The organism is Cereibacter azotoformans (assembly GCF_021391315.1).
Classification (GTDB): Bacteria; Pseudomonadota; Alphaproteobacteria; order Rhodobacterales; family Rhodobacteraceae; genus Cereibacter_A; species Cereibacter_A azotoformans.
This window is the reverse complement of record NZ_CP090021.1, coordinates 1,829,479-1,883,710: the sequence shown is the minus strand read 5'-3', so window position 1 is coordinate 1,883,710 and position 54,232 is coordinate 1,829,479. Positions and strand designations below refer to the sequence as shown.

55 protein-coding genes, 1 tRNA gene and 5 pseudogenes (2 of these 61 running past the window's edge) are annotated in these 54,232 nt (G+C 69.1%); 30 read left to right on the top strand and 31 right to left on the bottom strand.

Going from position 1 to position 54,232, the window contains the following annotated elements; translation table 11 throughout:
* The 14 genes from LV780_RS09425 to LV780_RS09360 form a co-directional block, all read left to right on the top strand.
* Positions 1-207 carry the 3' portion of a hypothetical protein gene (locus LV780_RS09425; RefSeq protein ID WP_146172290.1) on the top strand. 39 nt of this gene lie to the left of the window's left edge, so only the last 207 of its 246 coding nucleotides appear in the window; the start codon falls outside the window, past its left edge; it ends in the stop codon at positions 205-207.
* A 99-nt stretch (positions 208-306) separates the two neighbouring features.
* Complete coding sequence (locus LV780_RS09420) at positions 307-1,029, top strand: RNA polymerase sigma factor (protein WP_108220431.1); 723 nt, start codon at positions 307-309, stop codon at positions 1,027-1,029.
* Positions 1,030-1,113: 84 nt separating this feature from the next.
* Positions 1,114-1,308: a hypothetical protein gene (locus LV780_RS09415; RefSeq protein ID WP_108220432.1), complete on the top strand. Its 195-nt coding sequence runs from the start codon at positions 1,114-1,116 to the stop codon at positions 1,306-1,308.
* 38 nt (positions 1,309-1,346) lie between these two features.
* Positions 1,347-1,643 (top strand): hypothetical protein, encoded by a 297-nt coding sequence (locus tag LV780_RS09410; RefSeq protein ID WP_146172291.1) that lies wholly within the window; start codon positions 1,347-1,349, stop codon positions 1,641-1,643.
* Positions 1,643-2,518: an ATP-binding protein gene (locus LV780_RS09405; RefSeq protein ID WP_108220433.1), complete on the top strand. Its 876-nt coding sequence runs from the start codon at positions 1,643-1,645 to the stop codon at positions 2,516-2,518. Before LV780_RS09410 ends, LV780_RS09405 begins: the two co-directional genes overlap by 1 nt.
* A 101-nt stretch (positions 2,519-2,619) precedes the next feature.
* Entirely contained in the window at positions 2,620-3,243 is a 624-nt protein-coding gene (locus LV780_RS09400) for a hypothetical protein (protein WP_108220434.1), read from the top strand.
* 14 nt (positions 3,244-3,257) lie between these two features.
* Positions 3,258-4,946 (top strand): DEAD/DEAH box helicase, encoded by a 1,689-nt coding sequence (locus tag LV780_RS09395; RefSeq protein WP_108220435.1) that lies wholly within the window; start codon positions 3,258-3,260, stop codon positions 4,944-4,946.
* A 252-nt stretch (positions 4,947-5,198) separates the two neighbouring features.
* Entirely contained in the window at positions 5,199-5,405 is a 207-nt protein-coding gene (locus LV780_RS09390) for a DUF6511 domain-containing protein (protein WP_108220436.1), read from the top strand.
* Positions 5,405-5,845: a hypothetical protein gene (locus LV780_RS09385; protein WP_233863771.1), complete on the top strand. Its 441-nt coding sequence runs from the start codon at positions 5,405-5,407 to the stop codon at positions 5,843-5,845. Before LV780_RS09390 ends, LV780_RS09385 begins: the two co-directional genes overlap by 1 nt.
* 75 nt (positions 5,846-5,920) lie before the next feature.
* On the top strand, positions 5,921-6,172 hold the full coding sequence (locus tag LV780_RS09380) for a hypothetical protein (protein ID WP_233863770.1): 252 nt from the start codon (positions 5,921-5,923) through the stop codon (positions 6,170-6,172).
* Complete coding sequence (locus LV780_RS09375) at positions 6,169-8,463, top strand: AAA family ATPase (RefSeq protein WP_233863768.1); 2,295 nt, start codon at positions 6,169-6,171, stop codon at positions 8,461-8,463. Before LV780_RS09380 ends, LV780_RS09375 begins: the two co-directional genes overlap by 4 nt.
* A 379-nt stretch (positions 8,464-8,842) precedes the next feature.
* Positions 8,843-9,424: a crossover junction endodeoxyribonuclease RuvC gene (locus LV780_RS09370; protein ID WP_108220438.1), complete on the top strand. Its 582-nt coding sequence runs from the start codon at positions 8,843-8,845 to the stop codon at positions 9,422-9,424.
* On the top strand, positions 9,421-9,621 hold the full coding sequence (locus tag LV780_RS09365) for a hypothetical protein (RefSeq protein WP_108220439.1): 201 nt from the start codon (positions 9,421-9,423) through the stop codon (positions 9,619-9,621). The genes LV780_RS09370 and LV780_RS09365 overlap by 4 nt, the downstream gene beginning before the upstream one ends.
* A complete protein-coding gene (locus tag LV780_RS09360) occupies positions 9,614-9,994 on the top strand; it encodes a DUF6362 family protein (protein ID WP_108220440.1) in 381 nt (126 codons plus the stop codon). Before LV780_RS09365 ends, LV780_RS09360 begins: the two co-directional genes overlap by 8 nt.
* Before the next feature lie 444 nt (positions 9,995-10,438).
* Here LV780_RS09360 and LV780_RS09355 read toward each other — a convergent pair whose 3' ends face one another.
* A complete protein-coding gene (locus LV780_RS09355; protein ID WP_108220441.1) occupies positions 10,439-11,518 on the bottom strand; it encodes an NAD(P)H-dependent flavin oxidoreductase in 1,080 nt (359 codons plus the stop codon).
* A 132-nt stretch (positions 11,519-11,650) separates the two neighbouring features.
* Here LV780_RS09355 and LV780_RS09350 point away from each other — a divergent pair, with 132 nt between their 5' ends.
* The 5 genes from LV780_RS09350 to LV780_RS09330 are packed head-to-tail and all read left to right on the top strand — an operon-like array spanning position 11,651 to position 15,288.
* A complete protein-coding gene (locus tag LV780_RS09350; protein ID WP_108220442.1) occupies positions 11,651-13,027 on the top strand; it encodes a site-specific DNA-methyltransferase in 1,377 nt (458 codons plus the stop codon).
* 1 nt (position 13,028) lies between these two features.
* Complete coding sequence (locus LV780_RS09345; protein WP_108220443.1) at positions 13,029-14,105, top strand: DNA cytosine methyltransferase; 1,077 nt, start codon at positions 13,029-13,031, stop codon at positions 14,103-14,105.
* Positions 14,106-14,114: 9 nt separating this feature from the next.
* Positions 14,115-14,333, top strand: coding sequence for a DUF7220 family protein (locus LV780_RS09340; protein ID WP_108220444.1), 219 nt, complete (start codon positions 14,115-14,117; stop codon positions 14,331-14,333).
* 56 nt (positions 14,334-14,389) lie between these two features.
* On the top strand, positions 14,390-14,854 hold the full coding sequence (locus tag LV780_RS09335; protein WP_108220445.1) for a hypothetical protein: 465 nt from the start codon (positions 14,390-14,392) through the stop codon (positions 14,852-14,854).
* Between the two features lie 50 nt (positions 14,855-14,904).
* Positions 14,905-15,288 carry a hypothetical protein gene (locus LV780_RS09330; RefSeq protein WP_147326421.1) on the top strand — a complete coding sequence of 128 codons (384 nt, stop codon included), beginning with the start codon at positions 14,905-14,907 and terminating at the stop codon, positions 15,286-15,288.
* 68 nt (positions 15,289-15,356) lie between these two features.
* Here LV780_RS09330 and LV780_RS09325 read toward each other — a convergent pair.
* Both LV780_RS09325 and LV780_RS09320 read right to left on the bottom strand, forming a co-directional pair.
* Positions 15,357-15,605 (bottom strand): annotated as a pseudogene (locus LV780_RS09325) (DUF3489 domain-containing protein); the annotation flags it as partial.
* Between the two features lie 52 nt (positions 15,606-15,657).
* Positions 15,658-15,873 (bottom strand): annotated as a pseudogene (locus LV780_RS09320) (integrase core domain-containing protein); the annotation flags it as partial.
* 158 nt (positions 15,874-16,031) lie between these two features.
* Here LV780_RS09320 and LV780_RS09315 point away from each other — a divergent pair.
* From LV780_RS09315 to istB, 3 genes and pseudogenes are all read left to right on the top strand, one after another.
* Positions 16,032-17,678, top strand: coding sequence for an IS1634 family transposase (locus LV780_RS09315; protein ID WP_117344998.1), 1,647 nt, complete (start codon positions 16,032-16,034; stop codon positions 17,676-17,678).
* 342 nt (positions 17,679-18,020) lie between these two features.
* Positions 18,021-19,554 (top strand): annotated as a pseudogene (gene istA / locus LV780_RS09310) (IS21 family transposase).
* Positions 19,551-20,414, top strand: coding sequence for an IS21-like element helper ATPase IstB (gene istB / locus LV780_RS09305; protein ID WP_101339570.1), 864 nt, complete (start codon positions 19,551-19,553; stop codon positions 20,412-20,414). Before istA ends, istB begins: the two are co-directional and overlap by 4 nt.
* 76 nt (positions 20,415-20,490) lie before the next feature.
* Here the strand turns inward: istB and LV780_RS09300 are convergent.
* Positions 20,491-21,296, bottom strand: a pseudogene (locus tag LV780_RS09300) (IS3 family transposase); the annotation flags it as partial.
* Positions 21,297-21,464: 168 nt separating this feature from the next.
* On the opposite strand from LV780_RS09300, the pseudogene LV780_RS09295 reads away from it, so the two are divergent.
* Positions 21,465-22,959, top strand: a pseudogene (locus LV780_RS09295) (IS3 family transposase); the annotation flags it as partial.
* A 305-nt stretch (positions 22,960-23,264) separates the two neighbouring features.
* Here the strand turns inward: LV780_RS09295 and LV780_RS09290 are convergent.
* The 3 genes from LV780_RS09290 to LV780_RS09280 all read right to left on the bottom strand — a co-directional run bounded on the left by LV780_RS09290 (position 23,265) and on the right by LV780_RS09280 (position 25,339).
* Positions 23,265-23,849: an HNH endonuclease gene (locus tag LV780_RS09290; RefSeq protein ID WP_101342268.1), complete on the bottom strand. Its 585-nt coding sequence runs from the start codon at positions 23,847-23,849 to the stop codon at positions 23,265-23,267.
* Between the two features lie 201 nt (positions 23,850-24,050).
* Complete coding sequence (locus LV780_RS09285) at positions 24,051-24,713, bottom strand: alpha/beta hydrolase (RefSeq protein WP_011909088.1); 663 nt, start codon at positions 24,711-24,713, stop codon at positions 24,051-24,053.
* Positions 24,710-25,339: a DNA-3-methyladenine glycosylase family protein gene (locus tag LV780_RS09280; protein ID WP_101342267.1), complete on the bottom strand. Its 630-nt coding sequence runs from the start codon at positions 25,337-25,339 to the stop codon at positions 24,710-24,712. Before LV780_RS09280 ends, LV780_RS09285 begins: the two co-directional genes overlap by 4 nt.
* 112 nt (positions 25,340-25,451) lie before the next feature.
* On the opposite strand from LV780_RS09280, the gene LV780_RS09275 reads away from it, so the two are divergent.
* Entirely contained in the window at positions 25,452-26,672 is a 1,221-nt protein-coding gene (locus tag LV780_RS09275) for an MFS transporter (RefSeq protein WP_108220578.1), read from the top strand.
* A 4-nt stretch (positions 26,673-26,676) separates the two neighbouring features.
* Here the strand turns inward: LV780_RS09275 and LV780_RS09270 are convergent, their stop codons facing one another.
* From LV780_RS09270 to LV780_RS09200, 15 genes are all read right to left on the bottom strand, one after another.
* Positions 26,677-27,444 (bottom strand): squalene/phytoene synthase family protein, encoded by a 768-nt coding sequence (locus LV780_RS09270; protein ID WP_108220455.1) that lies wholly within the window; start codon positions 27,442-27,444, stop codon positions 26,677-26,679.
* The gene (locus LV780_RS09265; RefSeq protein ID WP_108220456.1) at positions 27,441-28,160 is read right to left on the bottom strand and encodes a class I SAM-dependent methyltransferase; all 720 of its coding nucleotides are present in this window, start codon (positions 28,158-28,160) and stop codon (positions 27,441-27,443) included. Before LV780_RS09265 ends, LV780_RS09270 begins: the two co-directional genes overlap by 4 nt.
* A complete protein-coding gene (gene cimA, locus LV780_RS09260; RefSeq protein WP_181318469.1) occupies positions 28,157-29,809 on the bottom strand; it encodes a citramalate synthase in 1,653 nt (550 codons plus the stop codon). Before cimA ends, LV780_RS09265 begins: the two co-directional genes overlap by 4 nt.
* A gap of 101 nt (positions 29,810-29,910) precedes the next feature.
* On the bottom strand, positions 29,911-31,371 hold the full coding sequence (gene cysS / locus LV780_RS09255) for a cysteine--tRNA ligase (protein WP_108220458.1): 1,461 nt from the start codon (positions 31,369-31,371) through the stop codon (positions 29,911-29,913).
* Positions 31,372-31,600: 229 nt separating this feature from the next.
* Positions 31,601-31,684 (bottom strand) — tRNA-Leu (locus tag LV780_RS09250).
* A gap of 81 nt (positions 31,685-31,765) precedes the next feature.
* A complete protein-coding gene (locus LV780_RS09245; protein ID WP_011909081.1) occupies positions 31,766-32,374 on the bottom strand; it encodes a flavin reductase family protein in 609 nt (202 codons plus the stop codon).
* Positions 32,371-33,300, bottom strand: a complete 930-nt coding sequence (locus LV780_RS09240; RefSeq protein WP_108220459.1) for a LysR family transcriptional regulator — start codon at positions 33,298-33,300, stop codon at positions 32,371-32,373. Before LV780_RS09240 ends, LV780_RS09245 begins: the two co-directional genes overlap by 4 nt.
* Positions 33,297-33,938, bottom strand: coding sequence for an aspartate/glutamate racemase family protein (locus tag LV780_RS09235; RefSeq protein WP_108220460.1), 642 nt, complete (start codon positions 33,936-33,938; stop codon positions 33,297-33,299). Before LV780_RS09235 ends, LV780_RS09240 begins: the two co-directional genes overlap by 4 nt.
* The gene (hydA, locus tag LV780_RS09230; protein WP_108220461.1) at positions 33,935-35,392 is read right to left on the bottom strand and encodes a dihydropyrimidinase; all 1,458 of its coding nucleotides are present in this window, start codon (positions 35,390-35,392) and stop codon (positions 33,935-33,937) included. Before hydA ends, LV780_RS09235 begins: the two co-directional genes overlap by 4 nt.
* Positions 35,393-35,404: 12 nt before the next feature.
* A complete protein-coding gene (locus tag LV780_RS09225) occupies positions 35,405-36,331 on the bottom strand; it encodes an N-carbamoyl-D-amino-acid hydrolase (protein WP_108220462.1) in 927 nt (308 codons plus the stop codon).
* Between the two features lie 37 nt (positions 36,332-36,368).
* A complete protein-coding gene (locus tag LV780_RS09220; RefSeq protein WP_011909076.1) occupies positions 36,369-37,034 on the bottom strand; it encodes an amino acid ABC transporter permease in 666 nt (221 codons plus the stop codon).
* A gap of 3 nt (positions 37,035-37,037) precedes the next feature.
* Entirely contained in the window at positions 37,038-37,718 is a 681-nt protein-coding gene (locus LV780_RS09215) for an amino acid ABC transporter permease (protein ID WP_108220463.1), read from the bottom strand.
* 4 nt (positions 37,719-37,722) lie between these two features.
* Positions 37,723-38,463: an amino acid ABC transporter ATP-binding protein gene (locus LV780_RS09210; protein ID WP_011909074.1), complete on the bottom strand. Its 741-nt coding sequence runs from the start codon at positions 38,461-38,463 to the stop codon at positions 37,723-37,725.
* Between the two features lie 69 nt (positions 38,464-38,532).
* On the bottom strand, positions 38,533-39,396 hold the full coding sequence (locus LV780_RS09205; RefSeq protein ID WP_108220464.1) for a transporter substrate-binding domain-containing protein: 864 nt from the start codon (positions 39,394-39,396) through the stop codon (positions 38,533-38,535).
* Between the two features lie 325 nt (positions 39,397-39,721).
* Complete coding sequence (locus LV780_RS09200) at positions 39,722-40,591, bottom strand: LysR family transcriptional regulator (protein ID WP_108220465.1); 870 nt, start codon at positions 40,589-40,591, stop codon at positions 39,722-39,724.
* A 118-nt stretch (positions 40,592-40,709) separates the two neighbouring features.
* Between LV780_RS09200 and LV780_RS09195 the strand changes: the two genes are divergently transcribed.
* The 6 genes from LV780_RS09195 to LV780_RS09170 all read left to right on the top strand — a co-directional run bounded on the left by LV780_RS09195 (position 40,710) and on the right by LV780_RS09170 (position 46,245).
* Positions 40,710-41,927 carry a pyridoxal phosphate-dependent aminotransferase gene (locus LV780_RS09195; RefSeq protein WP_011909071.1) on the top strand — a complete coding sequence of 406 codons (1,218 nt, stop codon included), beginning with the start codon at positions 40,710-40,712 and terminating at the stop codon, positions 41,925-41,927.
* The gene (locus tag LV780_RS09190) at positions 41,924-42,346 is read left to right on the top strand and encodes a RidA family protein (protein ID WP_101340286.1); all 423 of its coding nucleotides are present in this window, start codon (positions 41,924-41,926) and stop codon (positions 42,344-42,346) included. Before LV780_RS09195 ends, LV780_RS09190 begins: the two co-directional genes overlap by 4 nt.
* 45 nt (positions 42,347-42,391) lie before the next feature.
* Positions 42,392-43,606 (top strand): pyridoxal phosphate-dependent aminotransferase, encoded by a 1,215-nt coding sequence (locus tag LV780_RS09185; protein WP_108220466.1) that lies wholly within the window; start codon positions 42,392-42,394, stop codon positions 43,604-43,606.
* Between the two features lie 83 nt (positions 43,607-43,689).
* Complete coding sequence (locus tag LV780_RS09180) at positions 43,690-44,475, top strand: SDR family oxidoreductase (RefSeq protein ID WP_108220467.1); 786 nt, start codon at positions 43,690-43,692, stop codon at positions 44,473-44,475.
* Positions 44,476-44,491: 16 nt separating this feature from the next.
* Positions 44,492-45,208 carry a ribonuclease activity regulator RraA gene (locus LV780_RS09175; protein WP_108220468.1) on the top strand — a complete coding sequence of 239 codons (717 nt, stop codon included), beginning with the start codon at positions 44,492-44,494 and terminating at the stop codon, positions 45,206-45,208.
* Positions 45,209-45,303: 95 nt separating this feature from the next.
* Positions 45,304-46,245, top strand: a complete 942-nt coding sequence (locus tag LV780_RS09170; RefSeq protein ID WP_108220469.1) for a 2-hydroxyacid dehydrogenase — start codon at positions 45,304-45,306, stop codon at positions 46,243-46,245.
* A gap of 3 nt (positions 46,246-46,248) precedes the next feature.
* On the opposite strand, the gene LV780_RS09165 is transcribed toward LV780_RS09170, so the two are convergent.
* The 9 genes in view from LV780_RS09165 to LV780_RS09125 are tightly spaced (at most 55 nt apart) and all read right to left on the bottom strand, a layout consistent with a single transcriptional unit that may run on beyond the window.
* Positions 46,249-47,211: an acetamidase/formamidase family protein gene (locus tag LV780_RS09165; protein WP_117344997.1), complete on the bottom strand. Its 963-nt coding sequence runs from the start codon at positions 47,209-47,211 to the stop codon at positions 46,249-46,251.
* 8 nt (positions 47,212-47,219) lie between these two features.
* Positions 47,220-48,404 (bottom strand): M24 family metallopeptidase, encoded by a 1,185-nt coding sequence (locus LV780_RS09160; protein WP_108220471.1) that lies wholly within the window; start codon positions 48,402-48,404, stop codon positions 47,220-47,222.
* 3 nt (positions 48,405-48,407) lie between these two features.
* Positions 48,408-49,043: a GntR family transcriptional regulator gene (locus tag LV780_RS09155; RefSeq protein WP_117344996.1), complete on the bottom strand. Its 636-nt coding sequence runs from the start codon at positions 49,041-49,043 to the stop codon at positions 48,408-48,410.
* Positions 49,040-50,317 (bottom strand): Zn-dependent hydrolase, encoded by a 1,278-nt coding sequence (locus LV780_RS09150; protein ID WP_108220473.1) that lies wholly within the window; start codon positions 50,315-50,317, stop codon positions 49,040-49,042. The genes LV780_RS09155 and LV780_RS09150 overlap by 4 nt, the downstream gene beginning before the upstream one ends.
* A complete protein-coding gene (locus tag LV780_RS09145) occupies positions 50,314-51,300 on the bottom strand; it encodes an NAD(P)-dependent oxidoreductase (protein WP_108220474.1) in 987 nt (328 codons plus the stop codon). The genes LV780_RS09150 and LV780_RS09145 overlap by 4 nt, the downstream gene beginning before the upstream one ends.
* Before the next feature lie 14 nt (positions 51,301-51,314).
* A complete protein-coding gene (locus LV780_RS09140) occupies positions 51,315-51,959 on the bottom strand; it encodes a GntR family transcriptional regulator (RefSeq protein WP_011909060.1) in 645 nt (214 codons plus the stop codon).
* Positions 51,956-53,011: a 5-oxoprolinase subunit C family protein gene (locus LV780_RS09135; RefSeq protein WP_108220475.1), complete on the bottom strand. Its 1,056-nt coding sequence runs from the start codon at positions 53,009-53,011 to the stop codon at positions 51,956-51,958. Before LV780_RS09135 ends, LV780_RS09140 begins: the two co-directional genes overlap by 4 nt.
* Positions 53,008-53,742 carry a 5-oxoprolinase subunit PxpB gene (gene pxpB / locus LV780_RS09130; RefSeq protein ID WP_108220476.1) on the bottom strand — a complete coding sequence of 245 codons (735 nt, stop codon included), beginning with the start codon at positions 53,740-53,742 and terminating at the stop codon, positions 53,008-53,010. The genes LV780_RS09135 and pxpB overlap by 4 nt, the downstream gene beginning before the upstream one ends.
* 55 nt (positions 53,743-53,797) lie before the next feature.
* Positions 53,798-54,232, bottom strand: partial view of a TRAP transporter large permease gene (locus tag LV780_RS09125; RefSeq protein WP_011909057.1) — the end only. The gene runs 867 nt beyond the window's last position; the window shows 435 of its 1,302 coding nt (coding positions 868-1,302); its start codon lies off the right edge, out of view — the gene reads right to left on this strand; its stop codon occupies positions 53,798-53,800.

Below are 54,232 nucleotides of genomic sequence, written 5' to 3'. Positions count from 1 at the left end.
AGCTGGTCCGGCGCCGCGATGACCAAGCCCACCACCAACAACTCGGAATGGCGCTGCACGCGCTGTGACAAGCTGCTCGGCGTCTGCCGGGACGGCCGCATGCACCTGCGCTTCGCGCGGGGGCACGAGTATCTCGTGGGCTTCCCGGTGCAGGCCACCTGCCGCGGCTGCGGCACGTTGAACAACGCGACCGCACCCGCGCGCTGACGCGCGCATTCACCCAACCCCCTGAAATCGCAGAGACGCGCGACGTCCTGACCTGGCCACGAGAAGGCGCCGGACGCCTGGCCGCAAGGCAGGCGTCCGATGTCCTTCGCGTGGCACGAGATCCGTGATCACCTCATGCATTCATCCACCAACCTTCACTTCCAGCGCAGTTTCGACGCCGTCAGGCGCGCGCAGGCCGCCCTCGCGCCGTTCCGCGATCCGGCGGCCCTGCTGGACGGTCTGCACCGCACGCCCGGCGATCAGGGCCAGAAGAACGTGATCCTCTCCGCGCTCGTCAGGGCGGCGCAGAGCGACGGGCCCGCGTCCGACTGTGCCCTGACGCTGCTGTTGCTGGCACTCTGGCCCGGCCTCGACGCCATCCGCCGCCGGTCGATCTGGCGCAGGATCGGCACCGCCGACGAGATCGCGTCCGACGTACTGGCGCGCACCACCGAGGCAGTCCGCAGCCTTGACCTCGTGCGCGTCAACTGGATCGCGGCCACGGTGCTGCGCAACGTCGAGCGCGACATGATCCGCGTGCGCCGGCGCGACACGGCGCGCGAACATCTCGCCAGTGGCGCCGACCCCGACGAGGTGGCGGACAGCGGCGACAGCGGGATCGGCGCGGCCGGATACGCGCGGCTCAACGGCGCCGTGCGGAAGCTGCTCGGCGACGACGCCCTGCTGGTGATCCGCGTGGCGATCGATGGCTTCTCCCAGGCCGAGGTCGCCGTCGCACTGGGCCTGTCCGAGGCCGCCGCCCGCAAGCGCTACCAGCGCGCCATGCGCCGGCTGCACGACGCCCTCGAGGAAATCCCCTGAACCGATGTCCCGATCCGGTCCCGCCGGTGGCTTTTCCCATTCGAGCGCCTCGAGCGCCTTCCCTCCAACCGAAAGCAGACACGCATGAACCGCACTGCCGATCTGTCGCTCGAGGATTTCAGGCGTCTTCCGGGGCTCTATCGCCGCTGGGAGCTGACCGAGGTCTGCGAGCCCAACCGAAACTATCAGCTCGAGGACGCCGGCGCCCATGCCGACGGGACGCCGCTGCTGGCGATCTACGTCGCCGAACCCGCGCCAGACGTCCGCGAGGCGGCGTGATGCGCCTCATCGATCACCTCATCTCACGGAGAACCGCCATGCCGGACCAGCCGGACGACATCACCCGTCTTCGCAAGGCGAGCTACGCGCTCGAAGACCTCCCCGAAACCATTTCCCTGCCGCAGCGCCCCGGTGACGAGCCGCGCGCCCCGCTGCCGGTCGTCGAGGCGACCGTCGACGAGATCGCCTTCGCCATCGTGGAAGCGGAGCGCGAGAGCACGGTCGCCTACCGCCGCGCCGATGCGCTGAAGCGGCTCTACAAGCTCGCCCGCGAGGCGGGGTGCATCGGCGCCGACCTCGCCGCCACGGCGGTGATGAAGAAGGAGGGCCAGTGATGGCCCTTCCCATCATCGGCGCCGACGAACGGCTCGCGCAGCGCAAGGGCATCAAGGGCGTCATCTTCGGGCGGTCCGGCATCGGCAAAACCAGCCTGCTCTGGACGCTGAACGCCTCGACCACGCTCTTCCTCGATCTCGAGGCGGGCGATCTGGCGGTCGAGGGACTGGAGATCGACACGCTCCGGCCGCGCACCTGGAAGGAATGCCGCGACTTCGCGGTGTTCATCGGCGGCCCGAACCCGGCGCTGCGCGAGGACCAGCCCTACAGCCAGGCGCATTTCGACGAGGTCTGCGGGCGCTACGGCGATCCGGCGGTGATCGGGAAATACGAGACCGTCTTCATCGACTCGATCACCGTGGCCGGGCGGCTCTGCTTTCAGTGGTGCCGTGGGCAGCCCGAGGCGTTCTCCGAGAAGACCGGAAAGCCCGACATCCGCGGCGCCTACGGGCTGCATGGCCGCGAGATGATCGGTTGGCTGACCCATCTGCAGCACACGCGCGGCAAGCATGTCTGGTTCGTCGGTATCCTCGACGAGCGGCTCGACGACTTCAATCGCAAGGTCTTCCAGCCGCAGATCGACGGCTCGAAGACCGGGCTCGAGCTGCCCGGGATCGTCGATCAGGTCATCACCATGGCCGACATCGCCGATGCCAACGGCCAGCCGCAGCGCGCCTTCGTCTGCCAGACGCTGAACCCCTGGGGCTATCCGGCGAAGGACCGGTCCGGCCGCCTCGACAGGGTCGAGCCGCCGCATCTCGGCCGGCTGATGGAGAAGATCCAGCGCCCCGCGGCGCCTGCCTCCGAACGCCTGACCTGGCCGCCGGTGACCCCGGCCGATCCCGCGCCCGCTGAGGAGCCCGGCCATGGCTGAGCGCCTCTCCCTGACCCCGATGTCCCGATCCGGTCGCCGGATTGGCTTTTCCATGTCGACGCCGCTGCGCGTCCCATCCTCCAACTGAAAGGAGCCGCGCAATGTCCGGACCCTGGAACGACTTCAACTCCGCCCAATCCAACACCAACGTCATCCCGAAGGGCACGCTCGCGAAGGTGCGCCTGACCCTGCGGCCGGGCGGTTTCGACGACCCCTCGCAGGGCTGGACCGGCGGCTGGGCCCGCCGCGCCACCACCGGCGCCGTCTATCTTGACGCCGAATACACTGTCGTCGAAGGGCCCTATGCCCGCCGCAAGATCTGGTCGCTGATCGGCCTCTACAGCCCGAAGGGCCCGGACTGGGCAAACATGGGGCGCGGCCTGATCCGCGGCATCCTCAACTCGGCGCGCGGCGTGTCCGACAAGGACAACTCGCCCGAGGCGCAGGCGCGCCGCCGCATCAACGGGTTCGGCGATCTCGACGGAGTCGAATTCGTCGCCCGCATCGACATCGGCACCGACACCAACGGCGAGGACAAGAACGAGATCCGCGCCGCCGTCACCCCCGACCATCGCGACTACGCCGCGTTGATGGGCACGGTCGCGCCGCAGTTCGCCGCCGCCCCGGCGCAGGGCCACGCCCAGCAGCAGCCCGCCACGGCCACCCAGCCCAGCCAGCCCGCGTCCGCCCCCGGCGCCGCCGGTCGGCCGAGCTGGGCGCAGTAAGGGGGAGACCGGCCATGCGCCTGCGCCCCCGCCAGAAAACCTTTGTCGAGCGCAGCGTGGCTGCGCTCGCTTCCCGCGGCAACACGTTGGGCGTGGCGCCCACCGGCGCGGGCAAGACCATCATGCTCTCGGCGGTCACCGGCGAGATGATCGGCGACGGCGCCAAGGCCTGCGTGCTGGCGCACCGCGACGAGCTGACGGCGCAGAACCGCGCCAAGTTCCAGCGCGTGGTGCCGGGCGTCGCCACATCGGTGATCGACGCCACGGAGAAATCTTGGAACGGCCAGGTCGCCTTCGCCATGGTGCCGACGCTGGCGCGGGCTTCGAACCTCGCTGATATGCCGCGCCTCGACCTGCTGGTCGTGGATGAGGCGCACCATGCCGTCGCCGACAGCTACCGCCGCATCATCGACCGGGTCCGCGAGGCCAATCCCGACGCGCGGATCTTCGGGGTCACGGCGACGCCGAACCGGGGCGACAGGAAGGGTCTGCGCGAGGTCTTCGACAATGTCGCCGACCAGGTGCGGCTGGCCGAGCTGATCGCGTCGGGCCACCTTGTGCCGCCGCGCACCTTTGTCATCGACGTGGGTGTGCAGGACGAGCTGCGCTCGGTCCGCAAGACCATGTCGGATTTCGACATGACAGAGGTGGCGGGCATCATGGACCGCGCCCCTGTCACCGACGAGGTGATCCGCCACTGGAAGGAAAAGGCGGGCGACCGGCAGACCGTGGTGTTCTGCTCCACCGTCGCGCACGCCGAACACGTCACCGACGCCTTCAGGGCGGCGGGCGTTTCCGCCGCGCTGATCCATGGCGACCTGGCGGCCGAGACCCGCAAGGCGATCCTCGCCGACTATGCCGCCGGGGACATCCGCGTTGTCGTCAACGTGGCGGTGCTGACCGAAGGCTGGGACCATCCGCCCACCTCCTGCGTCGTGCTGCTGCGCCCCAGCTCCTACAAATCCACGATGATCCAGATGGTTGGGCGCGGCCTGCGCACCGTCGACCCCGAGGAACATCCCGGCATCGTCAAGACCGACTGCGTCGTGCTGGATTTCGGCACCTCGAGCCTGATCCACGGCACGCTGGAACAGGACGTCGATCTGGACGGCAAGACTGAGATTGGTGAGGCGCCGACGAAGACCTGCCCGGCCTGCGAGGCGGAGATCCCGCTGGCCGCCACCGAATGCCCGCTCTGCGGCGAGGCGTTCCCGCGCGAGGATATGGATGCGGGCGAAGTCGGGGACGCCGCGCCGCTTTCGGGCTTCATGATGACCGAGATCGACCTCCTGAAGCGGTCCAGCTTCGCGTGGGTCGACCTCTACGGCACGGACGATGCGCTGATGGCCACCGGCTTCGCCGCCTGGGGCGGCATCTTCTGGCTGGGAGGGGTCTGGTACGCCATCGGCGGCGCGAAGGGCGAACGCCCGCATCTGCTGGGCGTCGGCGAACGCACGGTCTGCCTCGCGCAGGCCGACGACTGGCTGAATACCCACGAAACCGACGAGAGCGCTTTCAAGACGAGGGGATGGCTGCGCCAGCCGCCGACCGAGAAGCAGCTCCAGTACCTGCCGCCCGAGTGTCGGCACGACTTCGGCCTGACGCGCTACCGCGCCTCGGCGCTGATGACCTTCGGCTTCAACAAGCGCGCCATCCGTCAGCTGATCGAGACGTCGGCGGGGCCGGAACGGAGGGCAGCATGACCCATGACCGCCTCCACCCCGATCACGGCCGCGGACCGGCGGCGGCTCTGGCATCCACGTGGGACGCTCTGCGCCGTCTGCCGGCAACCCACCCATGGCTTTGGCTGGTTCGATCCCGTCCGGCGGACGGCTTCGCCGCCAAGGTCCTCGAAACGTGCGCCTACGCCTACGGGACGGCCCCGGCCCTCGGTCTGGTTCTGCTCGATGTCCTGCCAGGCTTTCTGGACGCATTTGGCTCAGGGGTGTGTCGCCATGGTTGACCTGACCGAGGAAGAGCGCGCCGCAATCACCGCCACCATGAAGCGCGTGGCGCTGCTGATGGACGAGATCGGCTGGGCCACCTCGCTCGCCGACCTGACCGAGGCGCAGGTCCGAGCGCTGATCGAGGAAGCCGTCGAGGGCTTCCGCGAGGCCATGTCCGACATCGCGCGGGCGAAAGCGCCGGAGGTGCCGTTCTGATGCTGGACTACAATCACCGCCCCAGCTTCGCCGACCGGGTCAACGCCGCCGTCGATCGGGCGCTAACCGCCGATCAGTCCACGCGACCGCCCCGCGACTATCTCGGCGGCTCCCGGCTCGGCCATGCTTGCGAGCGCGCCCTGCAGTTCGAGTTCACGGCGACGCCGAAGGACGAGGGCCAGGACTTCAGCGGCCAGTCGCTGCGCATCTTCGCCATCGGCCATGCGCTCGAGGATCTGGCCGTCGCCTGGCTGCGCGGCGCGGGGTTCGACCTCTATACCCGCAAGGGCAACCGACCCGATGGCGGCCAGTTCGGCTTCTCGGTCGCGGGCGGGCGCATCAGCGGTCATGTCGACGGCATCATCGCCGCAGGCCCCGAGGGCTTCGGTCTGGCCGTTCCCGCGCTCTGGGAATGCAAGACGATGAACGCCAAGAACTGACGCGCCTGTGTCAAGGACGGCGTTACGAAGTCGAAGCCGGTCTACGCCGCCCAGATCGCGCTCTACCAGGCCTACATGGAAGGGACGGTCCCCGGCATCTCGGCCGCGCCCGCGCTCTTCACCGCGATCAACAAGGACACCGCCGAGCTGCACCATGAGCAGGTCGCCTTCGACGCCGACCTCGCGCAGCGCATGTCCGACCGGGGCGTGCGGATCCTGCAGGCGACCGATGCGGGCGAGCTTCTGCCGCGCGCAGCCACCACGCCGGACTTCTTCGAATGCCGCTTCTGCCCGTGGTCCGAGCGCTGCTGGAGGCTGCCGGCATGAGCGACGACGGCATCCTGCACTTCAATCCCTGGATGGACTTCAACGACGGGCCGCCGTCCGAGAACCCGTTCGGCTGCGACCCCGACCCCGGGCAGATCGCCGTCTTCCTCGACACCGTGTTCAGCTGGTGCGAGGGGTTGATCCCGCTCCGCGGCTTCGTCGACAAGGGTCAGGGTCGGGACGGCAAGCCTCACAACATCTGGATCCCGGCAGACGCCACCGCGCCCGAGAAGCTCGCGACCTTCGCCGCGTGGGCGAACCGCGAGGGGGCAGCGGTCTATGTCATCCCCGGCACGGTCGCCGAGCAGGGCCAGGCCCGCGCCGCCGACGTGCTGCAGATGCAGGCCGTCGTGGTCGATCTCGACGCGGGCGACATCCCGGCCAAGCTCAACCATGTCACCCGCCACCTCGGCGCGCCCGCGCTCATCATCGAAAGCGGCGGGCGCACGCCCGAGGGCGCGGCGAAGCTCCATGTCTGGTGGAAACTGACCGAACCGGCCGAAGGCGACGACCTGGTCACCCTCTGCCGCCTGCGCGGCGAGATCGCCGTGAAGGTCGGCGGCGACACGCATTTCCGCTCGGCGCACCAGCCGATCCGCGTGCCCGGCACCGTCTATCACAAGCACGGCCACCAGCGCCTCGTGGAAATCCGGGAACACCGTGCCGTCGAGGTCGACCTTGCGGACTTTGCCGAACGGGTCGCCGGGATGCCGCCGCTGCCGGGCGTGGGCTTCGCCAGCGATCATGCCGCGCCATGCGCAAAGCCCGGCATCGACGCAGTGCTCACCACACCGGTGCGGGAGGGCGCGGTCGACGACTGGTCGCGCTTCCAGGGAGCCAGCGCCGCCATCGGCCATTACATCCGCCTCGTCCACGAAGGCCGCCTCGACCCGTTCGCGGGCTGGGAGGCGATCTGCGGCTACAACGCCGCCATGCTGCGCCCGTCCTGGCCGCTCGATCGGCTGCAGGCCGAGTCAGAACGGCTCTGGGCGCTGCATGTGAAGCGCAACGGCCCGCCGCTCCTGCGCGCGGCCCACGCCAATGCCCCGGCGAGCCCGCTGCCGACCTTCACCCTCGGCGCGCTCCTCGACGACACGAGCCCCATGCCCGAGGACATCATCGGGCCGCGCGTGCTGACGCCGGGCGGGCTCCTGGTGCTGGGTGGCGCGCCCAAGGTCGGCAAGAGCGATTTCCTGATCTGCTGGCTCGTCCATATGGCGGCCGGCGTGCCGTTCCTCGGCTTCACGCCACCCCGGCCGCTGCGCGTGTTCTATCTGCAGGCCGAGATCCAGTATCACTACCTGCGCGAACGCATGCAGCAGATCGCGCTGCCCGCCGCCGTGATCGCCGCCGCGCGCGACACCTTCATCGCCACGCCGAAGCTGAAGATCCTGCTCGACGCGGAAGGCGTCGCCCGCGTGGCCGAGGCGATCCGGACCGCATTACCCGATGCGCCGCCCGACATCCTCGTCATCGACCCGATCCGGAACCTCTTCGACGGCGGCCCCGAGGGCGGCGGCGAGAACGACAACACCGCCATGATGTTCTTCCTGAAGGACCGGGTGGAGCCGCTGCGGGAGGCGGTCAATCCGGACGCCGGCGTCATCCTCGCCCACCACACCCGCAAGGCCAGCAAGCAGCAGGTGAAGGACGATCCCTTCCTCGCCCTCTCCGGCGCCAGCGTGCTGCGCGGCTTCTACACCTCGGGGCTGCTCATGCACCGGCCCGACGAGGACAGCACCGTCCGCAGGCTGGAGATCGAGCTTCGGAACGGCCCCGCCCTGCCAGGCAAGCTCATCGACAAGGTGAAGGGCGAATGGGTCGAGCTGAACCCGCTGAACGAGCGCCTGGTGCGCAAGGAAGCGGGCGCCAGGCTCGATGCCGAACGGCTGCGCAAGGGCGACGTGATCCTCACCATCCTGCACGAGGAAGCGGCGGCCGGCCGGCTCTACACCACCACTCAGTTCGGCGAGGCCTTCGAGAACAAGGCCGGTCTCGGCAGCAAGTACACGATCCGCGACCGGATCGGCGTGCTGACGACCAAGGGGCAGATCAAGTTCCTCCGTGATGGCCGTCCCTTCGGCATGGCCGTGGTGCGCTCCCGCTTCGGCTATCTCGTGGTCGACGGCATGCGCTTCGGGACGGAGACGCAGATCGATCCCGATACCGGCGAGGTGCTGGGCGACGGCCTGCCGGTGCTCCCGAGCCACTACAAATGCGCCAGCACCGGCGCCTGCCTGCAGGTCGAGAACCCCGCCATCTGGGTCTATCCGGAGGGTCTCGATGACTGACTTCGTCCTCCCCGAAATCTTCCTCGTCCTCAGGACGAAGTTGTCGGTCCTCGTCCTCACCTCGTCCTCAGTCAACAAAATCAATGACTTGCGGAGGACGAGGACAAACAACCCCGTCCTCCTTCCTCGTCCTCCGAAATGGCGAAAAGTCGTTTTTTCTCAGCTGCTTGCGTGGATGGGAGGAATGATAAGGAAACCCCCATACTACGTATGGGGCGGCCACCCGTCAGGGTGGGCCTCGCCCCCATACGCAGCGGGCCCTCGCGCGCCGCCTGTCCTGGTCTTCCCCAGCCGATCCGACGACGGCGGTCCCGCACCGCCAGGCACCAGACCGCCGTCGTCTTCCACCACCACAGGCCACCGGCAAAGGAGACCCGTCATGGCTCGGCCGACTCTGATCCCGAATTCCGACGGCGCAAGCTTCGACACGCCGCCGCTCGTCACCCCCCGGAACCACGTGAGGCCGACTTGCGCGGCTCCACAGGGGCCATGGTTCCGCGCCACTCTCGCGCTCGACCTCGGCACCTCGACCGGCTGGGCGCTGCGCGGGCACGACGGTCTGATCACCAGCGGGACCGTCTCGTTGCGTCCCGGCCGCTTCGACGGCGGCGGCATGCGCTACCTGCGTTTCACGAACTGGCTGGCCGAGATCGACCGGCTGTCCGGTCCTGTCGCCGCCATCTGGTTCGAGGAGGTCCGCCGCCACGCCGGAACCGATGCAGCCCATGTCTACGGCGGTCTGATGGCCACCCTGACCGCATGGGCCGAACTGCGCGGCGTGCCCTACGAGGGTGTCCCGGTCGGCACGATCAAGCGTCACACCACCGGCAAGGGCAATGCCGACAAGGCGACGATGATCGCAGCCGTCCGCGCCCGCGGCTTCAGCCCGGCGGATGACAACGAGGCCGACGCCATCGCTCTCCTTCTCTGGGCGATCGAGACGAACGGGGGTGTCGCATGAGATGGCATCCCAGAGGCTACGGCGGCCAGCGCCGGGATCCCGAGCAGGTGAAGCGCGAGGGCTGGCAGGAACAGGGACTGCTGGCCGTGTCGCTCGATGACCCGCGTCTCACCTGGCCCGAGCGCGAACTCGTCCGCCAGTTGGGGGACAAGCTCTATGGCAAGCTTCCTGCGGTGAGGGAGGTGGGCCATGGCTGATCGTGTCTGGAGCGCAGACGACGTCGCCGATCATTTCGAGGAGGCGTTCCGTACCCTGCGCAAGCTGCCGCCCGTGAAGGCGCAGGGCTACTTCAGCACCTGGCCCGACATCGTGCGCACCACTCGCGAGATCGCGGCGATGGAGCCCCAGCCCATGCGGGTCTGGCCCTCGGCCGCCGCGATCACCCGGCTCGAGCAGACCTTCGACTGGGTGCTCTGGATCGAGGAGGCGGAGCGCAAGCTGGTCTGGTCCCGCGCGGCCCGCGTGCCGTGGAAGCAGATCAGCGGCGAGCTCGGCTGCGACCGCACCACCGCCTGGCGGCGCTGGCAGCTGGCGCTGACCAAGATCGCGGCCCGGCTGAATGCTCCGTGAGTCCAAAGTGTTGCAACACTTTTCCCTTCGACATCTGCAACAGTTCCGTGCTATCCGAAGGGCATGATGGGGGAGAGTGCGCCGAAGGGCTCCCTCTCCCCTTTGCGTTGAAGCCGGGTCCACTGGATCCCGGTATCCAGCGAGGATCCGGCCGGGGTCCAGCCCACGGCAGTTTCCGGTTCCTTCCGGGCGATGTTCGTATGCTGGCGGGCGAAGCGCGCAATTTCGCCAGCGACAGGGCCGGTTTTTTGGGAAGCCCCCCGGAAGCCGGAAGCCACCGCAACGCCTGAAACTCTTGTGAATTCAAACAAATGACCAGCCGCGCTGGGTGGATACCCCGCGGCTGCCGGAGTCCACCCGGAAGCCGGTGGATCCACCCGCGTCGGAGTCCATCTGCGAATAGGGCAATACACTGCCCAGCGCCCGCCGACGGCTCCTGGACTGTTAGCGGTTCGACCCCCGTACCAGAAGCGCGAGTGCCTGGTCAGCAAGGTTGCGGGTGAGATCGCCAGCCGGCATCGCGCGGGAGAGGCCCGCGGACTGGCCCGACCAGAGTGACATGAAATCCTCCGATCCTCCGGGCTCGGAGGCCGATCGCAGCGGTGCGAGAGCGCCGCCCGCCAGCGGGAACTGCGGTGCGTCCGCGGCGATGGGACCGACATCGCGCATGATGCGGTTTACAATTCCGCGGGCCGGCCGTCCGGTAAAGACGTTCGTCAGGGCCGTCTCCCGCCCAGAGCCGGCAGCAAGCGCGCGACGATGTGGCACCGCGATGGTGGCCTCCGGCGTGAACAGATAGGCCGTCCCGATCTGCACCGCGGAGGCGCCCAGCATGAAGGCCGCGGCGATGCCGCGCCCGTCGGCGATGCCGCCCGCCGCGATCACCGGCACGCGCACTGCATCAACGACCTGCGGCACGAGCGAGAGTGTCCCGACCTGCGTCGCGATTTCCTCGGTGCGGAACATGCCGCGGTGCCCACCGGCCTCTGCACCCTGTGCGATGATTGCGTGGCATCCCTCCGCCTCGAGCCACCGCGCCTCGTCAACGGTGGTGGCCGAGGACATGATCTTGGCGCCCGTCGCGACTACCCGGTTCAGCAGGCGCTGCTTCGGCAGACCGAAATGGAAGCTGACGACCTCCGGGCGCAGCTCCTCGACCAGCGCGCAGAACTCCTCGTCGAAAGGCGCGCGGTTGGACGCGGGAACCGGTGCGTTCGGGTCGAGACCGAACTCCTGGTAGTACGGCTCCAGTCTCCGCCGCCACTTCGCCTCTCGCGCGGCATCGGGCGTGGCCGGACGGTGGCAGAAGAAATTCACGTTGATCGGTCGCGCGGTTCGCTGGCGAATGACGCCGAACTGGGTGCGCAGCTGGTCCGGCGTGAGCAGTGCGCAGGGAAGCGATCCGAGCCCGCCCGCTTCGGCCACCGCAACGGCCAGATCCGACAGTCCGGCGCCTGCCATCGGGGCCTGAATGATAGGCAGGTCGATCCCGAGCATCTGCATGACGCGCTGATCCGGCCACATTGGCTGCACTCCATATGCTGGCAGTGATGTGCGCAGTATCGGGGTTGTTGTGGCCCAACGGAACCCCGTCCCGACCCGAAGCTGCGTTCGTGCTCACCGGGGCTGATCGTGAATCGTTTTCAGGAGTGACTGATGACCCTCGCCTTCGCCCCTGAGCGGATCGAGCAATGGCCGCTGTCTAGGCTCCAGCCCTACGCTCGCAACGCCAAGCAGCATGGGCCCGACCAGGTCGCGAAGATCGCCGCCAGCATGGCCGAGTTCGGCTGGACCGTGCCGTGCCTCGTGGGCGAGGACGGCGAATTGATCGCCGGGCACGGGCGCGTGCTGGCCGCCACGCAGCTGGCGCTGACCGAAGCGCCGGTGATCGTGCTGGGGCACCTAACCGAGGCGCAGCGGCGGGCCTACCGGATCGCGGACAACAAGCTGACCGAACTCGGCACCTGGGACGAGGCGCTGCTCTCGGCCGAACTGAACGACCTGCTGGCTGAAGACTACGACCTGTCGCTGGTCGGCTTCTCCGACGGCGAGTTGGACAAGCTGCTGGCCTACGTCGCGGAAGACGACGGTGAAGAAGGTGGCGCCGGGGGCTCCGTGCCGCCGGTGACCATCCCCGAGCCACCGCGCAATCCAGCATCACGAACCGGGGATCTCTGGATCCTCGGCGACCACCGCCTCCTCTGCGGGGACAGCACCAGCGCGGCCGACGTGCGCCGCCTGATGAATGGCGAACGGGCGATCCTGTTCGCCACCGATCCGCCCTATCTGGTCGACTACGACGGCTCGAACCATCCCACCCGCAACAAGGATTGGTCAGCGTCCTACGGCACCACTTGGGATGACAGTTCGCAGGGGGCCGAGCTTTACGACGGCTTCATCGCGGCGGCCGTAGCGGAAGCCATCGCCGAAAATGCCGCCTGGTATTGCTGGCACGCGTCGCGCCGCCAGGCGATGCTAGAAGCCTGCTGGGAAAAGGCGGGTGCCTTCGTGCACCAGCAGATCATCTGGGTGAAGGACCGCGGGGTTCTGACCCGCTCGCACTACCTCTGGAAGCATGAACCCTGCTTCATGGGCTGGCGGCGTCCGAACCGCCCGCCGAAGGTTGCCGAGCAGACGCTGCCCTCGACTTGGGAGATGCCGTCTTTCACCAAGGACGAGCGCCCCGATCACCCGACGCCGAAACCGCTCGACGCCTTCGGCATCCCGATGCGCCAGCACGTGGCGCGCGGCGGTCTCTGCTACGAGCCGTTCTCCGGCTCCGGCTCGCAGATCATGGCGGGCGAGGCCAACGGCCGACGCGTCTTCGCGATGGAAATCAGCGCCGCATATGTCGATGTCGCCGTGGAACGCTGGCAGGCCGAGACCGGCCGCGCCGCGATCCTCGACGGTGACGGTCGGACCTTTGCGCAGGTGAGAACCAAGCGGTTGGGCGACGATGCCAACGCCCGGGTCGATATTCCGACCACGGACGCAGCCCCCGAACCCGCGCGAAAACGCACGACCGCCGCGTGACATGCATGACCTGGCTCTACCTTCCTCCGGAGACGCTTCCGGGGCCGGAGACGCATGCTTCTTCGGTCTCTCCCTCTGCTCCGGCGCGGGCGGGCTCGACCTCGGGCTCACCATCGCAATCCCCGGATATCGTGCTGTGGGTTACGTCGAGCGGGACGCCTTCGCCGCGTCCATCCTCGTGGCGCGGATGGAAGACGCGGCCCTGGATCGCGCGCCTGTCTGGGACGACATTGCCACCTTCGACGGCCGCCCGTGGCGCCGCGTGGTGGACATCGTCATTGCGGGCTATCCGTGCCAGCCGTTCTCAGTGGCAGGCAAGCGCAGGGGTGCCGACGACCCGCGCCACCTCTGGCCGCATGTCGCCCGGATCATCGGCGAGGTCGAGCCGCCCTTCGTGTTCCTCGAGAATGTCGCCCATCATCTCCGCCTCGGCTTCCCCGAAGTCGCCAGCGGACTGGTCGGCATGGGCTACAAGCTTGCGGCTGGCCTCTTCACGGCGGCGGAAGTCGGCGCGCCCCACAAGCGCGAGCGGCTGTTCATCCTTGCCATCCGCGAGGGGGACGAGCTGGCCGACCCCGCGCGCCTGCTCTGGTGCCCGGTCGAGTGGCGGGAACCGGACGGAACTGCTGCGGCTGTGGCCGACGCCGCAGACCGACTGCTTCCGCAGCCGGGGCGGAGACCGGATAAACGAGAAAGGTCTCGATGGCATGGCGCGGGACTGGCCGACAGCGACGACGGACGGACTCGCCCAACCGAGCGCGGGCATCCGCCGGACAGCCGATCTGATACACGCCAGCCGCATGTGGATGACGCCGACGGCGCGAGATCACAAGGACGGAGCGACGAGCCTTGCGAACACGCCGGTGAACGGCCTGCTTGGCCGCCAGGTCCTGGTGACGCAGATGGCTGGGCGCGATGCCTCGCCGTCGCCCAGGACCTTGAACCCGCTGTTCGTCGAGGCGCTGATGGGCTGGCCCACCGGGTGGACCGGCTTCGGCTCTGTGGCAACGGCGTGGTTCCCCTGGTTGCAGCGCATGCGCTGCGAACTCTCGCGGCTGAGCTGCTCTCCGCTGGATGAGGTGGCGAGATGAAGCAGTCCCGCCTCATGTCGCTGGTCGAGTCCGTCGCCAACGTGATCGTCGGCTATGGGGTCGCGGTCCTCACGCAGATCCTGATTTTCCCGATCTTCGGGCTGCACACGACGCTGGCGCAGAACCTGAAAATGGGCGCGGTGTTCACCGTCGTGAGCATCGCGCGGTCCTACGTCCTGCGGCGCCTGTTCGAGGCACTGCGAGTGCATCTGTAACGTTGCGAAAGGCGTCGAGGGGTGTAAGTTACTGAAAAGCCGCGTAGGATAAGGGCATGGCAAGAATCGAGCGAAGCACAAAACTCTCGTTGACGCAGGACGAGTATCGTATCTGCTCCGAACCCTACGTTTTCTACCGTTTGATCTCGGACGGTAATGGCTTCCGGCTTATGACTGCAACTGCGTCAGAGAACATTGGGTGGTATCGCGCCTTCGAAGATCAAGCGTCATTGATCTCGGTGACCGCGCAGGTCTTTTCAGATCGCGGCTTGTACATAGTGACCAAAGAGGATCATGCAGGGCGAAGTTACGTTGAGACTTCAATTTACCCCAACGAGGAAGATCTGCTTCATCTTGCTGCCACCGTTCTTGATAGGATCGGCTTCGAAGATATTTCGGTACTCGCTCTCCGTGAAATGAAGACGATTTACGATGAGTTTTCCTCGGACGAAAGTGGCGACGACACTTACCTGAGCGATGGTATGTGGATTACGTCTGATGGCCGGTTGGTCGAGAAATGATCCTCGAACTAGATTGGTCTGTGTGACCCAAAGCGAAAGGCGGTGCGGGAGTGGGTGATTTCGAGGATGTTTTTGGCGCTGGCGCTGACGCCGTTGATATAATTGATGGGTACTCCCGGCAATACGAGCGGGCAAGCGCCAGAGAAAAGGCAAATTGGTGGGGCAGAGCGACTGAGGAAGAACTTGAAGCGGCAGATTCCGACGACGAGCTAGACGCTTGGCGTCGGTCAATGTTGTCTCGCGGTTATACCAGAGGTCCGCGCTTTTCTACGTATGCAGAATTATCCGCTTGGGACCGTGAAAACAAGCGGCCACATATTCGCCGACGTAATGGAAACGGCTTTGAAGTATTCTTCACTGATCGAATTTCCTCGGATCCGTTGCAATCAGAAGGCGGTCCGAAGAAGGCTGATGATGACGAAATTCCGTTCTGAGGGGTGACAGTCGCCGTCTTGCGAATGGACGGCAACTATCACTTCTTTGGGCTGTAACGAGCGCTGCCTCAGAGAATTTTGTACACGCGCCCCCGGTCCTCGACTTTCTCCGACGTCACCTCGAGCCCGAGTTTCTTCTTCAGCGCCCCGGCCATCGCGCCGCGCACCGTGTGCGACTGCCAGCCCGTCGCAGCCATGATCTCTTCAATGGTCGCGCCGTCCGGTGCGCGCAGCATGGCGATCAGGGTGGCCTGCTTGGTCCCCTCGCGCGGCGTACGCGCCTTCGGCGCGGCTTCGGGTCCCGTTGGGGTGGCCGGCGGGGGCTCCTCCGGTAATCCTCCCGGTTTTAGCGGGATCCGGCCGTAGAATTCACGCGGCCATCTTCAGCTTCATGGCAGGTGTGACCCCGCCGATGCCCATGTTGGGGCGTTCGTTGTTGTAGTTCCAGAGCCATTCGGTGGCGATCTGCTGCACTTCCTCGATGGTTTCAAAGATGTAGAGGTCCAGCCATTCATGCCGGACCGTCCGGTTGTAGCGCTCGACGTAAGCGTTCTGCTGCGGCTTGCCGGGCTGGATGTAGGTCACCCAAGTTCGACAAAATCCACCCGGGACTGGCGCGATTCCGGCGGGCTGTTCGAGTCGTTTCAATGGGTTGGCCGTCAGCACGCCGAGGTTTCATGTAGTTACATGGAGCGCAGCTAAAAGTTCTTGCTTAGAAGGCGCAATGCTGCGATTTCGTAGGGATGTTCATTCGCATCACCGAAAATGGCGGCCGGCGCTACCTCCAGATCATGGAGTCCTACCGTAACGACGCCGGCAAGCCGCGCAGCCGCGTGATCGCGAACCTCGGGCGCATCGACGACAGACCGGACGGCCATCTCGACTCCCTGATCCGGGGGCTGTGCAAGGTCACGGGGCGCGATGCGCCGGAGGCCCTCAGGATCGAGCAGGAGCCCGGCCGCGCCTTCGGCGACGTCTTCGCCCTCCACGAGCTGTGGAAGGACCTCGGCTTCGACCGCGCGCTGGCGCGGGCACTGCGGTCGGGCAAGCGGCAGCTTGATGTGGAGGCGCTCGTCAGGGCCATGGTTTTCAATCGGTTGTGCGAACCGGACTCGAAGCTCGGCTGCCTGCGCTGGCTGGAGACGGTGGCGATGCCGGCCATGCCCGAAACGGTGACGCATCAGCATCTGCTGCGCGCGATGGACGCGCTGATGGACCATGCGGAGCGGGTCGAGATCGAGTTGGCGAAACAGATCCGGCCGCTGGTCGACCGGGATCTGGCGGTGGTGTTCTACGACCTGACCACCGTGCGCATCCACGGCGAGGCGGAGATAGAGGATGATCTCCGCGCGTACGGCATGAACAAGGAGAAGGGCGGCATTGCCCGCCAGTTCGTGCTGGGCGTCGTGCAGACGGCGGAAGGCCTTCCGCTCATGCACACCGTCCACCCCGGCAACGTCGCGGAGACCAAGACGCTGCAGGCCATGCTGACCACCGTCCTGCAGCGTTTCCCGGTCGAGCGGGTCGTGCTGGTCGCCGACCGTGGGCTCCTGAGCCTCGACAACATCGACACGCTGACCACGCTCGCCGATCAAGGAGGGCGGAAGCTCGAGTTCATCCTGGCCGTCCCCGCCCGCCGCTACGGCGAGCTCGTCGAGACTTTCCGCGGCCTTGCCTTCGACAAGACGGGCCTCTCCGAGGCTCGCTTCGCGGGTCACCGGCTGATCGTGGCCCACGATCCGCTGCGCGCGGCCGAGCAGTCCGAGAAGCGCCGAGCCCGCATCGCCGAACTTGAGGTCATGGCCGAGCGCATGGTCGGCAAGCTGAATGCACAAGACGCGGGGCAAAGCGACCGGGGCCGGCGGGCCTCCGACCGTGGTGCCTACAGCCGCTTCACCCGCGCGGTCGCCGAGGCCGAACTCACCCGCTTCCTCAGGGCCGACTTCACCGCCGACCGCTTCAGCTGGTCGCTGGACGAGACCGCCATCCACGAGGCCGAGCTCTTCGACGGCAAGCTCGCGCTGCTGACGAATGCTCCCGACCTGACGCCGGCCGAGGCCGTCGCGCGCTACAAGGCGCTGGCCGACATCGAGCGCGGCTTCCGGGTGCTGAAGTCCGACATCGAGATCGCCCCGGTCCACCACCGCCTGCCCGATCGCATCCGCGCCCACGCGCTGATCTGCTTCCTGGCGCTCGTGCTCTATCGCGTCATGCGCATGCGCCTGAAGGCCAAGGGCCACACGGCCAGCCCCCGCACCGCGCTCGATCTCCTCGCTCGCATCCAGCGCCACCGCGCGAAAATCGGTGAGCGCACGGTCAATGGGCTCTCTGTGACAACGCCTCAACAGATGGAACTCTTCGACACCCTGAACCTGCCAAAACCCCTCTGACGAACGCCGTGTAGTCACATAATGGCTCATTCCGCCATAATGACATCAATTGCTTAGCGGTTTTGCTGTCGAACTTGGGAGGTCAGGGCGATGCCCTGCTTCGAAGCCCAGGTCATCAGCGTGGAACTGACGTATTCCGGGCCGTTGTCCACCCTGATGAGCGACAACCAAGTTGGCCGAAACCGTCAGGCAAGTTGGCCGCTGGGTTCAGCCGGAGGACGGGCGTAGCCCGTCCCGGAGGCTGAACCCAGCGGCTGGCCCTCGTTTCGGGGGAGAAGGGTAGGTGCTGGCCGCTGCGGGCCGGTAGGGTCGAGGTCTCTGCTACCAAACGGAGATCCGACCGTGCCGGGCAAACCCGTCACCGACCAGCAAGTGAGAGTCTACATGACCGACCGTCTCCAGCACAGCCAGCGTGTCGCCGCCGCCCGCGCCGGCTTCAGCGAACGCACCGCCCGCCGCATCGATGCCGATCCGCGCCTTCCATCGCAACGTCCGGCCCCCCGGGGCCGCACCGTGCCCGACCCGCTCGAGGCGGTGTGGGAACCGGTGCTGCTGCCGATCCTCGCGCGTGATCCAGCCGTTCAGGCCGTCACCCTGTTGCGGCACCTTCAGACGAGCGATCCGGAGGCCTTCCCCGACGACCGCGTGCGCCGGACGCTCGAGCGGCGCGTCCGCGACTGGCGTGCCCTGAACGGACCCGAGCGCGACGTGATCTTCCGCCAGACGCCGGAACCCGGCCGGATGGCGCTGTCGGACTTCACCGATGCGAACGAACTCTGCGTGACGATCGCGGGGCAGCCGCTTGAGCAGCGCCTCTACCACTTCGTCCTGGCCTACAGCGGCTGGGAACATGCCGCCGTGGTGCTGGGCGGCGAGAGCTTCCCGGCGCTGGCCGAGAACCTCCAGAACGCGCTCTGGACCCTTGGCGGAGTGCCTGGCGAGCATCGCACCGACAGCCTGTCCGCAGCTTATCGGAACCTCGATGCCGAGGCCGCGGCGGACGTCACCAAGCGCTATGACGCCTTCTGCGCCCACTACGGCATGCTCGCCAGCCGCAACAATCCGGGCGAGGCGCACGAGAATGGATCTGTCGAGGCCCACAACAACCACCTGAAGGTCGCCCTTGATCAGGCCCTGATCCTGCGCGGCTCCCGCGACTTCGCCGATCTCGCCAGCTGGCGCCGCTTCGTCGATGAACTGGTTGCTCGACGCAACCGCCGGCGCGAGTCCGCGGTGCGCATTGAGATGGCGGCGCTCAGGCCGCTGCCGGCCCGGCGCACCACCGACTTCACCGAGGTGGTCGCGCGGGTCACGAAGACCGGGGGCTTCCTGGTCCACCAGGTCTTCTACTCGGCGCCCTCCCAACTGATCGGCAAGCGGTCGAACCGGAGGTTCGCCTCCGGCGAAACGGGTCCATGTCTACGACGACCGGATCGAGGCCTTTCTCGGAGCGACCCCTGTCGTCACGCACCCCCGCCGTCGCGGCCGCGATGACGGCACCCGCGTCCACTGCGTCAACTATCGCCATGTCATCCACGCCCTGCGCCGCAAGCCGCAGGCGCTGGCCGGTTCCGTTTACCGCGACGGCCTGTTCCCGCGATCGGAATACGCCGAGGCCTGGGTCGCGTTGTCCGCCGCCTTGCCGCGTCGCGACGCCTGCCGTCGCATGGTCGATCTGCTGTGGCTCGCCCATGAGGAGGGCTGTGAGGCTGAACTGGCCGCGCTGATTGCCCAGACCCTCGGTCATGGCGAATTGCCCGAAGCCCATGCGCTAAGGAGTAAGCTGGAGCCGCGCCGGCGCGAGCTGCCCGACGACACGCCCGTCAACCTCACCGATCTCGCCCGCTTCGACGAACTGCTGGAGGCGCGCGCATGACCGCCGCTGCCCCGCGCCCCGTCGATGTGCATGCGTTGCCCGCCATGCTCACGGCTCTCCGCCTGCCCAGCATCCAGCGCCACTGGACGATGCTCGCAGACCGCGCCGACGCCGAGGGCTGGCCCGCGTCGCGCTTCCTCGCAGCTTTGGCCGAGGTCGAGCTCGCCGATCGCGATGCCCGCCGCATCCAGCGCCATCTGCAGCAGTCCGAACTCCCCGGCGGCAAGACGCTGGCAACGCTCGACTTCAAGGCACTGCCCGGCGTGACCCGGGCCCGCATCGAGGCGCTGGCCGCCGGGGATTGGGTTGAGACCGGCGCCAATCTCATCGCCATCGGCAACTCGGGCGCCGGCAAGAGCCACGTTCTCTGTGCCATCGGCCATGCTCTCGTCGAGGCCGGCAAGCGCGTCCTCTACACCCCCACCACCGACATCGTGCAGAGGCTGCAGGCCGCCCGCCGCGATCTGGTCCTCGAGGCCGCACTCGCGAAGCTCGACAAGTTCGACCTGATCATTCTCGACGACATCACCTACGCCCAGAAGGACCAGGCCGAGAGCTCGGTGCTCTTCGAGCTCATCGCCCGGCGCTACGAGACGCGAAGCCTCGCCATCGCCGCCAACCAGCCGTTCAGCGCCTGGAACCGCGTCTTCCCCGATCAGGCCATGACCGTCGCCGCCATCGACCGGCTGGTTCACCACGCCACCATCCTCGAGATGAACGGCGAGAGCTTCCGCCGCCGCGCCGCCGCACGACGCCGATCCTCCGAGCCTGTCGCTGCGCCGACAGCCTCCAGCGACAACATCGGCGTCGAAGCCACCGACAACATCAACGACAAGCTTAGGGAGATCAGCGCCGAGTAACACCAACGACCGCAGCGGTCAAAACCGGCCATCCTGGTTGTCGGTCACGGCCAAGAAGGTTGACGCTCTACACCACCCTGATCGCCAAGGGCTTGCCGCGCCACTCGATGATCTGGTTCAGCGACCGGACGACCCGCTCGGCGGGCAGCGAGAAGTCGACCTCGATACCCAGACCTTCGCGGTTGAAGTCGTCCAGCACGTTCAACAGCCGGAACTGCCGCCCATCCGCCAGCCGATCGGCCATGAAATCCATCGACCAGACCAGGTTCGGCGCCTCGGGCACGGCCAGTTCCTCGGGCTTCTCCCGCTTCAGCCGTCGCCGCGGCTTGATGCGCAGGTTCAGTTCCAGTTCGCAGTAGATCCGATGGACCCGCTTGTGGTTCCAGACGTGCCCTTTGACGTTCCGCAGGTGCAGGAAACACAGCCCGAACCCCCAGGTCTTGTGGACATTGGTCAGCCCGACCAGCAGGTCTGCGATCATCTCGTTCTCTTCGTCGCGCTTCGGGCTGTAGCGGAAACAGGTCTCGCTGACGCCAAACGCCCGGCAGGCCAGCGCGATGCTCACACCCTTCGTCGCCACCGCCTTCTCGGCCAGCTCGCGGCGCTGAGCTGGCCGCGTCACTTTTTTCCAAGGGCCTCGCGAAGCAGGTCGGCCTGCATACTCAGGTCGGCGAACATGCGCTTCAGCCGCCGGTTCTCGTCCTCGAGGGCCTTCATCTGGCTCATCATGGACGCGTCCATGCCGCCATACTTCGCCCGCCACTTGTAGAACGTCGCAGTGCTGATCCCATGCTCGCGGCACAGTTCGGCCACGGCCAAACCGCCCTCCGCCTGACGCAGCACGCCCATGATCTGGGCTTCGGTGAAACGGCTCTTCTTCATCGGAATCTCCTCGTCCATCCTGCCGAGAAAATTCTACTTCCGCATCCCTCCCGCCCCGTCAGGGTAGTTGTCACCGGTTCTGGATCTGGAAGTGTATCCTGAGGCGGGCGGGACAGGACGACGGGTTTGGCTTACTCACCGGAACGAAAGGCGGCGGTTCTTACGAAGATGCTGCCGCCGAACAACATGCCCCTGGGCCAGTTGGCCAAGGAGGAAGGGATCAGTGTCGCGACGCTCGCTAAGTGGCGGGCGGAGGCTCGGGCGAAGGGCCAGCTCCTGCCGGATGCGAACGCCGGGCCTGAGGGCTGGACCTCCCAGGACAAGCTGGCGGCGGTGATCGAGACCGCTTCGATGAACGAGGCGGAGCTGGCTGAGTACTGCCGCCGCCGTGGCATCTACCCCGAGCACTCGCTGTCTGGCGCGAAGCCTGCGCGCGCGCCAACGACTGGGAGCGGGCAGCCGCGAGCCGGATCGCCCGCGAGACGCGCGACGACAAGAAACGGATCCAGCAGCTGGAGCGTGAGTTGGCGCGCAAGGAGAAGGCGCTGGCCGAGGCGGCCGCGCTGATGATCCTGCGAAAAAAGGTCGAGGCGATCTGGGACCGCAGGGAGGGCGAGGACGAATGACCTCAGCCCCGGATCGCCAGGAGATTGCCGCCCTCGTCGCTGCCGCCACGGAGGCCGGGGCCCGGCCCTCGGCCGCCTGCGCCGCAGCGGGCCTCAGCCCGCGCACCCTGCGCCGCTGGCAGGGCCCCGACGGCGGGATCCGCGAGGATCGCCGCCCCTCTGCCGACCGCCCGGCGCCGGCCAACAAGCTCACCGAGGAGGAGGGCGACCGGATCGTGGCGACCTGCGCCACGCCGGAATTCGCGAGCCTTCCGCCGAGCCAGATCGTGCCCCGGCTGGCCGACCGAAACATCTGGATCGCCTCGGAATCCAGCTTCTACAGGGTGTTGCGCGAGCGCGGGCAGAACCATCGCCGTGGCCGCGCCCGCCCCGCTGCGCGCCGGAAACCACCGACGAGCTTCGAGGCGAAGGGGCCGTGCCAGGTGTGGAGTTGGGATATAACGTGGCTTCCAGGGTCGATCGCGGGGACCTTCTTCTACCTCTACCTCATCGTCGACATCTTCAGCCGGAAGATTGTCGGCTGGGAGGTCCACGACCGCGAGACCTCGGAGTTCGCGGCCGAGGTGCTCAGGCGCGCCGTCTGGTCGGAGCGGTGCCTGACCAGCCCGCTCGTACTCCATGCGGACAATGGCAGCCCGATGAAGGGCGCGACGATGAAGGTGACGATGGAGCGGCTGGGCGTCATCGCCTCCTTCAGCCGGCCCCGCGTCAGCAACGACAATGCCTTCTCCGAGGCGCTGTTCCGCACCTGCAAGTACACGCCCCGCTGGCCGACCCGGGGCTTCGCCACGATCGAGGAGGCGCGGACCTGGGTCCAGAGCTTCGTGCGTTGGTACAATCTCGAGCACCGTCACAGCGCGATCCGCTTCGTCACCCCCGACCAGCGCCACCGCGGCGAGGACAAGGCGCTGCTGGCCGAGCGCCACCGCGTCTACCAGCTGGCCCGCGCCGCACACCCCGAACGCTGGTCAGGCCAGATCCGCAACTGGCAGCCCATCGGCCCGGTCTGGCTGAACCCGGAACGGCCCGATGCCGGGCGCGGAGGCCATGGGTTCGCCGCCGCGCTCCCCCATCAAGCTGGCGGCGGCGGACCCATGGCCGGGTCGGCCGAACAGGCAGCCTGAAAACGAGAGACCGGGACAACTAGCTTGACGAACACCGCCCTCTAACCTTGGGGAGGATTACCGCTTGACGAACACCGGTGCTCCGGCAGGCAAGACACAGCGGCACAGCCTCGCGGCCGCCTGATCGCGTTGTTCAGGCTGAACTACCCGACAGGAAGCACAACCCGCCCTATGGTGACAACTATCCTTCCCTTTACAAATCACCTCTCCAAGGCTTCTCAAGCCTCGAGTTCGGCATCCCAGTAGAGATAGTCGAGCCAGCTCTCGTGCAGGTGGTTGGGCGGGAAGCGCTGGCCGTGGCGCTGCATCTCGGCGGGCGTGGGCTCCTTCGGGGCGCGGAACAGGCGCATGCCGGCCTGCCGCAGCGTCTTCGACCCCTTGCGCAGATTGCAGGACGAACAGGCGGCCACCACGTTCTGCCAGCTTGTCACCCCGCCGCGGGCACGGGGGAGGACATGGTCGAAGGTCAGGTCGCCCTTCGCGCCGCAATACTGGCACCGGAACTCGTCCCGCAGGAAAAGATTGAAGCGCGTGAAGGCCACGCGCTTCTGGGGGGACACGAACTCCTTGAGCACCACGACGGAGGGTATTCGGAAGGCCGCACGCTGACTGCGCACGACCTGATCATACTCCGCCACGATCGAGACCCTGTCGAGAAAGGCCGCCTTGATCGCCTCCTGCCAGGGCCAGAGCGACAGTGGATAGTAGGAGAGCGGCCGGTAATCCGCGTTCAGAACGAGCGCCGGATAATGTCTCAGCGCCGCCGGTTCGCGCACGAAGCTGGTTCTGAAATCGCCGTCCATTGCCGAAGTGACTCCTTCTCCGCCCTGTCTGCCGTTCGTCGGCACCAGAGCGGGGAACCCGCCCCGATGACACAACTATATATGGCGGTCACCCTCAGGCAAGCCCCGCAACCGGCCGTGGGTGACCGGAACGGTTGTGGCGGCCTCAGGTGACGGGGATGTGACGCTTTTTTCGCCAGACGATGAAGATGGCGGACTTGGTCAGTCGGGCAGACGATCCTTCAGGAAGGCCAGCGCCACCGAGAGACCGTCGGGCGCGATGCCGTGGCCGGTGCCCTTCATCACATGGCCGTAGGTCGTGAAGCCCGCGCGGGTGAGCGCCTCACCCGCAAGGCTCATTTCGGCGAAGGGCACCATCGGGTCGGCATCGCCGTGGATGAGGAGAACCGGGGGCTTCACCCGCGCCTCCTCCGCGAGCCGCTCGGGCGCGAGGAGCCGGCCGGAGAAGGCCACGATCCCCGCGATCTCCTCGGCCCGGCGGGGGGCGACGTGCAGCGCCATCATCGTGCCCTGGGAAAAGCCGACCAGCGCGAGCGCGGAGGGCGGCAGACCCTCGGCCGCAAGCTGTTCGTCGATGAAGGCGTCGAGATCCAGGGCGGCCGCCTCGAGCCCCTCGGCGGCTTCGGCCTCGGACGAGTCGTCCAGCCACGGGATCGGAAACCACTGGCAGCCGAAGCCGTTTGCGCGGCAGCCTTCGGGCGCATCGGGGGCCACGAAGGCCGTGCCCGGCAGATGCGGCGCCAGAGGATCGGCCAGGCCCAGCAGGTCGGCCCCGTCGGCTCCGTAGCCGTGCAGGAAGATCACGAGGCTCCGCGCCTCGCCCTGCGCCGGGCCGCGGCGCCCGAATTTCAGCTTGCGTGTCATGCGGTTCCTTCCCGTCCCTTGGCATGACGGTAATAGGCCCAGAGAAGGCGCGCCGCAACGCCCCGCCACGGACTCCAGTCTTCGGCCATCGCCCTCAATGCGCGTTCGCCCGGCCGGGCCTCGAGATCGAAGAGGAGCCGGGCGGACTCCTGCAAGGCGAGATCGCCGGCGCAGAGGATGTCGGCCCGGCCCAGCGAGGTCATGGCATAAAGCTCGGCCGTCCAGCGGCCGATACCGGGCAGGGCGGTCAGCCGCACCACCACCTCGGCGTCCGGCAACTGCGCCAGCGCGCGATAATCCAGCGTCGCCCGCGCCAGCGCCTGGACATAGCGGATCTTGGCCGCCGAGAGCCCGCATCCTCGCAGGGCCGTCTCGTCGGCCGCCGCCACCGCCTCGGGCGACATGAGGCCCGCGGCCTCCATCCGCGCCCGCATGGCGGCCGCGGCCGCGGTCGAGACCTGCTGCCCGAGGATCGCCCCCACCAGCTCGGCAAAGCCCTCGGGCCTGCGGCGGAGAGGGGGATCACCCGTCAGCGCATGGGCGGCGGCAAAGCGCGGCTCGCGCCGGGCGAGCCAGTCGAGGCCCTCGGCGATGCAGGCGGGCGAGGTCAGGATGCGGCCGGTCATTCACAAGGCATGGCGGATCGGGGCGCGGGCGTCCAGCCCGACGCGGCGGCGCGCGCCCCGCGCCTTCAGCTTTTCGCTGGACGGGGCCGCCGGCGGCGCACTAGGGAAGGGCATGAGCCAGACGTCCGCACTGCCCGCCTCCGATGCCCGCGCCCGCCGCAACGTGATCGTCCTCGTGGCCGCGCAGGCGATCCTCGGCTCGCAGCTTTCGATGGTCTTCATCGTGGCGGGTCTTTCGGGCCAGACGCTCGCACCGAACCCCTGCTGGGCGACGCTACCGATCACGCTGGCCGTGACGGGATCGATGCTCTCGGCCACGCCGCTCTCGGCGGTCATGCAGCGGTTCGGGCGGCGGGCCGGGTTCCTCCTCGGCGCGGTCGCCGGGGCCGCCGGGGCCGGGGTCTGCGCGCTGGGGCTGATGCAGGGCTCGTTCGCGCTGTTCCTCGCGGGCTCGCTCCTGACCGGCATCTACATGTCGGCGCAGGGGTTCTACCGTTTTGCCGCCGCCGATACGGCCTCCGAGGCCTTTCGCCCCAAGGCGATATCGTGGGTGATGGCGGGCGGGCTCCTTTCGGCCGTCATCGGCCCGCAGGTCGTCAAGCTGACGGCCGAGTCGATGGTGGTGCCCTTCCTCGGCACCTACCTCGCGGCCATCGGGCTGAACCTCGGGGGGATGCTGCTCTTTGCCTTCCTCGACATTCCACGCCCTGCGGCGCCCGCCCTGGGCAGCCCGCGCGGCCGCAGCCGGAGCGAGCTGATCCGCGACCCCCGCATTGCCGTGGCGGTGATCTGCGCGACCGTCGCCTATGCGCTGATGAACCTCGTGATGACCTCGTCGCCGCTCGCGGTGGTGGGCTGCGGCTTCGCCACGTCGGACGCGGCCGATGTGGTGACGGCCCATGTGCTGGCCATGTATGGGCCGAGCTTCTTCACCGGCCATGTGATCGCCCGGATCGGAGCGGAAAGGGTGATGGCGGCGGGGCTGGCCATCCTTGCGGCCTCGGGCGCGGTCGCGCTCTCGGGGGTGGAACTGGGGCATTTCTTCGGCGCGCTCGTGCTGCTCGGGATCGGCTGGAATTTCGGCTTCATCGGCGCGACGGCCATGCTGGCCTCGGCCCATGGGCCGGAAGAGCGGGGGCGCGTGCAGGGTCTGAACGACCTGATCGTGTTCGCGGGCGTGGCGGCCGCCTCGCTGGCCTCAGGCGGGCTGATGAACTGCTCGGGCGGGACGGTCGAGGCCGGCTGGCAGGCCGTGAACCTCGCCATGCTCCCGTTCCTCGTGGCGGCGGGAGGCGCGCTGATCTGGCTCGCCCTGCGCCCGAAAGAGGGCTGAGGCCTCAGACCCGGCCGGTGAAGGCCGACCGGAGCAGCCGCCAGCGGCGCGAGAATTCCGACAGATGCAGCGTGCCCGATGCGACGCGCCCGGGTTCGGCCGCAGCCAGCCGCAGAAGCGCGCCCGCCTGCCAGGCGGGCAGGAGCGCGGGACGGGCGGCGGCAGGCAGCCGGCCGCGCCGGCCCTCGGCCAGCCGCGCAAGACCCTGCTGTGCCAGCCGCGCCACCGCCTCGGGCCGCCCGTCGGGCAGCGGCTGGCGCCCGCGCGCCTCAAGCTCGGGCACCGCCTGCAGCCAGGCGGCCAGACCCGCCGCCCAGCCGATCCCGCGCACCGCGCCTTCCGCGTCGCCCGGGGCCCCGAGTGCCAGGGCCGAGGCCCACATGAGACCCGCCGCCGTGGCCTCGATATGGGCGGCAAAGGCCGCCTCATCCTCGAACGGCTCCGCCCAGATGTCGCGCCGCCGCGCCTCGACCATCGCATCGAGCAGCGGCACCGGCAGGGCGGCCTCGCGGATCACCTTGGCCAGCGGCGCCGCGACCTCGTGCGCCCGCACCCGTCCCTGCGCCGCCTCCTCGATCACGTCGCGCCAGAACTGAAGGCGCATCTCGGCGATCATCGGCTCGCGCGTGACCCAGGGCGCCCGCGCCACCTCGAGGTTGAAGGCGTAAAGCGGCAGAAGCCGCGCCCGCGCGGCCGGCGGTGCGGCCATCGCCGCCGCATGGCGGTCGGGATCGCCGCGCTCGACCAGCCCCGCGCAGGCCTCAAGGCTCATGCCAGGGGCTCCGCCACGACCTGCAGGTAGCCGTAGCTCGATCCGTGGCGGCGCCAGATGTCGATTTCCCGTGCCTCCTCGTCGAGGATGCCGGCCAGGGTCGGCTCGGCCTCGGCCCGCAGATGGGCCAGACGGGCGGCGAGCGGCTCGTAATAGGCGGACCATCCCGCCTCGGGCAGCCAGCGGTCGGCCAGCACCCGCCACCCCGCCGCCTCCACCTGGGCAAGAATGCCCGCCCGGTCGGTCATGGCCGGATAGCGCGTCCAGAACTCGCGCGCCTCGAGCGGCGGATTGTCGATCCGCCAGCCGAGGTCCGAGAAGGCCACACGGCCGCCCGGTTTCAGATGCGAGCGCCAGGCCGAGAGCGCCTCGGCGATGCCCGCATTGTAGATCGCGCCCGCGCACCAGATCAGGTCGAACATGCCCTCGGGCGCCCGCATGTCGCCCGGCACCGCCCGCAACCGCGCATCCACCCCCAGCCGCGCCACAAGCTCGTCGATGTAGGGTTGGTGCAGGTCCATCGCCACCACCTGCCCATCGGGCACCGCCGCCAGAAGCCCCGCCACGTCCGCTCCCGGTCCGCAGCCGGCGTCGAGCACCCGGCCCGACGGCGGCACCTGCGCGACCCCGAGCGCCCAGGCGAGGCTCTCGTCATCGCCCGGCCCCTCGCGCTCGAGGGTGGAATGCAGGGTGAAGAAGGCGTCTTCCGGCGTCATGATCCCTCCCCACGCCGTGCGTCGCGCACGAGCTTCCAGTTGATCGCGTCCAGCAGCGCCTCGAACGAGGCATCCACTATGTTGGGCGAGACGCCGACGGTGGACCAGCGCCGCCCCTGTCCGTCCTCGCTGTCGATGATGACGCGCGTGACGGCCTCGGTGCCGCCCTGGGTGATCCGCACCTTGAAATCGACAAGCCGCATGTCGTCGATCACCGATTGCCAGCGCCCCAGATCCTTGGCCAGCGCCTTCGACAGCGCGTTGACGGGGCCGCGTTCGGTCCCGTTCTCGTCCAGGCTCTCCGAGACCGACAGGACCCGCTGCCCGTCGATGATCACGACCACCACGGCCTCCGACAGCGTCATGGTGCCCGCGCCGACCCGCCGCCGCTCGACCGTCACGCGGTAGCGCTTGACCTCGAAGAACGAGGGCATGAGCCCCAGTTCCCGGCGCGCCACCAGCTCGAAGCTGCCCTGGGCGGAATCGTAGGCATAGCCCTGATCCTCGCGCGCCTTGATCACCTCGAGGATGCGGCCGAGGCGGGGATCGCCGGCCGGAACCTCGATCCCGGCGGCGGCGAGGCGGGCGCGCAGGTTCGACTGGCCCGCCTGGTTCGACATCGGGATCACCCGCACGTTGCCCACCAGCGCGGGGTCGATATGTTCGTAGGTCGCGGGGTCCTTGAGGATCGCCGAGGCATGCAGCCCCGCCTTGTGCGCAAAGGCCGAGGCCCCGACATAGGCCGAGGCGCGGCGCGGCACCCGGTTCAGGATGTCGTCGAGCATCCGGCTGATCCGCACCATCCCGGCCAGCGCCTCACGCGAGATGCCGGTCTCGAACCGGCTGGCGTAGGGCTCCTTGAGCAGGAAGGTCGGGATCAGCGCGGTGAGGTTGGCGTTGCCGCACCGCTCGCCCAGCCCGTTCAGCGTGCCCTGCACCTGCCGCGCGCCCGCATCGACCGCCGCCAGCGTCGCCGCCACCGCCGTGCCCGTGTCGTCGTGGGTGTGGATGCCGAGCCGGTCCCCCGGCACGCCCGCCGCGATCACCTCGGCCACGATCCGCCCCACCTCGGCCGGAAGCGTGCCGCCGTTGGTGTCGCAGAGCACGACCCAGCGCGCCCCCGCCTCCAGCGCGGCCTTCAGGCAGTCGAGCGCATACCTCGGGTTCGCCTTGTAGCCGTCGAAGAAATGCTCGGCATCGAGGATCGCCTCGCGCCCCTTGCCCACCACATGCGCGACCGAGGCGCGGATCGACCCGAGGTTCTCCTCCAGCGTCACGCCGAGCGCGGTGGTCACATGGAACTCATGCGCCTTGCCGACGAGGCAGACCGTGCCGGTCCCCGCATCCAGCACCGCCGCGAGCACATCGTCATTCTCGGCCGAGCGGCCCGCGCGCTTGGTCATCCCGAAGGCCGAGAGCCGCGCCCGCGTCTCGGGAGCGTTGGCGAAGAAGTCGCTGTCGGTCGGATTTGCCCCCGGCCAGCCGCCTTCGATGTAGTCCACCCCCAGCGCATCAAGCGCCAGCGCGATCTGCTGCTTGTCCGAGGTCGAGAACTGCACGCCCTGCGTCTGCTGCCCGTCGCGCAGCGTCGTGTCGTAGATCCAGAGCCGCTCCTTTACCAACCCTGACGCCTCGCCTTGCCCCGCCACGCATTCGTGCCCTTCATTCTGGTCCAAATATCCTCGGGGGGTCCGGGGGGCAGACAGCCCCCCGGCTTCGCCGTCCTGGCCCCGCTCACCCGGCGCATCGGTCATTCCGGCTCCCCCAGCCTCGCGGGATCGAAGTCAGCCCCCAGATCCCACTCGGCGCCTGCCGGCGTATCCTTGATGATGACGCCCGCTCCCACCAGAAGATCGCGGATCGCGTCCGAACGCCTGAAATCCTTGCCCATGCGGGCCTGCTTCCGCTCGTCCAGCAACCTCTCGATCGTTTCGCGATACTGCACATTGCCCACGATCGCGGTTGCGCTGCCGGACACTTCCATGACACCGCTCCCCGTGCCAGTCACCGGCGGCAGTGTCCATCCCCGTAGATCATCCTCAAGCAGGCCCAAGAGGGAAGCTGAAGCCTTCAGAAGTGCGCCATCCTCTTGCGCGGCGATGCTGTGCAGACGAGTGATCGCAGCAGGTGTATTGAGATCATCCGCAAGGGCAGCAAGCACCGCTGCGTCCGGCGATGCGGCGGGCTCGACATCGGCCGTCAACTTCCGCCACTTCCAGAGCGTCGCTTTGGCCTGAGCCGCCTTTTCCGCGGTCCAGTCCATCGGCTTGCTGTAGTGCGTTCCCAGAAGCACCATGCGGATCACTTCGCCGGGGATGCCGCGGTCCTTTCTCAAGTCATGGATGGTGAAGAAATTGCCGAGCGACTTCGACATCTTCTTGCCATTCACGAGCAGCATCTCGTTGTGCATCCAGACGTTGGCAAAGCCGCCTTCGGGGTGGGCGCAGCAGCTTTGCGCGATCTCGTTCTCGTGGTGGGGGAACTGCAGGTCGATCCCGCCCGCGTGGATGTCGAAGGAGGCGCCCAAGAGCTCGTAGGACATGGCCGAGCATTCGATGTGCCAGCCGGGGCGGCCGCGGCCCCAGGGGCTCTCCCAGCCCGGAAGCTCGTCGTCCGACGGCTTCCAGAGCACGAAATCCATCGGATCTTCCTTGAAAGGCGCCACCTCGACCCGCGCGCCCGCGATCATGTCATCGACCGAGCGGCCCGAGAGCGCGCCATAGTCGCGGTAGCTGCGCACGCGGAAGAGGACATGGCCCTCGCGCTCGTAGGCGTGGCCCTTGGCGACCAGATCCTCGATCATCGCGATCATGGCGCCGATCCATTCGGTCGCCCGCGGCTCGTGCGTGGGCCGAAGGGCGCCGAGAGCGTCCATGTCCTCGTGATACCAGCGGATCGTCTCGTCGGTGCGCGCGCGGATCAGCTCTTCCAGGCTGCGCGGATCGCCCGCGGCCTTCCTCGCCTGCGCGGCGGCGTTGATCTTGTCGTCCACGTCGGTGAAGTTGCGGACATAGGTCACATGATCCGGCCCATAGACGTGCCGAAGCAGGCGGAACAGCACGTCGAAGACCACGACCGGCCGCCCGTTGCCCAGGTGCGCGCGGTCATAGACCGTCGGCCCGCAGACATAGAGCCGCACGTTCGCAGGGTCGATCGGCGTGAACGCCTCTTTCCGGCGGGTCTTCGTGTTGGTGAGGCGGATCGTCGTCATGGGTCCTCGCAAGGCTGCCTGCGCGCGGGCTTCTCATATCACGACCGCGGAGAAAACGGAAAAGCGGCCCGCGCAGGCGGGTTTTTTGGCGTGCGGAGGACGAGATGGGCGGCCCGCCGGAGAACTTCCCACTGCGCTCCTCGCTTGAGGTGGCGATCTGCCCGACCAGCGTCGAGGCCCGCCACCTAAGGGATGGGCGGCGCCGCTCCACGAGGGCAGGGGCATGGGTTGGTGCGGGCAACCGGGGTCGAACCGGCACTCCAGAGGACAGGGTGTTTAAGACCCTTGCGTCTACCAATTCCGCCATGCCCGCCTGATCAGCGACTTATGGCGAGTTGCGGCAGGAGGCAAGCCGGATCGCGCGCGGCAAGGGACCTGCCTGCCGCGCGCCCTTTCAGAGTGCGGCGGGGATCGGATGGCGGTCGATCTCGACCAGCCGCGCATAGCGATCGGCGAAGAGGCGGGCCACGGGATAGTCGCCCTGCCAGTCCACATACCACCGTTCGGGGTCGATCAGCCCGTCGCGGGCGGCCAGCCCCAGCGCCTCGCCCACGAGGATCTCGCGCTCGGCACTGAAGGAGAGCCCGACCGTCCGGCGGCACTCGATGGCGGCCGGGGCGGCGGCCAGCCGCGGCGGGCCCACGGTCAGCGAGGGCGCGAGCGCAAGCCCCAGCGCCTCGGGTTCGCTGACCTCCGGCCCGGCGGCGGCCGCGCTGGCCACCATCGGGGCCACCAGATCCTCGGTCACGATGTTCACGACGAACTCGCCCGTCTCGCGGATGTTGCGCGTCGTGTCCTTCATCGAGCCGTCCGCGCGATGTTCAAGCCCCAGGACCACGAGCGCCGGGTTCTGGCCGAAAAGGTTGAAGAAGGAGAAGGGCGCCGCATTGACCACCCCCTCGGGGCTTTGCGTCGTGACCCAGGCCACCGGGCGCGGCAGGACGATGGCGGTCAGCAGCTTGTAGCGGGTTGCGGGCGGCAGGGCGCCCAGATCGAGCATCATGCGTGAATCCTTCGGAGCGGTTCGGCGAAAATCGGCTTCAGCGTCGCCGCAAAGGCGTGGGCGAGCTGGCTGCGCGGCACGCCGCGGCGGGTGAGCAGCACGACCCGCGTCATGCAGGCCGGCACGAAGGGCCGGATCGCGATGCCGGAGCGGGCGTGGTAATGGGCGGTGAAGGGATCGACCACCGCATTGCCGAGCCCGTGATTGACCAGCTCGGCCGCGGTCGAGACGTAGCGGACCTCGATGTGCGGCAGGTAGCCGAGCCCGCTCTGCAGGAAGGCGGACCGCACGAGACCGCCGAGCTTGGACTCACCCTCGATCCCCACGAACGGATGTTCGGCCAGATCCTCGGCCGTGATCTGCCGGCGGTCGGCCAGCGGCCCCGCCGCATCCACGAGCGCCACCATGTGCGTCTCGTGCAGCACCTCGGAATTGAGCGCCGTGTAGCGGTCCATGCTGAGCGCAAGGCCAAGATCGGCGCTGCCGCTCTGGACCGCATCGAGCACATGTTCGAGGCGGCGCACATCGAAGGCTACCGAGACGCCGGGGCGCTCGCGCAGGAACTCCACCAGCGCGCGGGGCGCGACCGTGTGGCCGATGGGCGGCGTGCTGATGATGCGCAGCCGCCCGCTCAGCCCCTCGCGGATGTCGCGGGCGGTCTGGGTGAAGCTGCGCAGCATCGAGAACATCGGGCGGATCTCGGCGAAAAGCTCGGTCGCCTCGGTCGTGGGCATCATGCGGCGCGAGGCGCGCTCGAAGAGAACGATGCCGAGCTGCGTCTCGAGCTGCTTGAGGCCGGCGGAAACCGCGGGCTGCGACACGCCCAGCATCTCGGCCGCCTCGACCGTGGTGCCGGCGCGCATCATGGCGGCAAAGATCTCGAGAAGACGCAGCGAGATCTCGGGCGCCGTCCGCCCGCCGGTCATGCCAGCACCGCGCCCATCGCCATGCCCGCGGCGGCCAGCACCGGATCGACGACGGCGATGCCGAGGTCGCGCTCGAGCTGCGCGCGGCGGGGCGCGAAGCCCGCGCAGCCCGGCACGAGCGCGCCCGCGCCCATGCGCGCAAGCTCCTGCCCGACGGCCCGCGTCTTGGCATAGACCGCGTCCGAGCGCCCCGCATCCTCGGCGCTGACCCCGCCCAGATCGAGTTCGCCCGCGAGCCGGCCCAGCACGCCCATGGCGCGCATCCTGCGCATGTGGCGCGCGACCGACGCCGGCCCCAGCGCCACGATGGCGAAGCGGTCGGCGCGGGCCATCGCGGTGAGGATCCCGGCCTCCTGACAGCCGAAGACGGGTTTCGCAGTGATCGAGCGGGCGAGATCGAGCCCCGGATCCGAGAAGCAGGCGATGATATAGCCGTCGGCCTCGGGATCGCGGCGGATGCGATCCGCCACGCCGAGGCCCGCGCGCGCCACATCCTCCTCGGTGAAGATCGTGGCGGGGCTCTCGGCGATCTCGATGCAGTCGAAGCGGACGGGCCCCTCGAAGGGGGCGAGCGCCTCGCGCAGGCCCTCGGTGACGGCGATCGAGGAATTGGGGTTGATGACGAGGAGGCGCTTCACGGCCGGATCTCCGCACCGAAGTTGAGCGCGGGGTCAAGTTCGGGCTCGACCGGCGCGTTGGGATCGGGGCGGTAGGGGGCACGCGCCACGAAACGGCCGCGCCCGCGGGCGGCCTTCAGTTCGCCCGCCTCGACCACCGTCTCGCCGCGGCTCAGCACATGCTCGGGCCAGCCGGTGAGGCGCATTCCCTCGAAGGGCGTATAGTCCATCGCATCGTGCTGGTCGGCCAGCGTGACCTCGCGCGTTTCCTCGGGGTTCCAGATCGCAATGTCGGCGTCGTAGCCCGGCAGCAGCGCGCCCTTGCGCTCCATCCCGAAGAGGCGCGCGGCGTTCGAGGAGGAGAGGGCCGCGAACTGCTGGAGGCTGATCCGCCCCGCCGCGACCCCTTCGGAGAAGAGATAGGGCAGGCGCATGGCGATGCCGGGCAGGCCGTTGGCGATGGCGGGGTAGGCGGGCTCTGCCCCGTTCGCGAATTTGCCGCTCGCGTCGAACCGGTAGGGGGCATGGTCCGACGAGACGCTTTCGAAGGTGCCGCGCCGGGCATGGCTCCAGAGCGCGGCCTGCGTCGCCGTATCCCGCAAGGGAGGCGAGCAGATGTATTTGGCCCCCTCCATCCCCGGCCGGTCGAGGTCGGCGCGGGTGAAGGCCAGATACTGCGGGCAGGTCTCGGCGTGGATCGGCAGCCCGCAGGCCTGCGCGCGGGCCACGAGGTCCGCCCCCTCGGGCGTCGAGACATGGACGATGAAGAGCCCCGCGCCCACCAGCCGCGCAAGCGCGATCGCGCGGTTGATCGCCTCGGCCTCGGCGAGCGCCGGGCGCGAGATCGCGTGATATTTCGGCGCCGCCAGCCCCGCCGCGGCCAGCCGCGCGTTCATCCATTTCACCATGTCGTTGTTCTCGGCATGGACCATGGTGAGCGCGCCGTGACGGCGGGCGACGGTCAGGATGTCGAGCATCCCGCGGTCGCCGAGGTTCATCAGGTCGTAGGTCATGAAGACCTTGAACGAGGTGATCCCGCGGGCGAAGGCGCGCGGCAGCTCCTCGGTCAGGACCTTTTCGGTCGGGTCCGAGATGATGAGATGGTAGGAATAGTCGAGCACCGAGTTCGGCGCCGCCCGGCTGTCGTAGGTCTCGATCACCGCATCCACCGACTGCCCGCGATGCTGGGCCGCGAAGGGGATGAAGCTCGAGTTGCCGCCGAAGGCCGCCGAGACCGAGCCCGTGTAATAGTCGTCCGCGCTCATCAGGCCCGAGGAGCTTTCCTGCGCGATATGGGCGTGCGCCTCGATGCCGCCGGGCAGGACGAGCCGCCCGGTGGCGTCGATCCGGCGTGCGCCGCCGGGCAGCCGCTCGGCCAGAGCCGCGATCCGGCCCCCCACGAGGCCGAGATCGCCCTGCCAGCTTTCGGTCGGCGTGACGATGGTGCCGCCGTGGATGACCGTATCGAACTCCATGCTGCCCTCTCCTCAGACCGGGACGATCACGCCGGTCTGCCGGCCGATGCGCTGATAATGCTCGATCCGCCGGTGGCGGGCGAAGTCGAAGACGGTGGCCTTGCCGAAGGTGCAGCGGTCGAAGTCGCATTCCGCGAAGATCAGCTCGTCGCCCTCGGTCTCGGCGCGGGCGATCACCTCGCCGTCGGGATCGACGATGATCGAGCCGCCCATCAGGTGATGGCCGTCCTCGGTGCCGGCCTTGGCTACGCCCACCACATAGGTCGAGTTCTGGTAGGCCCCGGCCTGCATCGACAGATCCGAATGAAAGAGCCGCTGGCGCAGCCCCTCGGCGCCCTTCTGGCTGTTCACGGACGGCGTGTTGTAGCCGATGGTGATCAGTTCCACGCCCTGCAGCCCCAGCTCGCGGTAGGTTTCCGGCCAGCGGCGATCGTTGCAGATCGCCATGCCCATGACCACGCCCTCGTTGCGCCAGACGTTGAAGCCGAGGTCGCCCGGCTCGAAATAGCGTTTCTCGAGATGCTGGTGGGTGCGCTCGGGGTCGTGGTCCACATGGCCGGGCAGATGGACCTTGCGGTAGGTGCCCACGATGTTGGCCTGCGCATCGGTCAGGATCGAGGTGTTGTAATGGTGCCCGTCGGGCGTCAGCTCGGCAAAGCCGAAGGTGAAGGCCATGCCCATCTCGCGCGCCAGATCGAACAGGGGCTGCGTGGCCCCGTTCGGCATCTCGCTCTCGAACCAGCGGTCCATCTCGGCGCGGTCCTCGGCATACCAGCGCGGGAAGAAGGTGGTGAGGGCCAGCTCGGGATAGACGAGCATCTTCACGCCCTCGGCATGGGCCTTCCGCATCAGCTCCATCATCCGGGCGACCACCGTCTCGCGGCTGTCGGCCTGCTGGATCGGCCCCATCTGGGCCCCGCCAACGATCATCTTGCGCATCTGTCTCTTCCCTGGAGGTAAGTGAGTGAAAGTGGGCTCAGGCCGCGAGGCGGCGCTGGTAGCGGCTGACGAGCCGCACCAGCGGCCAGAGCAGCACGAGATAGACCAGCGCCGCGAGCACGAGCGGCGAGGCGTTGTAGGTGAGCGACCGGGCCATGTTCGCTGAGTAGAGAAGCTCGGCCAGCGACACGACCGAGGCGAGCGAGGTCAGCTTGACCACCTCGACCGTGTTCGACAGCAGGTCCGGCAGCACGTTGCGCACCGCCTGCGGCAGCACCACATGGGCGAGCGTCTGGCCCGTGGTCAGGCCGCAGGCGCGCGCGGCCTCGGTCTGGCCTGTGGGCACCGACTGGATGCCCGCGCGGTAGATCTCGGCGTAATAGGCCGAGTTGTTGAGGAAGAAGGCCACCGCCACCGCCGCGAAGGGCGAGATGGCAAGCCCCGCGAAGGGGAGGCCCGAATAGATGAAGATCAGGAGCACCAGCGGCGGCAGCGCGCGCAGGAAGTCGATCAGCGCGAAGGCGGGCCAGCGCAGCCAGCGCCGGTGCGAGAGGGCGCCGAGCGCGAGGAAGAGCCCGCCCACAAGCCCGAGCCCGATCACGGCGGCGCAGAGCTTCGCGGTCATCCACAGCCCCTGCATCAGCAGCGGCAGCGTCTGGGCCATGACCTCGAGATTGAAGAACAGGCGGATGAAGTCCTGCATGGCTCAGACCTTCCAGGCGAAGCGCCGCTCGAGCAGGCGCGTCAGCACCACCAGCGGCAGGAACACGATCACATAGGCGATGGCGCCCATGGTCAGCGGCGCGGCCGAGCCGGTGAAGCTCTGGGCGGTCGAGGCCACGGACAGGATCTCGGAGACGCCGATCACCGAGCCGAGCGCCGTCATCTTCGAGATGGCGAGCACGCGGTTGACGAGCGGCGGCAGGGCGAGCCGCGCGGCCTGCGGCAGGGCGATCTGGACCAGCGTCTGGGTGAAGCCGAGGCCGGTGGCGCGCCCCGCCTCCCACTGGCCCTTGGGCACCGAGGTCAGGCCCGCCCAGAAGATCTCTTCGGCGAAGGCCGCAAGCACCGTGCCCAGCACCAGGATCAGCACCAGCGGCCCCGGCACCCGCAGCCCGAGGCCCGGCAGCCCGAAATAGATGATGAGGATCAGCACGAGCGGCGGCAGCGCGCGGCCCATGTCGGCAAAGCAGATGATGAAGAAGTTCGCGAGCCGCCAGCCGTAGGCGCGCAGGCAGGCCAGCAGGAGGCCGAGGCTGAGGCCGAGCGCGATGACCGCCGCCGCGAGCCAGATCGTCGTCCAGACGCCCGCCAGCATGTCGGGCAGGTAGCGCGCGAAGATGCGCGCGTTGAAGAAGGTGGTGAGGAAGCGGTCGAGCCCGTCCATCGCGTCAGGCCCGCACGCGCGAGAGGAAGGCCTGAGTGCGCTCCGCTTTCGGGTTGGCGAAGATCTGTTCGGGCGGGCCTTCCTCGACCACGAGGCCGCCGTCCATGAACACCACCCGGTCGGCCGCCTCGCGGGCAAAGCCCATCTCGTGGCTCACGACCAGCATGGTCATGCCGCTGTCCTTGAGGTCCTTCATCACCGCAAGCACCGAGCCCACCAGTTCGGGATCGAGCGCCGAGGTGGGCTCGTCGAAGAGCATGACCTTGGGATCAAGGGCGAGGGCGCGGGCGATCGCCACGCGCTGCTGCTGACCGCCCGAGAGTTGCGTCGGCATGGTCTCGGCCCGGTGGCGCAGCCCCACGCGGTCGAGCATGGCCAGCGCGCGCTCGCGCGCCTCGTCCTTCGGCCGCTTGAGCGCCTTGATCTGGGCGAGCATCACGTTCGCCACGACATTCATGTGCGGATAGAGGTGGAAGCCCTGGAACACCATGCCCACCTCGAGCCGCATCCGGTTCAGCGCCGAGGAGGAGCATCCCACGATGTCCTTGCCGTCGATGAGGATCGCCCCCGAGGTCGGTTCCTCGAGCCGGTTGCAGCAGCGCAGCATGGTGGACTTGCCCGATCCGGAAGGGCCGATGACGAAGACCATCTCGCCGGTCGCCACGCGCAGGTTGATGTCGCGCAGGACCTTGAGGTCTCCGAAGGATTTCTCGAGCGCGACGATTTCGAGCATGGGTCGGGACATGCGGGCTCCGATGGTGGGGTGGGCGAGGGCACGCCCCGTCCTCCGCGGACGGGGCGGCGGATCGGTTGGTCAGTTGAAGTCGCAGGAGGGCTCGTGATCGTCCTCCTGATAGCCCGGCAGGTCCGGCACGCCGAAGCCCGGCGTGGGCGTCACGATGGTGGCTCCGGCCGCGGGGGTCACGCCGAACCACTTCTCGGACAGGGCCGCGAGCGAGCCGTCGATCTTGAGGCATTCCAGCGCGAGGTCGATCCGGTTGCGCGTCGCAGCATCATCCAGCCGGAAGGCCAGCCCCCAGACGAGTCCGGTCTCGATCTCGTAGGAGAGGTCCACCGCCGGGTTCTGCAGCGCGGCCCAGGCCGCCACGGTCGCGCCTGACAGGTTCGCATCGGCGCGGCCGGTCGCCACCGCCTCCACCGCGTCGGTGTTGGTGCCGAAGGGCACGACCGTCCAGCCGTATTCGCCCGCATGCTCGTCGAGATAGGTGTGATAGGCCGAGCCGCGATTGACCGAGATGGTCATGCCCTTGAAATCCTTGAGCGCGTCGCGCTTCTCGGATCCGGCCGGGACGACGAAGGCGAAGTTCGTGTCCATGAAGCCCTCGGTGAAGAGCAGGTTCTCGGCCCGCTCCTGGTTCACCGTCACGGGCGCCACGAGGAAGTCGTAGGTGCCGGCCTGCAGCGCCGGGATCAGGCCCGAGAACTGGGCCGCGTCCACCGTCATCCCGGCGCCCAGCCGCTCGCCGATAAGCTGCGCCAGATCAACGTTGAATCCTTCGACGCCGCCCGACAGTTTCGGCATGGCATGGGGGGCGAAGGTGCCGTCGAGCGCCACGCGGTAGCTGTCGCGGATCTCGGCCACCTGGGCATGGGCGGGCAGGGTGGTCACGGCCACAAGGGCCAGCGCCACCAGCCCCCCGGAACGGGGGTAGGTCATGGGATCTCCTGTTGATGGGCGGGAATGTTTTTCGGTTCTGTCGCGCCGCCCCTATCCTCACCACGGCTCCGGCCGACGCATCAATATAAACTTCGTGCCGCGTGATTGTTGTATTATAAGCTAGGGTTATAGTGCATCTTATTTGTGCATTTTTCGCGTCCCTCCGGCCGTCCATGCGCGATGGAAGGATCCTGGGTCGGAAATTGCTCTCCGAAAGCGCTCCAGCGGCGACCTGAACTCCCGACTCGACAGGCGCCACCCGTTCCGAGGGTGCCGGCCGAAGGCGACGCACCGGCGCGGGCGCCTGCGCGCGGATGGCCGGGCGCTATTCGGTCTCGGCGTCCCGGCAGGCGGAGACGAAGGCCTGCATGGCCGAGATCCGCGCGCCCGAGAGGTTCCACAGAACGCCCGTCTGGCGTCCGCCCGCGTCGGGCAGGGCGATCTTCTGCAGGCGCAGCCCCTCGGGCCAGGGCGGCGCCCAGTCGGGCACGATGGCGACACCGAGCCCGCGGCTCACCAGCCCCGCGATCGCGTCGAGCGCGTCCAGCTCCAGCCACTCGCGCAGCTTCATCTCGTTCTGTCTCAGGTAGCGGTCCACGATCTGGCCGCCCCACTGGTTGCGGTCATAGCGGATGAACGGATGGCTCTGGATCATCTCCAGCGGATCGGCGCCGTCCGCCTCTTCCGGCGCCAGCAGCACAAGCGGCTCTTCGCGCAGCGTCAGCCAGCCGGTCGATTTCGGCACCGGAAACTGGGGCCGCACGATCACCGCCGCGTCCAGATCGCCCGAGATGACCCCATGATAGAGGTTCACCGACGAATCCGGCCGGATGAAATATTCGATCCGGGGATGGCGCGCGCGCAGCCGGGCGATGATGCCGGGCAGGAGTCCCGTGAGAGAGGTGGCGATGCCGCCCAGGCGCAGCTGCCCCGCGGGCTCGTCCTGCGCCGCGATCGCGCGCAGGTCGCGCGCCCCCTCGATCAGATGGCGGGCGTGGTCGAGCACCGCGAGCCCTGAAGCCGTGGGCCGCACGCGCCGCCCCGCTCGCATGACCAGCGAATGGCCCAGATCCTGCTCGAGCGTGCGCAACCGCTGCGACAGGGCGGCCGGCGTCAGGTTCAGCCGCCGTGCGGCCTCGGCGATCGACCCGCAATCGGCCACGGCGACGAAGCTCTCGAGAAAGCGGATGTCCATGGCGTCGCTCCTGCAGAAGACGTCGCTTTACCTATCTTCTCAAATCACAAAAAGCCATTTTTTCTTTGGGTTTGTTCGGCGTACTTCCGGGGCAGGTGCCGCCGCAGGGGAGAATGAGATGTCGATCGAAGCGAAATTCCGGAAACTCGGCACCGACAATGCGCCGGGGCAGGAGGTGCGCCAGTCGGCATCGGGCCTCGAGGCGCTGATGCGGGGCGAGCCGCTCGAGGGGCGGCCGGTCGATTTCTCGCACGGCGACGTGGATGCGCACGAGCCGACGCCGGGGGCCTTTGACCTCTTTTCGGCGGGCGTGGCCGCAGGCGCGGTGCAGGCCTATACGGAATATCGCGGCGACATGGGCATCCGCGAGCTGCTGGCCCCGCGGCTGGCCGCCTTCACCGGCGCGCCGGTCGATGCGCGCGACGGGCTCATCATCACACCGGGCACGCAGGGCGCGCTGTTCCTGGCCGTGGCGGCCACGGTCGCGCGCGGCGACAAGGTGGCCATCGTTCAGCCGGACTATTTCGCCAACCGCAAGCTCGTCGAGTTCTTCGAGGGCGAGATGGTGCCCGTGCAGCTCGACCATGTCTCGGCCGACGAGACGCGGGCGGGCCTCGATCTGACGGGGCTCGAGGATGCGTTCCGGGCGGGGGCGAAGGTCTTCCTCTTCTCGAACCCGAACAACCCCGCGGGCGTGGTCTATTCGGCCGAGGAGATCGGCCAGATCGCGGCGCTGGCCTCGCGCTACGGGGCCACGGTCATTGCCGACCAGCTCTATTCCCGGCTGCGCTACGCGGGCGCGAGCTATACGCACCTCCGCGCGCAGGCCATTGATGCCGAGAATGTCGTCACTATCATGGGGCCTTCCAAGACCGAGTCGCTCTCGGGCTACCGGCTGGGCGTGGCCTTCGGCTCGACCGCCATCATCGCGCGGATGGAGAAGTTGCAGGCCATCGTGAGCCTGCGCGCGGCGGGTTACAGCCAGGCCGTGCTCCGCGGCTGGTTCGACGAGGCGCCAGGCTGGATGGAGGACCGCATCGCGCAGCATCAGGCGATCCGCGACGATCTTCTGCGGGTGCTGCGCGGCTGCGAGGGCGTCTTCGCGCGCACCCCGCAGGCGGGCAGCTACCTGTTCCCGCGGCTGCCGAAGCTCGCCCTCACGCCGTCCGACTTCGTGAAGGCGCTGCGGCTGCAGGCGGGCGTGGTTGTCACGCCCGGCACCGAGTTCAGCCCGCACACCGCCGACAGCGTGCGTCTGAACTTCAGCCAGGACCACACAGCGGCGGTGGCGGCGGCCGAGCGGATGGTGGCGCTGGTCGAGCGGTATCGCGCATGAGCCGCCCCTCGCAGCCGGTCCCGCAGGGCGACTACATCCCCGCCCGCCGTCACGGGACGCTCATCGTCACCTCGGGCATGACCCCGCGCCGCGAGGGGGTGCTGCAATTCACCGGCCCCGTCCGCTGCGACCAGCCGCTCGAGGATCATCGCGCCGCCGTCCGGCTCGCCTGCGAAAACGCGCTGGCCGCCGCGCGCGGACTGCTGGTCGAGGGCGAAAGCCTGACCGCGATCCTCTCGCTCACCGTCTATGTGGCGGCCGAGCCGGGGTTCGAGGCCCATTCGAAGCTTGCCGACTTTGCCTCGGCGCGCCTGCGCGAAGAGCTCGGGCCCGCGGGCATCGGCGCGCGTGCGGCCGTGGGTGTCGCCACGCTGCCCGGCAATGCGCCCGTCGAGATCCAGCTCATCGCCACCGTCTGAAACGAACGGGCGGGACCCGCCCCCCTGCATCGGAATGCCTGCCAGATGACCAGCCCCTCCCAGCGCCTTTCCTCGCGGCTCGAGGCCGTCCAGCCCTCGCCCACCATCGCCATGACGCGGCTTGCGGCCCAGCTCCGCCGCGAGGGCAAGGACATCATCGGCCTGTCGCAGGGCGAGCCCGACTTCGACACGCCGGCCCACATCCGGCAGGCCGCCGCTGCCGCCATCGAGGCGGGCCAGACCCGTTACACCGACGTGGACGGCACACCCGAACTGAAGGCCGCCATCGTCGAGAAATTCCGCCGCGAGAACGGACTCTCCTACGAGACGGCCCAGATCAGCGTCGGCACCGGCGGCAAGCAGGTGCTCTACAACGCGCTTCTGGCCACGCTCGACGCGGGCGACGAGGTGATCATCCCGGCCCCCTACTGGGTCTCCTACCCGGACATGGTGCGGCTTGCGGGCGGGGTGCCGGTCACGGTCTCCTGCCCCGAGGAGGACGATTTCCTGCTGACCGCGCCCGCGCTGCGGGCCGCGATCACGCCGCGCACCAAATGGGTGATCCTGAACTCGCCCTCGAACCCGACCGGCATGGGCTATTCGGCGGCCCACCTGCGGGCGCTGGCCGACGTGCTGCTCGAATTCCCGCATGTGCTGGTGATGACCGACGACATGTATGAACACCTGCGCTACGACGGCTGGGAGTTCGCCACCATCGCGCAGGTCGAGCCGAAGCTCATGGACCGGGTGCTGACCTGCAACGGCGTGTCCAAGGCCTTTTCGATGACCGGCTGGCGCATCGGCTATGCGGGCGGGCCCGCCGACATCATCAAGGCGATGGCCACGCTCCAGTCGCAATCGACCTCGAACCCCTCATCGGTCAGCCAGGCGGCGGCGCTGGCCGCGCTGACGGGGCCCATGGAATTCCTCGCCGAGCGCAACGAGATCTTCCGCCAGCGGCGCGACCTGTGCCTGTCGGCGCTGAACCAGATCGAGGGGCTGAGCTGCGTGCGCCCGAACGGCGCCTTCTACCTCTTTCCCTCCTGCGCGGGCATGATCGGCCGCACCCGGCCCGACGGGCGCAGGATCGAGAGCGACACGGACTTCGTGATGTATCTCGTCGAGGAGGCGGGCGTCGCCGCGGTGCCGGGCAGCGCCTTCGGCCTCGCCCCCTACTTCCGCATCTCGTTCGCAACCGACACCGAGCGGCTGCGCACCGCCTGCGAACGCATCCGGGTGGCCTGCGCGCGGCTGACCTGACACGGGGACAGGGCCGGTTCCCGCCGGCCCGATCCCGAACGGCCCCGAGAGGGCCCACCAACACGAGCAAGACGGAGACCGACATGGATCTGGGTATCGGAGGCAAGACGGCGCTGGTTCTGGGCGCGGGCGGGGGCCTCGGCGGCGCCATCGCCCGCTCGCTCGCCCGCGAGGGCGTGCGGGTGGCGCTGGGCGACATCGACCTCGCCGCGGCCGAAGCCACCGCCGAGGCGATCCGGGCCGAGGGCGGCACCGCCCTGCCGCTCGCCTGGGATCTGGCCGATCTCGGCGCGATCGACGCGCACATCCGCCGGATCGAGGCCGAGCTGGGCCCGGTGGACATCCTCGTGAACAATACGGGCGGGCCGAAGCCCTCGACTGTCTCGGGGCAGGACCCCGCGCTCTGGCGCGCGAGCTTCGAGTCCATGGTGCTGTCGGTGATCGCCATCACCGACCGCGTGCTGCCGGGCATGAAGACGCGCAAATGGGGCCGGATCATCACCTCGACCTCGTCGGGCGTGGTGGCGCCGATCCCGAACCTCGGCCTGTCGAACGCGCTGCGCATCTCGCTCGTGGGCTGGTCCAAGACGCTGGCGCGCGAGGTGGGGGGGGATGGTATCACCGCCAACATCGTCCTGCCGGGGCGCGTGGCCACCCCGCGCATCACCTTCCTCGACGAACAGAAGGCCGCGCGCGAGGGTCGGCCCGTGGCCGAGGTGGCCGCCGAAAGCGTGGCCGCGATCCCGGTCGGCCGCTATGGTCAGCCCGAGGAATACGGCGACGCCGTGGCCTTCCTCGCCTCGGCCCGCGCCTCCTACATCACGGGCAGCACCATCCGCATCGACGGCGGCCTGATCGCCAGCGTCTGACATCCAGGGGAACCGAATGACCACCGACACCGACAAGGAACAGGCCCTGATCGAGGCCCTGCGCGGCGTGACCACCGCGACCCTCACCACCGTCCTTCTGAAGAAGGGCCTGCGCAACGTCTGGATGCGCGGCGCCTTCCCGCTCCAGCCGGGGCAACCGCGCATCGTGGGCCGGGCCTTCACCCTGCGCTTCGTGCCCGCGCGCGAGGATCTGGCGACCCCGGCGAGCTGGTCCTCGCCGATCTCGACCCGCGCCGCCATCGAGGCCATGCCCGAGGGCTGCATCTGCGTGGCCGACGCCATGGGCATCACGGATGCGGGCATCTTCGGCGACATCCTCTGCGCGCGCATGAAGAAGCGCGGCGTGGCGGCGCTGGTGACGGACGGCGTGGTGCGCGACGGCGCGGGCGTGCGGGGAACCGGCCTGCCGGTCTGGTGCAACGGCGTGGCCGCGCCTCCCTCGGTCGCGGGGCTGACCTTCGTGGCCTGGCAGGAGCCGGTGGGCTGCGGCGGCGTCGCCGTCTTCCCCGGCGACATGGTGGTGATCGACGACGACGGCGCCGTGCTGATCCCGGCCGATCTGGTCGAGGCCGTCACCGGGGAATCGGTCGAGCAGGAGCGTCTCGAGGGCTGGATCATGACCCAGGTCGAGGAGGGCGTTGCCCTGCCGGGCCTTTATCCCGCCAACGCCGAGAACAAGGCGAAATACGAGGCCTGGAAATCCGGCCAGTGAGTTCGGGCGGGGCCGTGAAGGCCCTCCCTCCGTCTCCCCACTCTCCCCGGGCAAGGGCCTGTCCCTGCCCGGGGCCTTTTGTGAAAGGTCATCCGATGCCGCGGATCGCGCTCGTCACCCGCATCCCGCCCGAGGGCGAAGCCCTGTGGGCCGACCACCTTGCCCGCGCCCTGCCGGGCGAGCGGATCGGCATCTTCCGCGATCTCTCGCCCGCCGAGAGGGCCGAGGTGGACATCGCCATCGTGGCCAATCCCGATCCGGCCGATCTGGCCGAACTTCCCAACCTCGTCTGGGTCCAGAGCCTCTGGGCCGGGGTCGAGCGGCTGGTGGCCGAGCTGGGCGACTTCCGGCGGCCGATCGTGCGGCTGGTCGATCCCGAGTTGGCGCGCACCATGTCCGAGGCGGCGCTGGCCTGGACCTATTATCTCTTCCGCGACATGCCCGCCTACGCCGCCCAGCAGCGCCAGCGCATCTGGCACGCGCGCCCCTACCGGCGGCCCTCGCGCACCAGGGTGGGCGTGCTGGGGCTGGGCGAACTGGGCGCGGCCGCGGCCCTGCGGCTGCGCGAGGCGGGCTTTGACGTGCGGGGCTGGAGCCGGTCGCCGAAGGACATTCCCGGCGTTGTCTGCCACGCCGGCGAGGAGACGCTCGACCGGATGCTGGCCGAGGTCGAGATCCTCGTCTGCCTTCTGCCCCTGACGCACCAGACCCGGGGACTTCTCGATGCCCGGCGCCTCGCGCGGCTGCCCGAGGGGGCGCAGATCATCAACTTTGCCCGCGGCCCGATCATCGACAGCCCCGCGCTTCTGGAGGCGCTCGACCGGGGTCATGTTTCCCATGCGGTGCTCGATGTCTTCGAGGTCGAGCCATTGCCGGAGGCTTCGCCCTTCTGGGATCATCCGCAGGTGACGGTGCTGCCCCACATCTCGGCCGCGACCGACCCCGAGACGGCGGCGGTGATCGTGGCCGGCCATGTGCAGGACTACCGGGCCACGGGCGCGATCCCGCCTTCGGTCGATCTGACCCGCGGCTACTGAGCGTCAGGCCGGCGCGCCGATCAGGCTGCGCCGGTCCAGCACGCAATGAACCCCCTTCCGTCCGTTCACCACCTGCGTGATGCGCAGGTCGGCAAACAGGCTCGCATGGCGCCAGGCGTCGGTGCGGCCAAGGCCGGTGCGGGCGCAGATCCAGTCGAGCATCCGCGCCGTGGCCGCGCGCGCCGCCTCGTCGAGCGTCTCGTGAAAGCCCATCGTGACGATCCGTTCTCCGATCTCGACCTCGGGCGCCGAAGGGGCGGTGCCCTTCTCCAGCGCAAAGCGGAAACGTCCGTTCAGCGCGGTTTCGAGCGCCGTGTCGCAGACCTCACCGTCGCCCTGCAGCGCGTGGCCGTCGCCCGCGAAGAAGAGGGCGCCGGGGCAGAAGACCGGAAAGGCGATCCGGGCACCCTTGCGGAAGAAGCGGTTGTCCACATTGCCGCCGAAGGGGCCGGGCGGAACCGAACTCACGCGGCCGCCCTCGGGCGGAGGGGCCACGGCGAGGATGCCGAAGAAGGGCGCCAGCGCCGCCACCGGCCCCCAGGGCAGCCGCGCGCTGCCCGTGGCGCGGTCGATCGGCGCGACGAGGCTCTCGTAGCGCGTCGCAAGATCGGGAAAGATCCCGAAGCCCGGCTCGATCGCGCTCCAGCCCCAGTCCTGCGCAAGCTCGATCTCCTCGATCTCGACGATCAGACGGTCGCCGGGCTCGGCTCCCTCGACATGGACGGGCCCGGTCAGCATGTGCGGCCCGAGATGGGGCTGCTGCGCGGCCATCACGGCGCGGTGGCTGTCGAGCACCCGGCAGGGATGGCCCTCGGGCGGCAGGTTGCGCGGCCCGCCCGAGAGCGTCTCGATCACCGCCCGCTCGCCGGGGCGCAGGCGCAGGACGGGCTCTGCGGCGGGATCGAGATGGCCCCAATGGACGGTGGCGGGCGAGGCGGGAAGGTGGTGGTCCAAGCGGAACTCCATCGCAGGGGTCAGCGCACAGTCATCCTTCGCGGCAGGCGGGACAAGACCTCGATGCCGGTGTCCGTCACGATCACCGTCTCGGAGGCGCCGACCGTATAGGCGCCATAGCTGCGCAGCGTGGCGGGCAGGTGGAAGACCATGCCCGGCTCCAGGAGCCGGTCCTCGCCCGAGAAGAGCGACAGGATTGCGCCCTCGCCCCAGTCGGGCGCGAAGGCGGCACCCATCGAATAGCCGATCCGCTTGCGGAAGGCGGCGGTGTAGCCTGCGGCATCGATCACCGCCTGCGCGGCCTCGTGCGGGGCCGAGCAGGGCGCGCCCGGGCGCAGCGCCTCCAGCGCGGCCTCCAGCGCGCGCTCGGCCGTGTCCATCATCCGTACGGCCTCGGCCGGCGGGGGGCCGATCCAGACGCTGCGCATCAGGGCGGCGTGATAGCGGTCATGGCTCGCCGCGAGTTCGAGGAACACCCCGTCGCCGGATGCAAGCGTCCGCCGCCGCCAGGTCGCGTGCGGAATGCCCGAGCGCGGCCCCGACGAGACGAGCGGTTCCATCGCCATCGCCTCCGAGCCGGCGCGGATGGCGGCGCCGATCATGGCGGCGGCCACGTCGTTCTCGCTGACCCCCGCGCGGCAGGCCTCGATCGAGGCGGCGATGGCGGCCTCGGCGTAGCCCGCGGCCCTGCGGATCGCGACGAGTTCCGCCGGCGACTTGACCGCGCGCAGGCGCTCGGCCACGCCCGAGCCGTCGATCAGCGCCACGCCCGCAAGGGCCGCGGCGATCCGTTCGGCGAGGGCCTGGCTCACGAACCAGGCGGTGCGCTCCATCGCGAGGCGCCGGAGGCCCAGATCGTGAACGAGGGCCGCCAGCGCGGCCGCCGGATCCTCGCCATCCTGCCAGGCGCGGATGTCGCCGAGCCAGGTTGCCGCCCGCGCGCCCGTGGTCTCGAGTTGCCGCACGAGAAGGACGGGCGCCCCCTCGACCGGCACGACCAGCGCCTGAAAGGCGAAGTAGCCCGCCGTCTGCCGCCCGGTCGCCCAGAAGATGTTCTCGGGGCCGGTCAGAACCAGCGCCTCGGCGCCCAGATCCGCGGTCGCGGTCCGCAGGCGGCGGATGCGGCCGGCGAATTCCTCGGCCGGGAAGACGGCCTCGCGGCCGCGGAGCGGGTCGGCGGAGGCATCCGCCAGAGCGATCGGCATGGGTCAGTCCTTGTCCAGCCAGCCCAGCGTGCGGGCGCGCATGCGTTCGAAATGCACGCTCATGGCCGCCGACGCGGCGGCGGCGTTGCGACTGGCGATGGCGTCGATCACCGCGATGTGCTCGCGGGCCTGATCGGCAAAGTTGGTGTGGGTGCGGATGATGGTGCTGCGGCGCACGATGGCGCGCTGCTCGGACAGCAGTCCCGGCAGCAGCGTCAGCCCCGCGGCCAGCGCCACCGCCCGGTGGAAGGCGCCGTCATCCTGCCAGAAGGTCTCGAAATCCATCTCCGCACCGCCGAGATAGCGCAGTTGCGCCGCGCGCGCGGCCGCGAGTTCGGGGGTCATGCCGAAGGCGGCCGCCCGCCGGGCGGCGGCGCGTTCAAGGATCAGGCGCAGCTGGATGATGTCGAGAAGCTGCTCGACCGAGACCCGCCGCACCAGATGCGCGCCGTTGGCCATCCTCTCGATCACCTGCTCGCGTTCGAGCACCGAAAGGGCCGAGCGCAGCGGCGTGCGCGAGATGCCGAGCCGTTCGGCCAGATCGCGCTCGGTCAGGATCGTGTTGGGCGCGATCCTCCCCTCGACGATGTCGTCGCGGATGCGGCGGTAGGCGGTCTGCGCAAGGCTTTCGGCGCTCATCCGTCGTTCCCCGACAGGGCCGCAAGGACGGCTTCGACCGCGCGCGCAAGATCGGCGGGATCCATGCCTTCGTCCGGGCAGTGGCTGCCGTTCCAGTTGCGGATGAAGACCATGACGCTCTCCCAGCCCGCGGCCGCGAAGGCCGCCGCATCATGGCCGCCGCCCGAGAGCATCCGCCGCGGACGGTCGCCCCGCCGCGCGGCGCCGCCCGCCACCCAGTCGATCATCGCGGGCGAGAGGCGCGCGGGCTGGCTGCGGCTCTGGTTGCCCAGATCGAAGCGGATGCCGGGGCGCGCGCGTTCGATCCGGCGGATCTCGTCGCGGAGTGCGAGGTCTGCCGCCTCGAGCACCGCCACATCCTCCGAGCGCAGGTCGAGGCAGAAGCCGAGCTGGCCCGGAACCTTGGCCATCGCATGGGCGGACGAGGCGGCATCGACGCGGCCGAAGGTGACGGTCAGGTCCGATCCGCGCGCCAGAAACCCCTCCCACGCCCGGTCCATGGCCATCACCAGATCGGCGAAGGCCACCACGGCATCGGCGCGCCCCTCGCGCGGGGCGCCGCCCGAATGGGCCCAGGCGCCCTGCACCTGCGCCGCGCGGTAGCGCAGCCCGCCCCGGATCGCCGAGACGATGCCGTAGGGCTCGCCCGCCCGATCGAGCACCGGACCCTGCTCGATGTGGAACTCGAGAAAGCGCGCGGGCGCGGGCGGCCCGGCCCGCATCAGCGCATCGGGATCGAAACCCTGCGCGCGCATGTGATCGGCCAGCGTGCGCCCCGTGTCCGCGCGTCGGGCCTGAAGTTCCTCGGGCAGAAGCCGCCCCAGCGCGGCGCGCGAGCCGATGTAGGAGACGGGGAACCAGACGCTCTCTTCGGCCCGCGTGACGGTGAGCACGAAATCCGCCTCGGGCGTCACCCGCGCCTCGCGCAGGGCCGCGACCAGAGCAAGCGCGGCCGCCACCCCGGCCTGACCGTCGTAGGCGCCGCCCTCGCTGACCGTGTCGAGATGCGATCCGCAGAACAGCGGGGGCAGGGCGGGGTTGCGCCCCGCCAGACGGGCGAAGAGGTTGCCCGCGTGGTCGCGGCTGACCTCCAGCCCCAGCGCGCGGGCCTCGGCCTCGATCACCGCGTGGGCCTGGCTTTCAAGGTCCGAGTAGGAGGGGCGGGTCCAGCCCGGCCCGCCCAGCGACAGGGCGTTCACCTTGGTGAGGACGCGCTCGATGGTGCTGCGGATCGTGCGCGAGACGGCGGTGTCGGCCAAGGGCAGATCAGTCATGCGGTGGCTCCTCCGGCCTCGGGTGCCGCGGCGCGGGTGGCATGGCCCCAGACCTCGGGGTTGATCGCGGTGGCGGGCAGCCGCCCGTTCAGCGCCTCGACCACATGCCGCACGGCCTCGAGCGCCACGCGGCGCAGCGCCTCTTCGGTGGTGCCGCCGAGATGGGGGGTGAAGACCACATTCCCATGCGCCGCGAGCGGCCCCGTCGGCGCACCTGGCGAGGAGACATCGAGCCCCGCGCCGCCCAGATGGCCCGAGGCCAGCGCCTCCAGCAGCGCCGCCTCGTCCACGAGGCCCGCGCGGGCCATGTTGATCAGGATGGCCCCCGGCCGCATGGCGGCAAGGGCCGGAGCGTCGATCATGTGGCGCGTCGCGTCCCGCAGGGGCGTGTGCAGCGAGACGAGATCGGCGCGGGCCAGCCCCTCGTGCAGGCTGCCCACGGCCTCGCCACCCTCGATCCGCGGCGAGCGCGGGGAATGGACGAGCAGCCGCATGTCGAACGCCTGTGCCAGCATCCGCCCCGTCTCGCGCCCGATGGCGCCCCAGCCGACGATGAGGGCGGTCCGGCCGCGCAGTTCGTGGAAGCGGGCGGACTCGCGAAAACCTTTTTCACCATCGCGCAGGGCCCGGTCGGCGGCGGGAATGCGGCGGGCCACGGCCAGCGCGAGCCCCACGGCCAGTTCGGCCACCGAGCGGGCATTGGCGCCGGGCGTGTTGGCGATGATGACGCCGGCACGCGCGGCCGCCTCCTTGTCCACCGGATCGTGGCCGGCGCCATGCACCACCACGGCCCTCAGCCGGTCGGCGGCGGCGAAGGCCGCGGCATCGAGGCCCGCGTCGCGCGTGATCACGGCGTCGATGCCGCGCATGTGGCGCGCCACGGTCGCCATGTCGGGCGCCGGGCAGGGGACGGGCGTGATCCCGGCCTCGCGCAGGGCCGCAAGGCCCGCTTCATGTATGGGTTGGACGATCAGACAGTTCATCGGTCACTCGTGGATCATGCGCCGGGCATCGCCTGGTGCAAATGCTGGATCACCGCCTCGCGGGCATGTTCGATATGGAGACGCAGGGCGGCCTCGACCCGGTCGGCATCGCCGCCGCGCGCCGCCTCGAGGATCGCCAGATGCTCTTCGCAGCCGTCGCGAAAGCGGTCGGGCAGGCGGCGATGGTCGAAGATGCAGGTGCGGCGGTGCAGGGCCGCGATGGTCTGCGACACCGCCTGATTGCCGAACTCGCGCCCGAGCAGCTGGTGGAACTCGTGATCCGTCTGGCGCTGCAGGTCGGTCACCACCGGATCGGAGGCCATCAGATGCCGCACCTTCGCCTCCATCGCGTCGATCTCGGCCGGCGGCAGCCGCACCGCCGACCGTGCCGCCAGCGGTTCAAGCTCGAGCCGCAGGAAGAACACCTCCTCGGCGTCGGCCGGGGTCACGCTGCGCACGCAGGTGAAGCGGCCCTCGACCACGGCGAGGCCCTCGCTTTCGAGGCGCTTGATCGCCTCGCGCACGGGGGTGCGCGACATGCCGAAGATCTCGCCCAGCGCCGCCTCCTGCAGAAGGTCGCCGGATCTGAGCACGCCCTGGAAGATCATCGAGATGATGCGCTCGTAGGCCTCGTGGGCGCGGGGTCTGGGGGCGGTCATGGGCGGTCCTCCGGCACGGGCCGCGTCACGGGGCGCACCACTTCGCCCGGCGCGTAAAAGCCACCGACGAGGTCGCAGGACAGGAGGTAGTCGCTGCGCAAGAGGCCCTCGGGCCGGGCCACCAGCCCTTCGAGCAGGCGGCGCAGGCGCGCCTGCCGGGCAATCCAGAGATCCTCGCCCTCGCGGGCCGAGATCAGCGCAAAGCGGAACCGCGCGCCCACCGGCATCTGCGCAAGCCGCGCCAGATCGACCGAAGCGACGGTTCCGATCTTGGGATAGCCGCCGGTGGTCTGGCTTTCCGCCAGCAGGACGAGCGGCGTCCCCGAGCCGGGCACCTGCACCGAGCCGGGCACCGTGCCGTCGGACACGATGTCGTGCCCCCGCTCGGCCGGCAGTTCGACACCGCCCAGCACCATCGCCATCCGGTCGCGCTGGGGCGTGACGGTGAAGTCGCAGCCGGTGAGGCGGGCGATCACCTCGGGCGCGAAATGATCGTCCTGCGGGCCGAGGATCAGCCGGATCGGCCCCGTCTCCCGGAAGGGTGCCGCGGCCTCGAGGCGGAGGCCGGGGCGCAGGCAGGGGGCCTCGGGATTGTCCTCGCCGAGCGGCAGGCGGTCGCCCGCGCCGAGCGCGCGGCCCCCGACGCCGCTGCGCAGATGGGTCGCGCGCGAGCCGAGCACCTCGGGCGAGGCGATGGCGCCCGAGAAGGCGAGATAGGCCCAGACCGCGCCCTCGGGCACGCCCACCGTCAGCGTCTCGCCGGGGTTCAGCCGGTGGCTCTCGCCGGGGGAAACGGTGCGGGCGTCGATGCGCAAGGGGCAGTCGGCGCCCGCGACGGCAAAGCGCACCGGCCGGTCGCAGCGGAACCGGCCCGCGGGCCCGGCAAATTCGAGCGCCGCCGCGCCGGGATCGTTGCCCACCAGCGCATTGGCCAGCGCCATGGCGGCGCGGTCGATGGGGCCCGCCGGCGACACGCCCATGTGGCGCAGCCCGAAGCGGCCGGCGTCCTGCACCGTCAGCATCGGCCCGGCCGTGAGGATCTCGAGGCTCATGTGCGGATCTCTTCGGGGGTGACGATCGTCTCGCCCCCGGCGCTGCGGGCCTCGAGGGCGCGCGCCTCGTCAGGGCCGATCGGATGGAAGCGGATGTGGTCGCCGGCGCGGAACAGGAAAGGCTCGGCCCGGTCGGGGTCGAAGGCGCGCAGCGGCGTCCAGCCGAGGAAACGCCAGCCCGAGGGGCCGGCGACCGAGTTGATGTTGCCCTGCTGGCCGCCGATGCCGACGGCGCCGCGCGGGATGTTCTGGCGCGGCTTGGGCAGGCGGGGCGTGTGCAGGATCTCGGGCTGGCCGCCGAGATAGGCAAAGCCGGGCGCAAAGCCGATCATGTACACCCGATAGTCGGTGCCGGAATGGAGGGCGATCAGCGCGTCCGGGGTCAGGCCCTTCATGCGGGCCATCTCCTCCAGATCCTGCCCCACCTCGCCGCCATAGAGGCAGGGCACGCGCCACAGACGCCCGGCCTGACCGGGCGAGGGCGGGCGGGAGGCGAGGGCAAGCAGCCGCTCGCCCAGGTCGGCGCTGCGGACAAGCTCGGGGTCGTAGCGCACCAGAAGCGAGCGGTAGGTGGGCACGATGTCGAGCACACCGGCCAGCGCACCGCTTGCCGAGGCGGCCTCCACCTCGGCCGCGAGCGCGATGATGCGGGCGTTCGCTCCGGCATCGACGCTCTCGCCGAACTGGAGCGTCACGGCGCTGTCGCCACAGGGAAGCAGGATCGGGGTCATCGTCACGGCGTCACACTCTTTTCGGGATGATCCGCGGCCGGGGCCGCGGATCCTGTCAGTTTCCACGCATCAGCCCGGGCAGGAAGCTGATAATGCCCGGAAAGAGCGCGATCAGCAGCACGAAGCCGGCCATGATGATGAAGAAGGGCAGCGTGGCGCGGGTGATGCGGCCCATGCTGTCCCCGGTCAGGCGCTGGATCACGGTCAGGTTGAAGCCCACCGGCGGCGTGATCTGCGCCATCTCGACCACGATCACGAGGAAGATGCCGAACCAGACCTTGTCGTAGCCCGCGGCGATGGCCAGCGGCAGGGTGATCGGCAGCGTCATGACGATGATGCCAAGCCCCTCCATCACCGTGCCCAGCAGGACGTAGAAGACCAGCAGCACAAGGATCAGCAGCAGGGGCGGCATCCCCCAGCTCTGGATCTCGGTCGCGATGAAGCGCGGCACGCCCAGATAGCCGATCACGGTCGAGAGGAAGATCGCCCC

What these genes read in the sequence shown, in the direction of transcription:
- LV780_RS09315 (WP_117344998.1), top strand. Translation starts at nt 16,032, where the DNA reads ATGTTCATTCGCATCACCGAAAATGGCGGCCGGCGCTACCTCCAGATC.
- LV780_RS09165 (WP_117344997.1), bottom strand. Translation starts at nt 47,211, where the DNA reads ATGGAGTTCCGCTTGGACCACCACCTTCCCGCCTCGCCCGCCACCGTC.
- LV780_RS09355 (WP_108220441.1), bottom strand. Translation starts at nt 11,518, where the DNA reads ATGTGGCCGGATCAGCGCGTCATGCAGATGCTCGGGATCGACCTGCCT.
- LV780_RS09185 (WP_108220466.1), top strand. Translation starts at nt 42,392, where the DNA reads ATGACCAGCCCCTCCCAGCGCCTTTCCTCGCGGCTCGAGGCCGTCCAG.
- pxpB (WP_108220476.1), bottom strand. Translation starts at nt 53,742, where the DNA reads ATGACCCCGATCCTGCTTCCCTGTGGCGACAGCGCCGTGACGCTCCAG.
- LV780_RS09265 (WP_108220456.1), bottom strand. Translation starts at nt 28,160, where the DNA reads ATGACGCCGGAAGACGCCTTCTTCACCCTGCATTCCACCCTCGAGCGC.
- LV780_RS09340 (WP_108220444.1), top strand. Translation starts at nt 14,115, where the DNA reads ATGAAGCAGTCCCGCCTCATGTCGCTGGTCGAGTCCGTCGCCAACGTG.
- istB (WP_101339570.1), top strand. Translation starts at nt 19,551, where the DNA reads ATGACCGCCGCTGCCCCGCGCCCCGTCGATGTGCATGCGTTGCCCGCC.
- LV780_RS09220 (WP_011909076.1), bottom strand. Translation starts at nt 37,034, where the DNA reads ATGCAGGACTTCATCCGCCTGTTCTTCAATCTCGAGGTCATGGCCCAG.
- hydA (WP_108220461.1), bottom strand. Translation starts at nt 35,392, where the DNA reads ATGGAGTTCGATACGGTCATCCACGGCGGCACCATCGTCACGCCGACC.
- LV780_RS09160 (WP_108220471.1), bottom strand. Translation starts at nt 48,404, where the DNA reads ATGCCGATCGCTCTGGCGGATGCCTCCGCCGACCCGCTCCGCGGCCGC.
- LV780_RS09420 (WP_108220431.1), top strand. Translation starts at nt 307, where the DNA reads ATGTCCTTCGCGTGGCACGAGATCCGTGATCACCTCATGCATTCATCC.
- LV780_RS09195 (WP_011909071.1), top strand. Translation starts at nt 40,710, where the DNA reads ATGTCGATCGAAGCGAAATTCCGGAAACTCGGCACCGACAATGCGCCG.
- LV780_RS09280 (WP_101342267.1), bottom strand. Translation starts at nt 25,339, where the DNA reads ATGACCGGCCGCATCCTGACCTCGCCCGCCTGCATCGCCGAGGGCCTC.
- LV780_RS09365 (WP_108220439.1), top strand. Translation starts at nt 9,421, where the DNA reads ATGAGATGGCATCCCAGAGGCTACGGCGGCCAGCGCCGGGATCCCGAG.
- LV780_RS09385 (WP_233863771.1), top strand. Translation starts at nt 5,405, where the DNA reads ATGCTGGACTACAATCACCGCCCCAGCTTCGCCGACCGGGTCAACGCC.
- LV780_RS09135 (WP_108220475.1), bottom strand. Translation starts at nt 53,011, where the DNA reads ATGAGCCTCGAGATCCTCACGGCCGGGCCGATGCTGACGGTGCAGGAC.
- LV780_RS09150 (WP_108220473.1), bottom strand. Translation starts at nt 50,317, where the DNA reads ATGACTGATCTGCCCTTGGCCGACACCGCCGTCTCGCGCACGATCCGC.
- LV780_RS09390 (WP_108220436.1), top strand. Translation starts at nt 5,199, where the DNA reads ATGGTTGACCTGACCGAGGAAGAGCGCGCCGCAATCACCGCCACCATG.
- LV780_RS09400 (WP_108220434.1), top strand. Translation starts at nt 2,620, where the DNA reads ATGTCCGGACCCTGGAACGACTTCAACTCCGCCCAATCCAACACCAAC.
- LV780_RS09180 (WP_108220467.1), top strand. Translation starts at nt 43,690, where the DNA reads ATGGATCTGGGTATCGGAGGCAAGACGGCGCTGGTTCTGGGCGCGGGC.
- LV780_RS09285 (WP_011909088.1), bottom strand. Translation starts at nt 24,713, where the DNA reads ATGACACGCAAGCTGAAATTCGGGCGCCGCGGCCCGGCGCAGGGCGAG.
- LV780_RS09205 (WP_108220464.1), bottom strand. Translation starts at nt 39,396, where the DNA reads ATGACCTACCCCCGTTCCGGGGGGCTGGTGGCGCTGGCCCTTGTGGCC.
- LV780_RS09335 (WP_108220445.1), top strand. Translation starts at nt 14,390, where the DNA reads ATGGCAAGAATCGAGCGAAGCACAAAACTCTCGTTGACGCAGGACGAG.
- LV780_RS09290 (WP_101342268.1), bottom strand. Translation starts at nt 23,849, where the DNA reads ATGGACGGCGATTTCAGAACCAGCTTCGTGCGCGAACCGGCGGCGCTG.
- LV780_RS09190 (WP_101340286.1), top strand. Translation starts at nt 41,924, where the DNA reads ATGAGCCGCCCCTCGCAGCCGGTCCCGCAGGGCGACTACATCCCCGCC.
- LV780_RS09380 (WP_233863770.1), top strand. Translation starts at nt 5,921, where the DNA reads ATGGAAGGGACGGTCCCCGGCATCTCGGCCGCGCCCGCGCTCTTCACC.
- cysS (WP_108220458.1), bottom strand. Translation starts at nt 31,371, where the DNA reads ATGACGACGATCCGCCTCACCAACACGAAGACCCGCCGGAAAGAGGCG.
- LV780_RS09415 (WP_108220432.1), top strand. Translation starts at nt 1,114, where the DNA reads ATGAACCGCACTGCCGATCTGTCGCTCGAGGATTTCAGGCGTCTTCCG.
- LV780_RS09270 (WP_108220455.1), bottom strand. Translation starts at nt 27,444, where the DNA reads ATGAGCCTTGAGGCCTGCGCGGGGCTGGTCGAGCGCGGCGATCCCGAC.
- LV780_RS09140 (WP_011909060.1), bottom strand. Translation starts at nt 51,959, where the DNA reads ATGACCGCCCCCAGACCCCGCGCCCACGAGGCCTACGAGCGCATCATC.
- LV780_RS09215 (WP_108220463.1), bottom strand. Translation starts at nt 37,718, where the DNA reads ATGGACGGGCTCGACCGCTTCCTCACCACCTTCTTCAACGCGCGCATC.
- LV780_RS09370 (WP_108220438.1), top strand. Translation starts at nt 8,843, where the DNA reads ATGGCTCGGCCGACTCTGATCCCGAATTCCGACGGCGCAAGCTTCGAC.
- LV780_RS09245 (WP_011909081.1), bottom strand. Translation starts at nt 32,374, where the DNA reads ATGATGCTCGATCTGGGCGCCCTGCCGCCCGCAACCCGCTACAAGCTG.
- LV780_RS09175 (WP_108220468.1), top strand. Translation starts at nt 44,492, where the DNA reads ATGACCACCGACACCGACAAGGAACAGGCCCTGATCGAGGCCCTGCGC.
- LV780_RS09225 (WP_108220462.1), bottom strand. Translation starts at nt 36,331, where the DNA reads ATGCGCAAGATGATCGTTGGCGGGGCCCAGATGGGGCCGATCCAGCAG.
- LV780_RS09345 (WP_108220443.1), top strand. Translation starts at nt 13,029, where the DNA reads ATGCATGACCTGGCTCTACCTTCCTCCGGAGACGCTTCCGGGGCCGGA.
- LV780_RS09350 (WP_108220442.1), top strand. Translation starts at nt 11,651, where the DNA reads ATGACCCTCGCCTTCGCCCCTGAGCGGATCGAGCAATGGCCGCTGTCT.
- LV780_RS09405 (WP_108220433.1), top strand. Translation starts at nt 1,643, where the DNA reads ATGGCCCTTCCCATCATCGGCGCCGACGAACGGCTCGCGCAGCGCAAG.
- LV780_RS09170 (WP_108220469.1), top strand. Translation starts at nt 45,304, where the DNA reads ATGCCGCGGATCGCGCTCGTCACCCGCATCCCGCCCGAGGGCGAAGCC.
- LV780_RS09410 (WP_146172291.1), top strand. Translation starts at nt 1,347, where the DNA reads ATGCCGGACCAGCCGGACGACATCACCCGTCTTCGCAAGGCGAGCTAC.
- LV780_RS09210 (WP_011909074.1), bottom strand. Translation starts at nt 38,463, where the DNA reads ATGTCCCGACCCATGCTCGAAATCGTCGCGCTCGAGAAATCCTTCGGA.
- LV780_RS09155 (WP_117344996.1), bottom strand. Translation starts at nt 49,043, where the DNA reads ATGAGCGCCGAAAGCCTTGCGCAGACCGCCTACCGCCGCATCCGCGAC.
- LV780_RS09395 (WP_108220435.1), top strand. Translation starts at nt 3,258, where the DNA reads ATGCGCCTGCGCCCCCGCCAGAAAACCTTTGTCGAGCGCAGCGTGGCT.
- LV780_RS09200 (WP_108220465.1), bottom strand. Translation starts at nt 40,591, where the DNA reads ATGGACATCCGCTTTCTCGAGAGCTTCGTCGCCGTGGCCGATTGCGGG.
- LV780_RS09275 (WP_108220578.1), top strand. Translation starts at nt 25,452, where the DNA reads ATGAGCCAGACGTCCGCACTGCCCGCCTCCGATGCCCGCGCCCGCCGC.
- LV780_RS09240 (WP_108220459.1), bottom strand. Translation starts at nt 33,300, where the DNA reads ATGACCGGCGGGCGGACGGCGCCCGAGATCTCGCTGCGTCTTCTCGAG.
- LV780_RS09360 (WP_108220440.1), top strand. Translation starts at nt 9,614, where the DNA reads ATGGCTGATCGTGTCTGGAGCGCAGACGACGTCGCCGATCATTTCGAG.
- LV780_RS09375 (WP_233863768.1), top strand. Translation starts at nt 6,169, where the DNA reads ATGAGCGACGACGGCATCCTGCACTTCAATCCCTGGATGGACTTCAAC.
- LV780_RS09145 (WP_108220474.1), bottom strand. Translation starts at nt 51,300, where the DNA reads ATGAACTGTCTGATCGTCCAACCCATACATGAAGCGGGCCTTGCGGCC.